This is a genomic window from Chitinophaga sp. CC14 (assembly GCF_048957795.1).
Lineage (GTDB): Bacteria > Bacteroidota > Bacteroidia > Chitinophagales > Chitinophagaceae > Chitinophaga > Chitinophaga ginsengisegetis.
In genome coordinates this window covers 115,344-173,014 of the sequence record NZ_JARBFY010000005.1, presented here as the reverse complement: position 1 = coordinate 173,014, position 57,671 = coordinate 115,344, and the positions used below count along the sequence as shown (strand labels likewise).

General features: G+C 48.2%; 39 protein-coding genes (2 of these 39 cut by a window edge). 32 read left to right on the top strand and 7 right to left on the bottom strand.

The window, feature by feature from the left end:
- The 9 genes from PV783_RS20240 to PV783_RS20200 all read left to right on the top strand — a co-directional run.
- Window positions 1–575, top strand: partial view of a sterol desaturase family protein gene (locus tag PV783_RS20240; protein WP_420989352.1) — the 3' portion only. It extends 31 nt beyond the left edge of the window; only the last 575 of its 606 coding nucleotides appear in the window; its start codon lies beyond the left edge, outside the window; the stop codon is at window positions 573–575.
- Window positions 576–682: 107 nt separating this feature from the next.
- Entirely contained in the window at window positions 683–4,765 is a 4,083-nt protein-coding gene (locus PV783_RS20235; RefSeq protein ID WP_420989351.1) for a hybrid sensor histidine kinase/response regulator transcription factor, read from the top strand.
- Between the two features lie 202 nt (window positions 4,766–4,967).
- Window positions 4,968–8,093, top strand: coding sequence for a SusC/RagA family TonB-linked outer membrane protein (locus PV783_RS20230; protein ID WP_420989350.1), 3,126 nt, complete (start codon window positions 4,968–4,970; stop codon window positions 8,091–8,093).
- A gap of 12 nt (window positions 8,094–8,105) precedes the next feature.
- Complete coding sequence (locus PV783_RS20225) at window positions 8,106–9,833, top strand: RagB/SusD family nutrient uptake outer membrane protein (RefSeq protein WP_420989349.1); 1,728 nt, start codon at window positions 8,106–8,108, stop codon at window positions 9,831–9,833.
- A gap of 28 nt (window positions 9,834–9,861) precedes the next feature.
- Window positions 9,862–12,657 (top strand): SusC/RagA family TonB-linked outer membrane protein, encoded by a 2,796-nt coding sequence (locus tag PV783_RS20220; RefSeq protein WP_420989348.1) that lies wholly within the window; start codon window positions 9,862–9,864, stop codon window positions 12,655–12,657.
- 29 nt (window positions 12,658–12,686) lie between these two features.
- Window positions 12,687–14,357, top strand: coding sequence for a RagB/SusD family nutrient uptake outer membrane protein (locus PV783_RS20215; protein ID WP_420989347.1), 1,671 nt, complete (start codon window positions 12,687–12,689; stop codon window positions 14,355–14,357).
- A gap of 23 nt (window positions 14,358–14,380) precedes the next feature.
- A complete protein-coding gene (locus tag PV783_RS20210) occupies window positions 14,381–15,931 on the top strand; it encodes a right-handed parallel beta-helix repeat-containing protein (RefSeq protein WP_420989346.1) in 1,551 nt (516 codons plus the stop codon).
- A gap of 37 nt (window positions 15,932–15,968) precedes the next feature.
- Entirely contained in the window at window positions 15,969–16,811 is an 843-nt protein-coding gene (locus PV783_RS20205; RefSeq protein ID WP_420989345.1) for a glycoside hydrolase, read from the top strand.
- 260 nt (window positions 16,812–17,071) lie between these two features.
- On the top strand, window positions 17,072–20,302 hold the full coding sequence (locus PV783_RS20200; protein ID WP_420989344.1) for a S41 family peptidase: 3,231 nt from the start codon (window positions 17,072–17,074) through the stop codon (window positions 20,300–20,302).
- Window positions 20,303–20,356: 54 nt separating this feature from the next.
- Here PV783_RS20200 and PV783_RS20195 read toward each other — a convergent pair whose 3' ends face one another.
- On the bottom strand, window positions 20,357–20,641 hold the full coding sequence (locus tag PV783_RS20195; RefSeq protein ID WP_111579792.1) for a hypothetical protein: 285 nt from the start codon (window positions 20,639–20,641) through the stop codon (window positions 20,357–20,359).
- Between the two features lie 617 nt (window positions 20,642–21,258).
- On the opposite strand from PV783_RS20195, the gene PV783_RS20190 reads away from it, so the two are divergent.
- The 18 genes from PV783_RS20190 to PV783_RS20105 all read left to right on the top strand — a co-directional run bounded on the left by PV783_RS20190 (window position 21,259) and on the right by PV783_RS20105 (window position 46,535).
- A complete protein-coding gene (locus PV783_RS20190; protein ID WP_111579794.1) occupies window positions 21,259–21,546 on the top strand; it encodes a hypothetical protein in 288 nt (95 codons plus the stop codon).
- A gap of 54 nt (window positions 21,547–21,600) precedes the next feature.
- Entirely contained in the window at window positions 21,601–22,182 is a 582-nt protein-coding gene (locus PV783_RS20185) for a mobilome CxxCx(11)CxxC protein (RefSeq protein WP_133256257.1), read from the top strand.
- Window positions 22,175–22,375 carry a hypothetical protein gene (locus tag PV783_RS20180; RefSeq protein ID WP_111579796.1) on the top strand — a complete coding sequence of 67 codons (201 nt, stop codon included), beginning with the start codon at window positions 22,175–22,177 and terminating at the stop codon, window positions 22,373–22,375. Before PV783_RS20185 ends, PV783_RS20180 begins: the two co-directional genes overlap by 8 nt.
- Before the next feature lie 98 nt (window positions 22,376–22,473).
- Window positions 22,474–22,893 carry a hypothetical protein gene (locus PV783_RS20175; protein WP_111579797.1) on the top strand — a complete coding sequence of 140 codons (420 nt, stop codon included), beginning with the start codon at window positions 22,474–22,476 and terminating at the stop codon, window positions 22,891–22,893.
- 151 nt (window positions 22,894–23,044) lie between these two features.
- Window positions 23,045–23,596: a sigma-70 family RNA polymerase sigma factor gene (locus PV783_RS20170; RefSeq protein ID WP_168771493.1), complete on the top strand. Its 552-nt coding sequence runs from the start codon at window positions 23,045–23,047 to the stop codon at window positions 23,594–23,596.
- 88 nt (window positions 23,597–23,684) lie between these two features.
- Complete coding sequence (locus PV783_RS20165; protein ID WP_420989343.1) at window positions 23,685–24,830, top strand: FecR family protein; 1,146 nt, start codon at window positions 23,685–23,687, stop codon at window positions 24,828–24,830.
- A 403-nt stretch (window positions 24,831–25,233) separates the two neighbouring features.
- Window positions 25,234–28,653, top strand: a complete 3,420-nt coding sequence (locus PV783_RS20160; RefSeq protein ID WP_420989342.1) for a TonB-dependent receptor — start codon at window positions 25,234–25,236, stop codon at window positions 28,651–28,653.
- Between the two features lie 18 nt (window positions 28,654–28,671).
- Window positions 28,672–30,093: a RagB/SusD family nutrient uptake outer membrane protein gene (locus tag PV783_RS20155; RefSeq protein ID WP_420989341.1), complete on the top strand. Its 1,422-nt coding sequence runs from the start codon at window positions 28,672–28,674 to the stop codon at window positions 30,091–30,093.
- 19 nt (window positions 30,094–30,112) lie between these two features.
- Window positions 30,113–31,198 carry a redoxin domain-containing protein gene (locus PV783_RS20150; protein WP_420989340.1) on the top strand — a complete coding sequence of 362 codons (1,086 nt, stop codon included), beginning with the start codon at window positions 30,113–30,115 and terminating at the stop codon, window positions 31,196–31,198.
- A 14-nt stretch (window positions 31,199–31,212) separates the two neighbouring features.
- Window positions 31,213–32,322, top strand: a complete 1,110-nt coding sequence (locus PV783_RS20145) for a redoxin domain-containing protein (protein ID WP_420989339.1) — start codon at window positions 31,213–31,215, stop codon at window positions 32,320–32,322.
- A 21-nt stretch (window positions 32,323–32,343) separates the two neighbouring features.
- Complete coding sequence (locus tag PV783_RS20140; protein WP_420989338.1) at window positions 32,344–33,552, top strand: redoxin domain-containing protein; 1,209 nt, start codon at window positions 32,344–32,346, stop codon at window positions 33,550–33,552.
- Window positions 33,553–33,995: 443 nt separating this feature from the next.
- Entirely contained in the window at window positions 33,996–34,679 is a 684-nt protein-coding gene (locus PV783_RS20135; protein WP_079473001.1) for a response regulator transcription factor, read from the top strand.
- Window positions 34,676–35,986, top strand: coding sequence for a sensor histidine kinase (locus tag PV783_RS20130; RefSeq protein ID WP_420989337.1), 1,311 nt, complete (start codon window positions 34,676–34,678; stop codon window positions 35,984–35,986). The genes PV783_RS20135 and PV783_RS20130 overlap by 4 nt, the downstream gene beginning before the upstream one ends.
- A gap of 121 nt (window positions 35,987–36,107) precedes the next feature.
- Window positions 36,108–37,490, top strand: coding sequence for a TolC family protein (locus PV783_RS20125; RefSeq protein WP_336389298.1), 1,383 nt, complete (start codon window positions 36,108–36,110; stop codon window positions 37,488–37,490).
- Between the two features lie 53 nt (window positions 37,491–37,543).
- Entirely contained in the window at window positions 37,544–40,816 is a 3,273-nt protein-coding gene (locus tag PV783_RS20120; RefSeq protein WP_111579807.1) for an efflux RND transporter permease subunit, read from the top strand.
- Window positions 40,817–40,846: 30 nt separating this feature from the next.
- Window positions 40,847–41,968, top strand: a complete 1,122-nt coding sequence (locus PV783_RS20115; RefSeq protein ID WP_336389299.1) for an efflux RND transporter periplasmic adaptor subunit — start codon at window positions 40,847–40,849, stop codon at window positions 41,966–41,968.
- A 142-nt stretch (window positions 41,969–42,110) separates the two neighbouring features.
- A complete protein-coding gene (locus tag PV783_RS20110) occupies window positions 42,111–44,000 on the top strand; it encodes a sensor histidine kinase (protein ID WP_420989336.1) in 1,890 nt (629 codons plus the stop codon).
- Between the two features lie 102 nt (window positions 44,001–44,102).
- Window positions 44,103–46,535: a TonB-dependent siderophore receptor gene (locus tag PV783_RS20105; protein ID WP_420989335.1), complete on the top strand. Its 2,433-nt coding sequence runs from the start codon at window positions 44,103–44,105 to the stop codon at window positions 46,533–46,535.
- A gap of 70 nt (window positions 46,536–46,605) precedes the next feature.
- Here the strand turns inward: PV783_RS20105 and PV783_RS20100 are convergent, their stop codons facing one another.
- Window positions 46,606–46,962 (bottom strand): hypothetical protein, encoded by a 357-nt coding sequence (locus PV783_RS20100; RefSeq protein ID WP_111579810.1) that lies wholly within the window; start codon window positions 46,960–46,962, stop codon window positions 46,606–46,608.
- Between the two features lie 122 nt (window positions 46,963–47,084).
- On the opposite strand from PV783_RS20100, the gene PV783_RS20095 reads away from it, so the two are divergent.
- Window positions 47,085–49,427, top strand: coding sequence for a TonB-dependent receptor (locus tag PV783_RS20095; protein ID WP_079473008.1), 2,343 nt, complete (start codon window positions 47,085–47,087; stop codon window positions 49,425–49,427).
- 62 nt (window positions 49,428–49,489) lie between these two features.
- Here the strand turns inward: PV783_RS20095 and PV783_RS20090 are convergent, their stop codons facing one another.
- Window positions 49,490–50,329, bottom strand: a complete 840-nt coding sequence (locus PV783_RS20090; RefSeq protein ID WP_420989334.1) for a sugar phosphate isomerase/epimerase family protein — start codon at window positions 50,327–50,329, stop codon at window positions 49,490–49,492.
- Between the two features lie 176 nt (window positions 50,330–50,505).
- Between PV783_RS20090 and PV783_RS20085 the strand changes: the two genes are divergently transcribed.
- The 3 genes from PV783_RS20085 to PV783_RS20075 all read left to right on the top strand — a co-directional run bounded on the left by PV783_RS20085 (window position 50,506) and on the right by PV783_RS20075 (window position 53,665).
- A complete protein-coding gene (locus PV783_RS20085) occupies window positions 50,506–51,237 on the top strand; it encodes a DUF481 domain-containing protein (RefSeq protein WP_079473010.1) in 732 nt (243 codons plus the stop codon).
- Window positions 51,238–51,295: 58 nt separating this feature from the next.
- Window positions 51,296–52,429 carry a helix-turn-helix domain-containing protein gene (locus PV783_RS20080; protein ID WP_079473011.1) on the top strand — a complete coding sequence of 378 codons (1,134 nt, stop codon included), beginning with the start codon at window positions 51,296–51,298 and terminating at the stop codon, window positions 52,427–52,429.
- A 75-nt stretch (window positions 52,430–52,504) separates the two neighbouring features.
- On the top strand, window positions 52,505–53,665 hold the full coding sequence (locus PV783_RS20075; protein ID WP_420989332.1) for a serine hydrolase domain-containing protein: 1,161 nt from the start codon (window positions 52,505–52,507) through the stop codon (window positions 53,663–53,665).
- A gap of 8 nt (window positions 53,666–53,673) precedes the next feature.
- Here PV783_RS20075 and msrB read toward each other — a convergent pair whose 3' ends face one another.
- A complete protein-coding gene (gene msrB, locus PV783_RS20070; protein ID WP_079473013.1) occupies window positions 53,674–54,192 on the bottom strand; it encodes a peptide-methionine (R)-S-oxide reductase MsrB in 519 nt (172 codons plus the stop codon).
- A 199-nt stretch (window positions 54,193–54,391) separates the two neighbouring features.
- Between msrB and PV783_RS20065 the strand changes: the two genes are divergently transcribed.
- A complete protein-coding gene (locus tag PV783_RS20065) occupies window positions 54,392–55,528 on the top strand; it encodes a lactonase family protein (protein ID WP_420989331.1) in 1,137 nt (378 codons plus the stop codon).
- Here PV783_RS20065 and PV783_RS20060 read toward each other — a convergent pair.
- From PV783_RS20060 to PV783_RS20050, 3 genes are all read right to left on the bottom strand, one after another.
- Entirely contained in the window at window positions 55,509–56,630 is a 1,122-nt protein-coding gene (locus PV783_RS20060; protein ID WP_420989330.1) for a glycosyltransferase family 2 protein, read from the bottom strand. The two genes, PV783_RS20065 and PV783_RS20060, sit on opposite strands and share 20 nt — an antisense overlap.
- A gap of 46 nt (window positions 56,631–56,676) precedes the next feature.
- Window positions 56,677–57,432 carry a glycosyltransferase family 2 protein gene (locus PV783_RS20055; RefSeq protein ID WP_420989329.1) on the bottom strand — a complete coding sequence of 252 codons (756 nt, stop codon included), beginning with the start codon at window positions 57,430–57,432 and terminating at the stop codon, window positions 56,677–56,679.
- A gap of 141 nt (window positions 57,433–57,573) precedes the next feature.
- On the bottom strand, window positions 57,574–57,671 hold the final stretch of the coding sequence (locus PV783_RS20050; RefSeq protein WP_079473017.1) for a lectin. It continues 1,564 nt past the right edge of the window; only the last 98 of its 1,662 coding nucleotides appear in the window; the start codon falls outside the window, past its right edge; its stop codon occupies window positions 57,574–57,576.

Below are 57,671 nucleotides of genomic sequence, written 5' to 3'. Positions count from 1 at the left end.
AGGCGCAGATTTTCAGTAACAGGTACCTGGAGTTTCTCACAAAAACCCATCCCATCATTATCTTCGGGATATATCTGCCAGTGATCAGCTATATGTTATACTACAGCCGCACTTCCTTACATTTCTCCTGGTGGAAGATCGGCTTTATCTACCTGGTAGCCGTGCTCGGCTGGACACTCTTCGAGTACCTCGCTCACCGGTTCATCTTTCACTGGGTCAGCGAGCATCCGCTGGCAAAGAAAGTTACCTATACCATGCATGGCAATCATCACGAATATCCGCGCGACCGCCAACGGCTGTTTATGCCGCCGGTGCCAAGCGTTATCATCTCTTCTTTTCTTTTTGCTGTCTTTTATCTGTTGATGAACAATGCAGCCTGGGTATTTTTCCCGGGCTTCATTTCCGGCTACCTCGCCTACGGAAGTATGCACTACGCCATCCACGCCTGGGCGCCACCCTTCAAATGGCTGAAACCCTTATGGCGTAACCACCACCTGCATCACTATAAAAATGAGGAACTGGGTTTTGGCGTAAGCTCTACTTTGTGGGACCGCGTGTTTGGTACTATGTTTTGATAGGGAATCACCGGAAATAAAAGTAATCTGAATTATTGTCGGGTTTACATTTAATTATTACCTTAGTTAAAGACGCCTGTTAAATAGCATCTTCAAAGAAGGAAGTAGTGATCTATACCAATCCACGCATCAATATCCCGGTTAGTGTAATATACCTGTTCCTGGCAATGCTGCTCACACGGAGTGATGCGCACGCACAGCAACAACCTATCAGTCATCTCGGTATTGAACGGGGACTGTCCAATAACTCCGTTACCTGCATCCATAAAGATCGCTATGGTTTCATGTGGTTTGGCACTTACGACGGATTAAACCGCTACGACGGATACAGCTTCAAAGTAAGCCGGCAACAACTCAAAGCGCCCAACTCCCTCACCAACAACCGCATCGTTACCATCGCAGAAGATTCTTCCGGCTACATGTGGGTAGGTACCAAACACGGTGCAAACCGGTTGAATGGCCCCACAGGCGTGTTTCAACCTGTTTATTACCGCAGCTTAACGAAGGGCGACACCCTGCCTGTTTCTTCAGAAGTATATACCATCGTCACAAACCGGAAAGGACTGGTGCTCATGGGCACTGCCAGTCACGGTCTGCTCGTTTATCCGCCTGCCGGAAGCCTCGCGCGGCAAATTCCGCTGACAGGTGCAAACACTATCATCGCCAACAATGTTCCCGCTATTGTGAATGATCAGCAGGGCCGGTGCTGGCTCATTGTACAAAACGTTGGCCTCTGCCGGTATGATGAAGAAAAACAACAGATCGTACGGGTAAATGAACAACAGAAAAGAGGAAATTGCCTCATCGCAGACGCCTCCGGGCAACTCTGGATGGGTACAGACGAAGGCGTATATTGCTACAATCCCGCCACCAACATGCTCTCCCGGTCGCTCACAGCCACCCGCCAGCAGGATAGTAAAGTGATCAGCTTAACCATCGACGCCACCCGGCAACTATGGGTAGCTACCGATGGCGATGGCATTTTTGTAATGCCGGAACACGGAGATACCGCCTGGCAACTCCAAACCGGTAAAGATAAATCGTCCCTTACCAGCAACGCCGTGTATGCCGTGTATGAAGATCGTGATCAGCGTAAATGGATCGGCACCCTGCGCGGTGGCGTTAATATCATCGATAAACAAAAGTCACGCTTTACCACCATCACCCCTAATCCTTTAACAGGTAACAGCCCGGCAGCCAATTTTGCTTTTTCATTTTGTGAAGACGGGAATAAAGATATCTGGATAGGCACCGACGGCGGCGGCATCTCTATATGGAACCGGAAACAAAACTGCTACACCGCATTCGCCCACAAAGCAAACAGCCCCGGTTCACTCAGTAATAACAATGTTACCAGCATCGTAAAGGACCAGGATAATAATATCTGGGTGGCTACTTTCGGCGGCGGCATCAACCGCTACAACAGGGCAAACCATACTTTTGAAAAATACACGTGCAGCCTGAATGGCTATGAAGATAAGTTTGTGTGGAAGCTATACCTCGATAGCCAGAATACCCTGTGGGCCGGCGCCTGCATGGGAGGTACCATTTACCGCCTGAATAAAGCCACCAACCGTTTCGAATGTTTTGATCCGGGCCTCCGCGATATCATCACCATCTCGGAAGATAAAGCCGGCGACCTTTGGTTCGGCACTTTCAATAGGCTCATAAAAGCAGATACAAAAAACCGCCAGCACCAGTATTATAATATGGACTTCAACGTCCGCGCTATCTATGAAGATAAAGCCCATCATTTCTGGATAGGCACAGAAGGAGGAGGACTCGTACAGTTTGATCGCGCTACCGGTAAAACCACCACCATCGCAGAACAGGAAGGGCTGCCCAATAACGCGGTACTGAATATTGAAGAAGATAATAAAGGAAACCTCTGGATGAGCACCTACAACGGTATCGCCCGTTACAGCCCATCCACCGGGCAATGCAAAAATTTTTATGAGTCGGATGGATTGCAAAGTAACCAGTTCAATTACAACGCGTCATTACGACTCTCATCCGGGGAACTGCTTTTTGGCGGCATCAAAGGATTCAACATTTTTGACCCGGCAGCCATCGCGGAAAAAAACGATTTCCCGCCGCTGCTCATCGCGGGCCTCCGCATTTCCAATACTCCTTATGATCAGGAACACGTCAAAAGCAGCCACCAGCCGCTTTGCTACCTTGAGGAACTGGTACTGCCCTACGACAAGGCCGTATTCTCGCTCGATTATGTAGCGCTGGAATACTCGTCCCCGGATAAAATCGCCTATGCATATTATATGGAGGGGTGGGATAACGACTGGAACTATGTGAACACCCAACGAACCGCCAACTATACCCGCCTGCATGAAGGCAACTACCGCTTCCGTATAAAAAGTACCAATGCAGATGGTATATGGAACCCGCAGGAACGCATCATAAAAATTAAAGTGTTGCCTCCCTGGTACCGTACCTGGCTGGCATATATCGTTTACGCACTGCTCACCGGCGGCCTCTTATACGCCTATCGCTTTTACCAGCGCCGGCAGGCCCGCCTCCGGTATGAAATAGAACTGTCGCATATCCGTTCGGAAAAAGAGAAAGAAGTGCATGAAAAAAGACTCTCCTTCTTTACCAACGTATCCCATGAGTTCCGTACACCACTCACATTGATCATCAACCCGGTAAAAGAACTCCTTTACAGCGATGGCCGCCAGATCGAAAGTAAAGACCTCACCATCGTATACCGCAATGCACGCCGCCTACTGAGCCTGGTAGATCAGCTCCTGTTGTTCAGGAAAGCCGACCAGGAAGAAGATCAGCTGAAAATTGTGCCACTTGATATGGCCGCTATCTGCCGGGAAGTATATCTCTGCTTTACACACCAGGCAGGCATGAAAAAACTGCAGTTCGACTTCAGCTGCAACGCGGAACAGGTGATGGCATACGCCGACCGTGAAAAAATTGAAGTAGCCCTGTTTAACCTGCTGTCCAACGCCTTTAAGTATACGCCCGACGGAGGCAGCATCCATTTCTCCCTGTCAGATCTCCCGGAAGGCATCGTCATCAGTGTTGCCGACAGCGGTTGTGGCATCCCCGGCCAGGTGGGCAACAAGCTCTTTGAGCGCTTTTACCAGGTATCAGAAAAAGATACCACCCTGAAAAATGGCTTTGGTATCGGTTTGTACCTCGTGAAGAAATTTGTACAGGCGCACAAAGGCACCGTGGCATACGAAAGTGAGCCAGGCAATGGTACTACCTTTACGATCACCCTCCAAAAAGGAAAAGATCACCTGCATGGCTACACGGTTTTTGAGGAAACAGCCGGGATGGAGTCCCTGTTGGAGGAACTGGTGGAAGAAGACGACCTGGCACTGATGGAAGCAGAGGAAGCGGCCGCGGAAGATACCCTGGATGTGTTGTTGTCGCCCCGCCCCAGCATGCTCATTGTAGACGATAACGGCCAGATACGCGATTATATCAAAAGCATTTTTAAAGCTACCTTCAATATCTACGAAGCGTCTGAAGGAGGGGAGGGCTACCAGCTGGCCAGCCGCCACCTGCCGGATATCATTATCAGCGATGTATTAATGGAAGGACAAAGCGGTATTGAATTGTGCCGGCAGATAAAGTCAGACCCCGCGCTGGGGCATATCCCCGTAGTATTACTCACCGCCAGTTCTTCTCCGGAAATAAAACTAAAAGGTATCGAAGGCGGAGCCGACGACTACCTTAGTAAACCATTTGATAAAGACCTCTTCGTTGCCCGTATCACCAATATTATCCGCAGCCGCAACACCCTGCAGCAATATTTCTACAAGGAAATTACCCTCAATACCGGTAACCAGAAAATATCGGCGGAGTATAAAGAGTTCCTGCACCGCTGTATTGCGGTTACGGAGAAACATCTCGATAACCCCGACTTTAACATCAAACAGTTCGCCCTCGAAATAGGGATCAGCCACTCCACCCTCTATAAAAAGGTAAAATCCATTTCCGGCCACTCGGTAAATGAATTTATCCGCTTCATCCGGTTGAGGAAAGCCGCAGAACTGCTCATTAATACCGGTTGCAATGTAAGTGAAGCCGCCTTCCAGGTAGGATTTAATGACGTGAAATATTTCCGGGAACAATTTTGTAAGGTGTTTGAGATGAACCCATCTGCCTACATCCGGAAATACCGTAAAAAATTTGATAATCAGAAGCAGGTATAAGTTTTCGGGAGATAGAAATGCACATTCCTGTCTCCCGGAATCAAAATCCCTTGAATATTAGTGCCTTATTCCCAATTCCTCCCCCTAAATAGGCGAATCTCTCCCCCATGATTCAGGATGATTCATCCGAATTTTACCCCTGTCAACCAACGCAATGAGGGGCATACAGCCACCTTCATTTTCAAAAGTAATACCCAACGTTATGAAAAAAAGCTACTGTAGTGTGCGGTCTTTTTTACGGATAACTTATGTTGTCCTCTTGTCCCTGACCTCATTACCTCTGTTTACTTTTGCCGCCGTAAAACCGGCCGGCGTCATCATTACCGGTAAGGTAACGGATGAAAAAGGAAGCGCCCTGATAGGTACCACCATCGTAGTAGAGGGTACCCAGAAGTCCACCTCTGCTGATTCAGATGGCAATTACCGTATAGACGTGCCCGATGGCAAACGGGTACTGGTGTTCTCCTGTATCGGGTATATTACCCGCAAAGTACCGCTGGGCAGCGGGTCGGTTTTGAATGTAAAGATGCAGCCGGACGAAAAAAATCTCGGGGAAGTGGTAGTAGTGGGATACGGCGTCCAGAAAAAGGTAACCGTTACCGGCGCCGTGGCGTCTATCGGCACCAAAGAACTGTTGCAATCCCCAGTGGCCAACGTATCCAATATGCTGGTAGGCCGCCTGCCGGGCCTTATTGCGGTACAACGCAGCGGTGAACCGGGTCAGGATGGCTCCAGCCTGAAAATCCGCGGTATCGGTACACTGGATGCCGGCTCGGGGTCAGACCCGCTTATCATGGTCGATGGCATCGAACGATCCAATATCAACCAGATAGATCCCAACGAAATAGAAACCATCAATATCCTGAAAGACGCCTCCTCTACGGCGGTATATGGGGTGCGGGGCGCCAACGGCGTTATCCTGATCACTACCCGCCGCGGCAAAATGGGACCACCCAAACTGAGCTTAACTTCCAACCTGGGCCGGCAAAGCCCTACACAGCTGCCCAAAATGGTGAGCAGCTATGAGTATGCCACCCTGAAAAATGAAGCGCTCAAAAACGACGGAAAGGAGCCTTATTTCACAGCAGAAGACCTGGAACTGTTTAAATCAGGAAAGGACCCCGTGTTTCATCCCAGCGTTGACTGGTTCGATATGATGCTGAAACCTTACTCCCTTCAATCACAACACAACCTGAATATCAGCGGCGGTACCTCGCTGGCGAGATACTTTATTTCAGGTGGCTACTTTGAACAGAACGGGGCTTACCGTTACGCGGACTATAACCCGGAGTTCAGCGCCAACCCAAAATACAAACGGTACAACTTCCGCTCTAATTTCGATTTTGATGTAACGCCCCTGTTTACCGTAAAAGTAAACCTCGGCGGACAGGTAGAGAACCAGAACTACCCGGCCAAATCCGCCGGTGACATCTTCTTCGATGTACTTTCTGCCAATCCTTTCAGCAGCCCCGGTATTGTAGACGGCAAACTGGTAACGATTTCCGGCGCCGTAAATGGCAGAAACCCGCTGCTCACCATGCTCAACGCAGGCTACCAGCAATTGTTCAAGAGTAACGTGAATTCTTCCGTTATCCTCAACCACAAACTGGATTTCATAACAGCCGGTTTGTCGGCCCGCGGTACCATCGCATACGATAGCTGGTACAGCCACTCTATCAGGCGTTCTAAAAACAACGTCACCTACCTCGCCGTAAAAGACCCGGCCAACGCAGATAATATTCTCTATATACCACAAGGGGAAGAAACCACCCTGGGCTTTAGCGAAAGCTACGACAAGCGCCGCAAAATATATGGTGAACTGGCACTGGATTATAGCCGCACCTTCGGTGCGCACAACGTAACCGGTTTACTGCTGTATAATCAAAGTAAAGCCTATGCACCCTCGCTTACTTATAAAGTACCCAATGCCTACCTCGGAATGGCAGCGCGTGTTGCTTATAACTTCAAAAGCCGCTACCTGGTGGAGTTTAATATGGGCTATAATGGTTCGGAAAACTTCCCCGAAGGCAAAAGATTTGGCTGGTTCCCCGCTTACTCCCTGGGTTGGGTAGCTTCAGATGAACCCTTCTTCCCAAAAAATAAATACCTCACTTTCCTGAAAGTAAGAGGATCTTATGGAGAAGTAGGAAACGATAAACTCTCCGACATCTTCAATGGCGGCTCCCGGTTTCTCTATCTTCCCTCTGCTTTCGCATACGGTGGCGGATATAATTTCGGCGAAGTAGGTTCTTCCTACCAATGGTATGGCGGCTCCTACGAAGGTAAACTCGGTAACCCCGATATCACCTGGGAAAGAGCAAAGAAATCCAACATTGGTCTTGAAATGAAATTGTTTAACAACCGCTTCTCTTTCACCGGCGACTATTTCCAGGAAAAGCGTAATAATATCCTGGCCATGCGCGGCGCTGTACCGGGCATTGTAGGTGTGAACGACCTGCCGGCCTATAACCTGGGAAGGGTTAGCAACAAAGGGTTTGAACTCGATGCCGGTTATAACGACTATGTTGGCAAATTGAACTACTGGGTAAAGGCTAACTATTCCTTTGCCCGTAATAAAATAGAATTTAAAGATGAAGCCCCGCGCTCTTATCCTTATCAAAATGAAACCGGTAACCCGGTAGGTCAGTACTTTGGCCTGGTGGCAGAAGGACTGTTCAATACCTGGGACGAAATCAATGATACAAAAAGACCACAGTCTTCCTACGCGCCCGGCGCCAACGGCAGGGATGCCCTCCAGCCCGGCGATATCCGCTATAAAGATGTAAACGGCGATGGTGTCATCAACAACGACGACCAGATGCCCATCGGCTACTCCCAGTTCCCGCAAATCATTTATGGCTTCTCCTTCGGCGCCGCCTATAAAGGATTCGATTGCTCAGTGCTGTTCCAAGGCGCTGATAAAGCATCTGTATACCTCGAGCAAATGGCAGCATGGCCATTTGATACCGACTGGCGCAATGCTATGTCAGTACATATGGAACGCTGGAATGAAGAACGGTACAAGGCCGGTGAAAAAATCACTTTTCCCCGCTTGTCGCAAAGCCCCGCCGGTAACAACTATCAGCGCTCCAGCTACTGGCTGAAAGATGCCAGCTACCTGCGCCTGAAGAATGTGGAAGTAGGCTACACCTTTACGGATGGTATCCTGAAACGTGCAAAGATCGGCAGCATACGGGTATATGCCAATGGTATGAACCTCATTACCTGGTCGTCCCTGAAAACATACGACCCTGAAGCGCCGGACGGCCGCGGCCAGTTCTATCCGCAACAAAAGGTATATAACGTGGGGTTGAATCTGCAGTTCTAAAAAATACAAACTATGCAACAAGTAAAATACTATATCATATTAAGTCTGCTGCTGGGCGCATTCTTTTCCTGCACAAGGGATTTTCTCGAAAAGCCGCCATCCGTGGATATTACAGAAGATACTATTTTTTCAAAGATCAGGAATGCAGAAACATTTCTGTATGATGTATACGGCAACAGCGTGCCTTCAGGATTACCTACCGGCTGGAGCGTTTCCAGCAGTGGCGGCATTGTAGCCGGCGTATTGGCAGCCGCTTGCGATGAAGGCGATATCGCCGACAGCTGGCCCGGCACCAACCGGTTTAACGAAGGACAGTGGAACGCTAACGATAACCCGGAAGACGATTTTAATACGCATTATAAAGCCATCCGCAAGGCCAATATTTTTATGGAACGCATCGACGGCGTACCAGATGCCACCGCGGAATATAAAACACAGCTGAAAGCGGAAGCCCGCTTCCTGCGCGCCCTTCAGTACTTTGAACTGGTGAAACGTTACGGAGGTGTGCCTATCGTCGACAAGCGTTTGCTTAACAGCGACAACCTCAAACTGCCGCGTAACAAACTGGAAGAATGTATCAACTTTATCATCACTGATTGCGATGCCGCCGTAACCGGGTTGCCGGCTGCACAGGAAGGTTTCCTCCGGGGCCGCATCAGCAAAGGCGCGGTACTTTCACTGAAATCGCGCGTGCTGTTATATGCGGCAAGTCCCTTGTTCAATAGCGCCACCTCTTATGTACCTACTACCGACGCTACCGCTACACTGGTAGGCTATCATAACTATGATGCCACCCGATGGCAGAAAGCAGCGGATGCCGCTAAAGCGGTGCTCGACTGGGCGCCCACCGGCAGCTGCCGTCTCATCACAGAGTTTGGGGCAGATAGAAACTACGAGTATGTATGGTCGCAACCCGATAACGCGGAAATTATCCTCGCCAATAAATCAAACGGCTGGTGGGGTATTTACAGCGACTACTTCAACTTCACCATGCCGGTGAATATGTATGGAGGATGGTATGGTATTTCCGTGCCAATGAACTTCGTAAAACTTTATGAGAAGAAAACCGGCGGTGCCCAAACCTGGCCTGAATCCGGCGACAACGCCAACGCCATGTACGCTTCGCTGGACCCCCGCTTTGCACAATCAATAGGATACAACGGCGCCAACTGGAACAGTGAAATAGGTGCGGTGCAGATGTACATTAAAACAGATGGCAAACCCGCGCTGCATGGTGGCGACCGTGGCGGCGGACAATGGCTGCATAAGTTCCTGCCCCGCAGCGTTACCTGGTCTTCCTACGGCGCTACCATCAACTGGCCGGTATTCCGCCTGGCAGAATTTTATCTCAACTACGCAGAGGCATTGAATGAAGCGCAAGGCCCCGTAACGGAAGTGTATACCGCTATTAATACGGTTCGCGCCCGCTCAGGTATGCCCGCACTTTCGGGTAAAACAAAAGAAGAAATGAGAACGGCTATACGAAATGAACGCGCCGTGGAACTGGCCTTTGAAGAACATCGTTACTGGGATGTGCGCCGCTGGAAAATTGCGGGCGACGAAGGCGTGATGAATGGAAAGATGTATGGGCTGAGATTAAAGCCCATCGCCGGCAGCAGCGAATTTCATTTTGACCAGGTAGTGTTTGAACAACGGGTGTGGAACGATAAAATGTACCTGTATCCTTTCCCCAATGTGGAAATCTACAAACAATACATGATCCAGAACCCAGGCTGGTAACCCGATTGTAAACTTCAATACTGAAACAATGAACCGCATATATAAAATAAGTAAAACAGCTTTGCTAACGGCAACGGGTACACTAATCGCCGTTGCAGCATTGGCACAATCCGCTCCCGACTCGGCCTCGGTAACAGCAGATACCACCCTGCAGGTGCCCATGGCATATGGAGAACAGGCATGGTGGAAAGTAACCGGCGCCTATGGAAGAGTGAACGGTAACGTATTACGGAAATCAGCCGCCGCTACCCTCAGCAATGGCTTGTATGGCCGTATACCAGGGCTCACCGTTATGCAGGGCGGTGGAGAACCGGGCTATGATGCACCGTCCATGACTATACGCGGCGTTAGCTCCTATCGCGGGTCAGGAATCCTTACTTTTGTAGACGGATTTGAAAGCCCTTTTGACCAGCTGGCGGCAGATGAAATTGAAAGCATCACGGTGCTGAAAGACGCTACGGCTACAGCCATGTATGGTATCCGCGGCGCCAACGGCGTATTGCTTGTTACCACTAAAAGAGGATTCAACGGAAAACCTAAAATCTCCTTCCGCGCGCAAACTGGCTTCCAGCGCCCGCAGCGACTACCGGATTTCCTCGGCTCGTACGACTATGCCACGCTCTACAACGAGGCGCTAAGGAATGAAAGTAAAACAGACAGGTATTCACAGGCCGACCTGGATGCGTATAAAAGCGGCAACGACAAATACTTTCATCCTGACGTAAACTGGTATGATGAAGTACTGAAGAAGTCGGCGCCCATGTCGGAATACAACCTGAACCTCACAGGCGGTAACAACAACGCTACCTATTTTGTATCGCTGAACGTACTGAAAAATACAGGACTGTATAAGAACACAGATAAGAAAAGAGAAGAAAGCTCCAACGCCAATTTCCTCCGTTATAACTTCCGCTCCAATGTGGATATTAAAGTAACAAGGCGTTTAAGCACTTCACTGGACCTCGCCGGAAGGGTGGAAGACCGCAGCTATCCCGGCGTTGGCGCCCCGGAGATCTGGAGCAATATGATGCTTATACCACCAAATGCCTTCCCGGTGCGCAACCCCGATAACTCTTACGGAGGCACCTCTGTGTATCGCGGTAACCCCGTAGGACTGGTACTGGGCCGTGGCGTAGCTACCACGCACGCCCGCAGCCTGCAGGCTACCATGCGCCTCAGCTATGCCCTGGATCAGATTACACCGGGATTAAAAGCCGGTGCAGCAGTATCTTTCAATAACTGGTTCCAGGGTAATGATGATAAAACCAAACAGTTTGCGGTATTCCAGTTGCTCAAAAATCCGGCAGGAGATACCATCTACAATAAGTTTGGCGACAACACTACCATAGTAGAAAATGATGGGGTGAACGATCAGTGGAGACGCACCAACACCCAGTTCAATCTTACCTACAACCGTACCTTCGGTGAACATAGCATCGATGCCTTGATGCTGTACCAGCAGGATGTTTATACCATATCAGGTAACAACGTTCCCTATGCGCATCAGGGTACCGCCGGCAGGATAACGTACGCGTATAAACGAAAATACATCGGCGACTTTTCCTTCGGCTACAACGGCTCCGAAAATTTCCCCAAGGGCAAACGCTTTGGCTTTTTCCCCGCCATATCCGCCGGATGGATCCTGTCTGAAGAACACTTCCTGCAAGAGGCGCAGTGGATCAGCTTCCTGAAACTACGGGCCTCCTATGGCCAGGTGGGCAACGACCAGGTAGGTGGCCGCCGCTTCCCTTACAACCAGTACTACAGCAGCGGTGGAGGATATTACTTTGGTAAGGATAACCGCTACGCCGGTGGCATGGATGAAGGCAGCCTCGCTAACCCCGATATCACCTGGGAGAAAAACCGCAGGGCCAATATCGGGATAGACGCTTCCCTGTTGCACAACAGGATCAGCGTTATGCTCGACCTCTTCGACGAAAAAAGAACAGATATCCTGGCGGAAAGATATGGCGCTGTTCCCGGCTATATAGGCGTGGGACTGCCGGCTGAAAACGTAGGCAGCGTAAGGAACAGGGGCTTTGAATTACAACTGGGATACCAGAGCGAAGTAAAACATAGCTTCAGTTATTTTGCCACCGCCTCCGCAGCCTTCGCCCGGAATAAAATATTATACATGGCAGAAGCGCAACAGCCCTATGCCTATCTCAACCGCACCGGTCAAAGCATCGGGCAGCCTTTTGGCTTACAGGCCATCGGGTTTTTCAAAGATGAGGCAGATGTGAGTAACAGCCCGCAACAGATTTTTGCACCCGTGAAACCCGGTGATATCAAATACAAAGACCAGAACGGCGATCACATCATCGATATTTATGATGAAGTAGCCATCGGTAAACCCGTACTACCGGAATGGACCTTTGGTTTGCACCTGGGCGTACAATACAAAGGGTTCGATCTGGATGCATTTTTCCAGGGCGTCACTAACCGCAGCGTTATGTTATCCGGTCCGCTGGTATGGGCGTTTGTAAATGATGCGAAAGCAGCGCCCATCGCTATGGGCAGATGGACGCCGGAAACAGCGGCTACCGCCACTTATCCGCGTCTTACTACTGCGGCGAATGATAATAACTATCGCTCTACCGATTTCTGGCAGCGCAATGGCAGCTTTGTAAAACTGCGCAACATCGAACTGGGATACACCTTCCCGGCCTCGCTGTTGTCGCGTATCAGGATGCAGCAGCTCCGCCTGTATGTGAACGCAACCAACGTGTTTTCACTGGACCACATTCATTTTGCCGATCCTGAAACACTCAGCGGGTATCCCGCTATGCGCTCCATGAACGCAGGTGTACGTGTGCAATTATGATCATCATCTCAACAAAAAATTTCAAGGTTATGAAATATAAGTTTTGGTTATTTTTTACAGGAGCAGTTACACTCATCACAACCTCCTGTAAAAAAGATTTCCTGGACAGACAGATTAGTACAGAACTGACGAAAGACGAAGTATTTACTTCCTACGCCAGAACCCGCGACTTCCTCATAGGTACCTACGGCTTCCTGCCCGATGGCTTTAACCGGCTGGATAATGCCATGCTGGACGCCGCCACAGACGACGCTGAGTTTACCTGGGAAGGCAGCGCCATTCAACGCTACAATAACGGCAGCTGGAACCCCTACATAAACCCGGACGATAACTGGAATACCACTTACACGGCTATACGTCGTACCAATCTTTACCTGGAACAATCCGGTAATGTGGATCTCAACATGTATAAGCTCAACCCCGACGCCACCGCACAGCAAACGTACCGCAACATGACGGCCGACCTGGAGCGCTGGCGCTATGAGAACCGCTTCCTGCGCGCCTACTTTTATTTTGAACTGGTAACACGCTATGGCGGCGTACCGCTCATTACCAAAACACTGGCGTTGTCAGATAGTCTCAACCTGCCACGTAATACCTACGATGAATGCGTACAGTTTATCACCTCGGAATGCGATTCCGCGGCAGCGCATCTGGCGGTAACCGTGTCTGATAACGATCTTGGCAGGGCCACAAAAGGTGCTGCACTGGCGCTGAAAAGTCGTATGCTTCTCTATTATGCAAGTACTCTCAATAATAAAGGACACTTACAGGAGCGCTGGATAGCTGCCGCAAAAGCAGCAAAGGAAGTGATAGACCTGAATGCCTATCAGCTGGAAAATGATTACCGCGCACTGTTCCGCAGCACCACCAGTAAAGAAATCATTTTTGCGCATCGCTATGCTCCCGGCAATGGCTTTGAACGGGCCAACTATCCCATCGGTTATGATGGCGGCGGCAGCGGCACCACACCTACGCAAAACCTGGTGGATGCCTATGAAATGGCTGATGGCAGCACTTTTAACTGGAGTAACCCCGATCAGGCAGCGCATCCATACGATAACCGCGATCCGCGTTTAGTCATGACCGTGATCCTCAATAATTCCCAGTGGAAAGGCCGCGCCGTGGAAGCATATACCGGCGGCCGCGAAGGGAGGGGAGTAGACCGCGCTACTAAAACAGGCTACTACCTGAAAAAGTACGTGGATGAAAACCTCGACCTGGTACAGAATAAAACCAGCGTACACACCTGGATCCTGTTCCGCCTCGGTGAAATTTACCTCAATTACGCGGAAGCCATGAACGAGGCATACGGTCCCGATCAGGACCCGCAGGGCTTTGGCTTAACCGCCATTGAAGCCATTAACAAAGTACGTGACCGCGCATCGGTAAAGATGCCGCTGCTGCTGGCCGGTCAATGGAACACAGCCACTCTCCGCGATAAACTGCGCAATGAAAGAAGAGTGGAACTGGCCTTTGAAGAACACCGCTATTGGGATGTGCGCCGCTGGGAACTGGGTGTGGCATTGTTTAATACACCGGTATATGGCGTAAACATTACCCGCACCAACGCTGCTACATTTACGTATGAAAAAGTAGAGGTGGAAGGAAGGGTGTTTCAGCCCAAAATGTACTGGTATCCGATACCACAGGCGGAGAAAATGAAATCATCTGCCCTTACACAAACACCTGGCTGGTAAATGTATTTTAAAAGATAACTGAAATGAATATCAGAAAGGTTTTTCAGAGCGCGGTGCTATTCGCCATGATAATAAGTTTACCTGCTGTTGCGGCCATACCCCGCACGTATTATATAGATGCGCTGACCGGTAAAGATACGAACAACGGACTGTCGGAACAACAACCCTGGCGCAGTTTACAGCAGGTGAACAGCCACGTTTTTGAACCGGGTGATCAGATCTGCTTCCGCGCAGGCCGCATCTACGAAGGGCAGCTAAAGCCACAGGGAAGCGGCCACGCGCAGCAGCTGATCACCATTGATCAGTATGGCGACGGATACAAACCGCGCATCCAGGGCAATGGTGTAATGCCTGCAACGTTATACCTGCTGAATACAGAAGGCTGGGAGATCCGCAACCTGGATATTTCCAACTATGGCGCAGATATTAAGGCGCACCGCGCGGGAGTACAGGTACAGTTATCTGACTATGGTGTCGCCTCTAATATCTATCTCAAAAATATAGACGTGCATGATGTAAACGGCAGCCTGGTGAAGAATGACGGCGGCGGCGCAGGGATCATTTTCAGTAACGGTGGCCGGCATACCCGCTCAAAATTCGATAGCATCCTGGTGGCAGATTGCACTATCAAACGTTGTCAGCGCAACGGCATCCTTGTTAACGGCAACTGGTCCAGAACAGACTGGTTCCCCAACGAGCATGTAGTGATCCGCGGCAACCTGATAGAGGGCGTACCCGGCGATGGCATTGTGCCCACCGGCTGCGATGGCGTACTGGTGGAGTACAATATCATGCGGGATTGCCCCCGCTTATTACCCGATACGGAATCAGCTGCAGGCATATGGCCCTGGAGCTGCGATAATGCACTGATTCAATACAATGAAGTAAGCGATCACAAAGCGCCGTGGGACGGACAAGGTTTTGACTCCGACTGGAACTGCAATAACACCGTGATACAATATAATTACAGTCATGATAACGATGGCGGCTTTGTACTGGTATGTAACGACGGAAGCGCTGGTGCTTCACAGAGCAGCGGCAATAAAGGAACCATCATCCGTTATAACGTTAGCATGAACGATGGCTTGCGCACTACCGGTAAACATGCCGGCTTCGCGCCGGTTTTTCATATAACCGGCCCCGTAGTAAATACGCGTATATACAACAACATTATCTATCTGCCGGAAAGAGACATTAAAATGGACAGCACCCTGGTGGAAATGGGTAACTGGTTTGGTTATGCCGACAGCACCTGGTTCGCCAACAACATTTTTTATACCCGCAGCACGGCAGATTACATAATGAATAAAAGCAAACGTAATATCTACAGTAACAATCTCTATTTCGGCACACACCTTAACCGGCCGGCCGACAAAACGGCTGTTACGAAAGATCCGCAATTCCAGGCAGCCCCGTTAACCGGCATGCCTGGCATGGAAGCGCTGGAAGTTTTTCGTTTGCAGCCAGGTTCACCCGCTTTGAGAAAAGGCGCTGCACTACCGGATAAAATAGCAACAGACCTGTACGGGACCCCGTTATCGTTACCCCCCAATATAGGCGTAGATGGGAAATAAGGAAGCATTCTATTATTCACCATAAAAACTCCACTTTATGAAACCAAGTATGAAAATCCTATTGGCGCTCACCAGTTCCATGATCCTGTCCTGCGGAAAACAGGCGGCCGACAAACTCCAGCCGGTTGAATCAGCCCGTACAAAAACGGAGGCAGCTGCCGCACTCACCTGGGAAACCGTGCTGGACAACAGTTCATTTGCCAGTTACAGTGCATTTGAAGCAGCCTGGAACTACCTGTATCCCTGGGGTTCGGATCATAACGGTACCGCACGTATGTACGGCAGCACTTCTGATCATAATCACATTTACCTGAACGCAGGAATCCTTACTATTAAGGCCACACGCATCAACTGGAACGAAGGCAACAGTAGCAGCGATCCGTACCTTCCTATTCATTATCACAGCGGTGCTGTACATGCCAAAGCACAGGTACTGATCAACGACCAGTTTCCTGAGTGGGAAGTAAAAGGTGATTTTCAGGCGCCGTCTGTAGCCGGTTCCTGGCCTGCCTTCTGGCTTACCGGCGTTAACAGCTGGCCTCCGGAAAGCGATATCCTGGAGTTCAAAGGAAATGCCACCAACTGGCAGAATACTTTCAGAACCTGGCAGGATGTGTCCAGTATCTTAACAAATGTTTCATCCCCCGGCAACTGGCACAATTACCGCGTTTGGATTACTAAAGTAAGCGCTACTGATGTGAACATTCATTATTACATCGACAACGTATGGAAAGGAATGCATGTGGCCAACTTTGTAGACAAGCCTATGTATATTATCATCAACATGCAGATGGAAGGCTCCAGCGGCAGCAGCGGCCCTGCCGGAGATACTTATTACAATGCTAAAAATATCTACGTTGGCCGCAACCGCGCCTGGTAGCAATAAGTAATATTACTGAAGACCTTGCAGTATCTTATTACTGCAAGGTTTTTTATTAAACTATCTCCCAAAATATATACTAATTTACGGGAGATGATAACGCTGCTGGTATTACAGCCCCATTTGTACTGCCCACGGTTTATCCTCTTTACCTTCAAATAACCACTGGTCACTTTCTCCCTTGATAAAAAGCAGTTATTTTTATACATTGGCGCACCAGCTTCTTTAGTTGGTTAACAACAGATTTCTAATCACCGCTTATGAAGAGATTATTATTCGGATGTGCAGCCATCCTCATGGCCGCTACTGCCTATGCCCAGGAAAATGCCCTATGGCTCAGGAACCCCGCTATCTCTCCCGATGGTAACACCATTGCCTTCGGTTATAAAGGAGATATTTACCGGGTAGATACCAAAGGTGGAGTGGCCGTTCCACTTACCATTCATGAAGCCCACGACATGCTCCCGGTATGGAGTCACGATGGCAAATACATTGCCTTTGCCAGCGATCGTTATGGCAACTTCGATGTATTTGTGATGCCCGCCGCAGGCGGCGCACCGGTACGCCTCACCATCAACAGCGCCGGCGATTTCCCGTACGACTTCACCACCGACAATAAGCAGGTGCTTTTCGGAAGTGCACGAAACGCGCCCGCAGCCAGCGTAAGGTTTCCTTACCGCCTCTTCAGGAACATGTATACCGTTCCGGTAACCGGTGGCCGCGCAACACTGCTTAGCGCCGCAGGAGCCGACGTAGCGCATTACAACAAAGCAGGCAATAAAGTAATTTTCCAGGACCGGAAAGGATATGAAGATCCGATGCGTAAACACCACGTGTCCTCTGTTACCCGTGATATCTGGGTAATGGATCTTGCAAAAGGCAGCTACGAAAAAGTATCAGAATATGTTGGGGAAGACAGGGAACCCGTATTCGGTAATGGCAACGATATTTATTATCTCAGCGAAAAAGGCGGTATCTCACAGAACCTCTTCAAAGGTGCGCTCACAGATAAAGCCAGCATGCAGCAGCTTACCACCTTTACCAAACACCCGGTGCGCAACCTATCCAGGGCAGATAACAACACCCTTTGCTTTACCTATAACGGTGAAATATATACGCTGAAAGAAGGCGAACAACCACGTAAACTGGAAGTAAGCATCTTCAACGACGGCAGGGCCGGTACCGTAAAAAATGTACCAGTGAGTGGCAACACCACCGAATTTGCCATGAGCCCGGACGGGAAGGAAATGGCGTTTGTGGCCAGGGGGGAAGTGTTTGTTACCAGTGTGGAGGGCAATCTTACCAAACGCATCACCAACACTCCTCAACAGGAAAGAATGGTGCAGTGGTCGCCCGATGGTAAACGCCTCATCTATGCAGCAGAGCGCAACGGTAACTGGGACATCTATCAGACTACCAAAGTACGCAAAGAAGAACCCTACTTTTTTGCCGCCACCCTGCTGAAGGAAGAACCGGTGATTGCCACATCAGCAGAAGAATTCCAGCCGCTGTTTTCACCGGATGGAAAAGAAATTGCCTATATCGAGAACCGTAATATCCTCAAAGTATTTAACATCGCCTCCGGTAAAAGTCGCACGTTGTTGCCCGCAGGCCGCAACCATTCCTACTCGGATGGCGACTGGAGCTTTGAATGGAGCCCGGACGGTAAATGGATAGCCGCAGATGACCAGCAGGGTTATTTCATCACAAAGAATGCTTCGCTCATCCCTGCCGATGGTAAAGGAACATCCATTTACCCTGTGAACAGCGGCTTCGGCGAAGGCAACACCAAATGGGCCGTCAACGGAAAAATGCTCACCTGGACCAGCAGCCGCGAAGGGCGTAAATCCCTCGCCCAGCAAGGCAGCCGGGAAGTAGATATCTACGCCATCTTCTTCGACCAGGAAGCATACGACAATTATAAGCTGTCGAAAGATGAATTCAATCTCCTGAAAGAAAAAGAAGCAGCCGGTGGCAAAGCAGCGAAAGACTCTGCGCTGAAAGCCAAAGATTCTGCCGACACAAAAAAAGCATTCCATCCTGATTTCAATAATCTCGAAAACAGGAAAGTAAAACTTACCATCAACAGCGCCTCCATCAGCGACTATGTGCTGAGCAAAGATGCCGGTAAGCTATACTACATGGCTGCTTTCGAAAAAGGATACGACCTCTGGGTAACAGAACCAAGAACCGGCGAAACAAAGATCCTCGCTAAGTTAGGCGGCACACCCGGCGGCATTGAACTAAGCAAAGATGGTAACACCCTCTTCGTCAGCAACCGTGGCAGCGTGGTAAAAGTAGACGCCAACAGTGGCAAAATTACGCCGGTGTCTATCAGCACGGAACTATCACTCAACCAGGACGAAGAACGTAAATATATTTTCTGGCACGCATGGAAACAGGTAAAGGAGAAGTTTTATGATCCAACTATCCGTAACATCGACTGGAAAATGTACGGCGATAACTATGCACGCTTCCTTCCGCACATCAGCAACAACTACGATTTTGAAGAATTGCTGAGCGAACTGCTCGGAGAGCTGAACGGCTCCCATACCGGCGGCCGCTACTCTCCCCAGCTGCTGAATGGCGACGCTACCGCATCCTTAGGTTTACTGTATGATGAAACCTCCACTGCCGATGGCCTCAAAGTAGACGACATCATTGCCGGTGGTCCCTTTGATAAAGCCGCCAGCAAACTGAAGAAAGGTAACATCATCGAAAAAATCGATGGCGAAAGCATCACCGCTGCATCCGACTGGGCATCGTTACTGAACCGCAAAGCAGGAAACAACATCCTGGTAAGCATCTACAACCCGGATACCAAAGCCCGCTGGGAAGAAACCGTGAAACCCATATCCGCCGGCGAAGAAACTACGCTCATGTATAAACGCTGGGTAGAACATACCCGCGAAATGGTAGATAAACTCAGCAACGGTAAAGTAGGCTACGTACATGTACAAGGCATGAACGACGCCAGCTACCGTTCCGTATACGATGAAGTAATGGGCCGCAACCGCGATAAGAAAGCCCTCATCGTAGATACCCGCTTCAACGGCGGCGGATGGCTGCACGACGACCTGTACAACTTCCTCAGTGGTAAAAAGTACCTCGAGTTTGCGCCACAGGGCGAAAAGCTCAAAGGCGGTGAACCCACCGGCCAATGGCAGGCGCCGAGCTGCGTACTCATGAGCGAAGGCAACTACAGCGATGCATTCATCTTCCCATACATTTACAAACAGGGTAACATCGGTAAACTCATCGGTATGCCCGTACCCGGCACCGGTACCGCCGTTTGGTGGGAAACACAGATCGATCCAACAATGGTATTCGGTATTCCAATGGTAGGCACTATCGGTAAAGAAGGCCGCCCCACCGAAAACCTCCAGATAGAACCGGACATCAGGGTGCCGCTTCGTTATGAAGAGTTCCTGGCTGGTAAGGATGCCCAGCTGGAAGCTGCGGTGAAGGAGATGTTGCAGGAAATTAAATAAAATGGGTTAATGATAGGAGAGCCCCTGTAGTGAATGCTGCAGGGGCTTTTTTGTTTATTTAATTTTTCGTAAGCTTAAAAGATTATCCAAAAGTGCAAGCACAATAAAGTTCATACTGATTGTGGAATCGTTTTTAGAAACTAAAGTAATGTTGGTTCCTTTATTAGGATCCTTGAAAGTAACCTGGATATCAAAACTAGTTATCAGTTCTGTAAATGTTTTCGCTTCCGCCGAAATCGCAGGCGTATATATCCCTTCGGAAAAGGACATGTCAGCTCTTAAATCGGATATACTTCCGATTACATTTCCATTCCATATTATTGTATAAGTTTCAGCCATAAATCCAGTTAAAAAGGACAATTAAATAACTATTTATCTATCACGATGTTGTTAAAAGTATTATTATATTAGTTATTAGTTATATGCAATGGCGGCCGTTGATGGTGTACAAAACTCTCAGCACTGCTGAGAGAAATTCATCCTAAACGTTGCCCATTCCTTATTGCGGAATATCAAACTAGGCTTTCCAATAAAAATATTTGATAAAGAAAGCTTCATGAGATTTTCGAAGGCGATGACATGCTTGAAGATGCAGGTACAATATCATAGATCAAAGAAACTATAGGTAGAGGAAAGTTGCAATGGCCAAAATCATTATATGAAAAGCTTCTTATTTGTCATTTTAATAGTTTTTCTGTATTAATTATAGTACTTCTCGTTCCCACGGTGGGTATTACTATGAATTATTATAAACAATCTGTAAATCTATACTTATGAACAATCTCAGCGACCCCATACTTTTCCTTATCATAGGAGTCTTGTTTTTCGCAGTCCAGATAGTGATTATCAGATGGGTATTGAGAATTAATGATATTGTATTCTATTTGGACAAAATAAATGAAAAGCTATACAAGATCACTGAGGAAAAAAAGTTGAATAACAATAATTCCTAAACTATGACACTGAACGCCTTCCTTCTAATTGTCTTTGTAATTGTTATTGTCTACTTGGCCTTTCGACATGATAATATTAAAAAGAAAAAAGAGGACACCAGAAAAGCTGAATACGAAGCTGCATTATCGGCAAAACATGCAGTTTATCAGCAAGCATTGCGTACAGATGATCGGCAGTTAGCTCTTAAGTTGGGCAGGGAGTATTATTCATTTTTAAGAGGAGGGAGCCTGTCGGTTTATGATGAACAAGCATTGACCAATGATTTATCCACCATGAAACAGCAATCGTAATGAAGATGGCATATTTTTTTGCTTCCTTGGCTATTGGAATTAGACAATACCATTATGAACCCTGAAACAATTAAGAACGATTGCAAGGTTAAGGCGGCATATGCCTATGGGACGCATTATGTTTATTCTAAACGTATGCGTAGAATGGAGAAGTGGATTCGATTCAATACGACATTGGGTGTCATGGTGCCAATATTAATAGGATCAATCGTACTTACGTACGGCACTGGGAATTTAACGATAATTGCTATATGGATAGCCGGGCCTCTAGGACTGTTCCAGGTCGTCTTATCCGTTCTATCTCTCACGTACAATTGGGAAGAGCGAAGATCAAGCTATTTGGAAAGTACACTAGGTAATCGGAAGTTATTTGAAGGATATACGTTATTGACAGAAAAAAATGGAGATATAACTGGGGAATATATTGAGCTTCTAAATTTAGACTCCCAGCAGAACAATCAGGATGATAAATACCCATTTGATGATCATGAAACTAGAATTGCTCATCGTGCAGGCCTCCGGCAGGTGAGATTAAAGTGTTTGGAGTGTGATGAAATCCCGGTTTCAATGGAATCAACGCAATGTAATCTATGTGGTAAATATAAATTTAACCTCTTAAAGTTAAAGTATGAGTAAATCAGTTAATGCCGTTTTAGCCGGATTTATGAATCTCTCTCCAAATGAGAAAGAAGAAGTTCGTAAGTTTCTTAAGGAAGAGCAGTCTATGTGGGAAAATGATCGATTTCAGAAACGCGAAAAATTAAACGAGGAAACTAAACGAGTTACAGGTCCTTCAGCCTCTTCAACCTGTCCATGTTGTCAAAGATAAATTTGGAAACCACTTTGCGGTTTATCTTTGTAACAAATACTAAATATATTTTACCAAATATATCTTTTGTATAGTCTTAACTCCAATAAAAAACGTAAATGAGCAATTTAGGCAAAGAAGCATTAAGTATTGCAGGATTGATTAAAACAATAACCGAGGCATATCCGGATACTTTGGGAATGCTACAAACATATGTATTAGTGAATCGCATATCCTTTAGTTTCAAAGATCGGACGCCCAACATTAATGATATACGATATAGTTACGAGAGATATTCAATACTTCCCCCTATCAGTTTGGAGGAAGAACCACGCTATTGGGGTGCCATGTTTGAAGGTCTGATTCCTGAGTTAAATGACATATTTATCCGGGATTTTATTGCGAAACGTTCATCACCTGTGGAGCGGATAGTCTGGACATCTGAGATTATTAAACAACTGGCCTCCTATTTCCATGTAACAGATGAGGAAAGAATCAGTAGGCTGTTATGGGAGGTTATAAAGGCAAATAATCCTTAGTGACCAGCCAGGATGACAAAGACGTCCATCCCATCCCCCAAATCCTCCCATTTCTCCCTACCCCTTGTTTCTCATCCCCTTATACCTTAGCTTTGGGTTCATAACAATCTCCGGAAATATCAACCAATTGCAGGCATTTTTATAAGAGATGATGAGCGATTACTCCTACTATGCTGATGATGAGCTGGTTCAGCTGATGGGTAAAGATGATCACAACGCCTTTACAGAAATTTACAACCGTTACTGGAAACGTTTGTACGTATTGGCCTACGACCGCCTGCGTTCCCGTGAACTGGCGGAAGATGTGGTCCAGGACGTACTTACCGGCCTTTGGCAACGCAGATCGCAAACCATCATCCGGTCGCTGCCGGCCTACCTGGCTACTGCCAACAGGTACGCCGTATTTACACAATTGTCAAAAATGATCCCCGTAGCAGCCGTGGAAACCCTCCCGGAAGCCGTACAGGCTGTTACAGACGACACCGCCCAGCTGCATTTCCTCCAGCAATCCATGCAGGAACAATTAAAGCAACTGCCCGAAAAATGCCGCATCGTATTCGACTATAGCCGCAATATGGGCATGAGCAACCGGGAAATCGCCACCGAGCTGAAGATCTCCGAAAAAGCCGTGGAAAAGCATATCACCAAAGCCCTGCATCGACTCCGGCTCCAGTTCCGGAACTACTTTCACGCCCTTTTTTAAAATACCCATAAATTTTTTTTACCGGAGGTAGGGTAGCACCCTTCTTTCCGGACATTACTATATAGGACCCTGTAAATTATTATCACGGATGGAAATGAATGAACTGGCCATACTATCAAAAAAGTACCTTGCCGGAGCGGCCAGTGACGAGGAGAAGGACCGTTTGCTGCAATGGTACAATGCGTATGATGAGCAAAGCCTGACGGCTCGCTTAACCGTAGCTGAAACAGAAACCGAAGCAGCAATGGAGCAACGGATGCGCCACCGGCTGATAGCGGCTACAGCGCCGGCGTCGCGGGTAGTGCCCATGCAACGCCGCAAGGGATGGAAAGTGGCAGCGGCCGTATTATTGCTGGTAACGGCAGGCGCCAGCTTCTATGTATGGCAGTCAGGTAAAAAACAGGTGCTCGCAGAAAAAGCGGCGACCATCATGCCCGGAAGCGATAAAGCCACGCTCACGCTGGCAGATGGAACGGTGGTAAACCTCGACAGTGCCGGTACGGGAGTACTCACAGTACAGGGGAATAGTAAAGTAGAGAAAACCACGCACGGACAAATCGTATATAAAAACGAGGAGGCAACAGCATCTGCAGTAGCTTATAATGTATTACGCACGCCCCGCGGCGGGCAGTATAAAATCACCCTGCCGGATGGCACAGATGTATGGCTGAATGCCAGCTCATCTATCAGCTATCCCACGGCGTTTACGGGAAAGGAGAGAACGGTGAGTATCACAGGTGAAGCGTATTTTGAAGTGGCCGGCGATGTGGAACGCCCTTTTACGGTAAAGGTAAACAACATGGAAGTATTGGTGCTGGGCACACATTTCAATATCAATGCCTATGCAGATGAAAGCACCATCAATACCACCCTGCTGGAAGGAGCGGTGCTGGTAAAAACAAGCAGTGCGATGCGCCATCTCAACCCTGGTCAGCAGGCAAAGGCTACACCGGCAGGCGACGGGATTATAAAAGTAGGCAGGGTAGATGTAAACGGTGCCATCGCCTGGAAGAACGGGTATTTTTCTTTTGAAGAGGCGGATATCCCTACCGTAATGCGGCAATTATCCAGGTGGTATAATATAGAAGTAAAATACAGCGATAAAATACCCGGAGAAACATTTACCGGGGAAATAGGAAGAAGTCTTACACAGGAACAATTGTTAAAAGTATTGTCACAGGCAAAAATAAACTTTAAAGTAGAGGAGGGGAGACGGATCATTATTTATCCATAAGCTAAATCAATAACCAACCATAGCTGATACCACCAACGTCAGCGAAACAACCAATGTTGCCAGGCTTACCAACGCCTGCACAGATAGCTATCCAGTAATATCATGTTATGAATTGATGAGGTCCACCGGACGCGGAGATCTTATGTTTCATCCATAAAAAAAACCTGGTGTCAAGATTGGCGTCCGCACCAGGTTTTGATCAATGGTTAACCCTGTTCAGGAAAGCTTTTCACTGCCTGCAAAGGCGGATGAGAAACATTTTGTCAACCAAAAACCAATCTAAGGTATGAAAATTAATGTTGTTCGCAACCCGCATGGGTTTTCCATGTCATTGGTTCGTTCACTTGTTATTGGAAGGTACCCACAACCAGGGACCAATTATGTCACCAAAATCTGGCGAGTAATGAGAATGACCGCAGTTTTATTAACGGTACTGGCTTTACACGTTTGTGCCAGTGGAGTTTCACAAACGGTTACAGTGTCCTGCAAGGATATGCCGCTGCAGCAACTGTTCAGTGTAATCAAACAACAAACCGGGTACGTGTTTTTTTACCGGAGTAAAGATCTGTCAGATGTGAGTCCTGTGTCGGCAGAGATCCGGGAAGTTCCGCTAAAAGCTGCACTGGGAAAATTGCTGAAGGATAAACCGCTAACCTTCGACATAGAAGGCAACACCATCGTTATTTCCAGGAAAGCAACCACCCAAAGCAACGAGGAAGCACTCCCCCCGGAAGATGTGCGCGGTAAAATAGTGGACAGTAAAGGTAATCCTGTACCGGGCGTATCGGTCCGTGTAAAAGGCAGTAATACGGCTGCTATCACCGATCAAACAGGGTTCTTTATTCTTCGTAACACCGACGCGCGCGCAGTGCTGCTCATTTCATGCGTAGGCTTTGAGTCCAAAACCGTCAGCATGGGCGGCAAATTCACCATCGAAGTGGAACTGAAAGCTAAAGTAGATGACCTGAACCAATACGTGGTAGTAGGCTACGGCAGCACTAAAAGAAAAGACCTCACCGGCTCGGTGGCCTCGGTAAATGTGGACGAAGTAAAGAACATCTCTTTTGTGAGCATCGACCAGGCGCTCGCCGGTAAAGCTGCAGGCGTACAGGTTACCCAGTCCGACGGCTCCCCCGGCGGCGTGGCAAAAATCCGCATCCGCGGCGGTACCTCCCTGCTCGGCGGCAACGATCCCCTCTACATCATCGATGGCGTACAGGTAACCATTCAAAACAGGTACATCCAGAACCAGGCGGAAGTGGTAAACCCCATCGAAAGAGCCGGCAGCGATGATCCCAATAACACGGTAAGCGGTTCATTCTCCCGCGGCCTCAACAGCCTCGCCGGGTTAAATATCAACGATATCGAAAGCATCGATATCCTGAAAGATGCTTCTGCTACCGCTATCTACGGTTCCAAAGCAGCCAACGGCGTTATTATCATCAACACCAAAAAAGGTAAACTGAACCAGAAACCAGTGCTGGAAGCCAATTACTATGCAGGCGTCAGCACGCCCATCAAAGAAAAACTGCTCAACGCTACGGATTATATCTCGCTGCTTACAGAAGCCGCGGTAAACCTGAATACCGCCCGCGCAGCAGCAGGCGAGGCCTCCAGCACAAAGGCGGATAATATCATTAAGAACCCATCCAGTCTTGGTACAGCTAACACCGACTGGCTCGGCCTCGTACTCCGTAACGCTACCTCGCAGAACGCCGATATCTCCGTGCGTGGCGGTGGCTCCGGCTCCCGGTACTATACTTCGCTGGGATATAACAAGCAGCAGGGCGTAGTGCTCGGAACTGATTTCTCCCGTATCTCCGGTAAAATCAGTCTCGATAATGAAATCACCAGCCGCTTCAGGATCATCACTAATCTCGACTACGGCTTCACGAAAAATAACATCACCAACGGTATTTATCCGGCGGCATTCTTTGCACCGCCTACCTTGCCTGAGCGCAACCCCGACGGCTCTTATTACCGCTTCCTGGGTTCGCAGATAGGTGGGTACGACTACCAGGGCAATCAAAATCCGATGATCCTCCTGGATGGGATCAACGAAGGAAAAACATCTTCCCTCCTGGGATCTCTCTCAGGCGACTACGACGTACTGAAAGACCTGAAATTCAGATCTACGGTATCTGTCAATTATAACAACTACCACCAGCTGAACTATGTACCCAGTTCGGCAGTGATCGCGTCCCCCAGCGGAGTAGACGACTCCAATGGCGGCACCGGCTCACAGTCGCAAACAGAAGATGTAAACCTCTTCTTTGAAAATACCCTTACCTGGGATAAACAGTTCAATAAAAATAACCGGCTAAATCTCCTCGGTGGTACCTCCTGGCAGAAATACCGTTACAACTCCTTTTCCGCCAGCGGACAGGGTTTTCCGGACGATAAATACCTGAACAACCTTTCCTCCGCAGCAGTTACTTTACCCGGAACCGGTATCTCCGGCCAGAACTCCCTGCTGAGTTTCTACATGCGCGCTAACTACGCATTGAAAGAAAAATACCTGTTCACCTTCACCGGCCGTTCAGACGCATCTTCCAAATTCCCGAAAGATAACCGCGTGGGTTACTTCCCCTCCGGCGGTATAGCGTGGCGCATTTCTGAGGAACCCTTCATGAAAAAAGCAACGTGGGTAAATGAACTGAAACTCAGAGCCAGTGGTGGTTATACCGGTACGCAGAATTTTGGCGATAACCTCTACTATACCTTGTATACACCCGGCTCCTACGGCGGCGTGAACGCACTCGTTCCAACACAGCTGGGTAATGAAAAAATTAAATGGGAATCTACCCTGCAGAAAGACCTGGGCCTCGACTTTGAACTGTTTGGCTCCCGCCTGCGCGGTGTGCTCGGCTACTATGAAAAAAATACCACCGGCCTGTTAATGGCTACACAACTGGCGCCCAGCTCATCTTACAGCAGCGTGATCTCCAATTTCGCCACCATCAATAACAAAGGACTGGAACTGGACCTCCGCATGGATTTCATCAAAGGCAAACAATTCCAGTGGGCAGGCGCCATCAATATTTCCAGGAACCGGAGCAAAGTAACCGACATCAACGACGATTTTACCAATGCCGGGGAAATCAGCTCCTACATCCAGGGCAACAGCATCGTAAGAAAAGGGGAACCCCTGGGCCTCTTCTACGGCTATAAAATGAAAGGCATCATACAGGATGCAAAGCAACTGGAAGACTATAAAAAAGAATTCACGCTGGCCCGGTACTTTGCCCCATACCTCGGTATCGGCGATCCGATGTATGAAATCGGCGACAACGGATTCTTTAAAAGCGATGTGATAGGAAAGTCGCAGCCCGACTTCTTCGGCGGCTTTACCAACACTTTTACCTTTAAGAATTTCAGTCTGATCACCTTACTGACCTTCTCCTATGGCGGAGACCTGCTTTATCTCACAGATATCCAGAATAAATATTTCGATAGCTATGCCAACAGAGGGGTGAGCATAAAAGACCGCTGGACACCGGAAAACCACAGTAATACCCGGCCGCGCCTCATGCTAGGTGAAAATGCCACCGGCCCTTCCAGCAACGATATCTACGATGGTTCCTATCTCAAATTAAAATCCATTACGCTTACCTACCAGCTGCCTGCAAGAATAGCCTCCTCAATGCACATCAGGGATGCTTCCATGTACGCATCTGCTACCAACCTGTTTACCATCACAAAGTACCCGGGGCCCGATCCGGAAGTAAGCAACAATCCCTACAGCCTTATCAATGGCAGCACGGATGTAAGCACCTTCCCCACAACAAAGCAGTTTAACATCGGTCTTCGTTTTGGATTTTAAAACAACAAAAAAGATTTTATGAAAAGGATCATATATACCCTGCTCGGCACAATATTAATAGCAGGAACTTCCTGCAAAAAGGAGCTGGGAAAATTACCGGAAAATGCCAAGGTAGATGGTAATACTATCATCGATCAACGGACCTCGGAAATCGCCCTCAATGGCGTTTATTACCGCTTTGCCAATGTGGACGCCGCCAATAACGTAACAGATTGGTTTGAACACGAAGTACCACCTGCCGTATTTGCGGGGTACATGGGATATGGTTACGGGGAAGATGACGCGGAAAACAACAATTATACTAACTCCTTCTTCAGCAGCATTTACTGGACATCCTCCTATCAATTAATAAACGCAGCAAACGGTCTTATAAAAGGCGTTTCCCTGCTGGAAGACAAAGCATTTACCAACAACCGTAAAAAAGAAGTATTGGCAGAAGCCCGGTTCCTGCGCGCTTACGGCCATTTTAAAATACTCAGCTACTTCGGCCAGTGGTTCGATCTGAGCAGCCCGTATGGCGCACTGCTGCGCGATGAATTTGTAACAGTAGGAGCCACCGCAAAAGCACGTAGTTCTGTGAAAGACAGCTACACCGCTATCCTCGCAGACCTCGATGATGCCATCGCCAACGCCCCGGCACAAAACAAAGCATTTTACGCTACCCGCTGGGCAGCAATGGCCCTGAAAATGAAAGTGCTCATGAGCCACGGCCAACCTGCTGATTACCCCGTGATAACCGCGATGGCAGACAGTATCATCCTCAACAGCCCATACACCCTGGAGCCGCAGATGAAAGATATCTTTTACGTAAAAGGACTCACCAGCCCGGAAGTAATACTCGGCATTAAATCACAGCAGAACCAGGAAAGCTACTACTACCTGCTCAGTCGCCAGTACTGGCCAGGCGCATCTTTTCTCTATGTAGCCAAAACAGCGCTGAAAACCCTGCTTGCGAACGATCCCCGCGGCGCCTGGATGATAGGTTCCGCCAACAGGTATGCGGCCGGTACCTTCTACTTCCTGAAATATATCAAGGAAGGATCCACGCCCACACCATTATCAGAAACAGCCTATGCGCTCCGCTTAACAGAAGTATACCTCCTGAAAGCAGAAGCCATTGTGCGTTCCGGCGGCAGCCTCGCCGCCGCCCGCGATATCCTGAAAAATATCATGGGCCATGCCGGCGTAACAGATTTCTCCGCAGCCGATAACGCTACAAGCGTAAATGAAATGCTCAAACAGCTGTACCTCGAAACGGCCCGCAACCTTGTGGGGGAAGACGGCCAGGAGTGGCTGTCGCTGTTGCGCCTCCCTTCTTCACTGATACAGGAACTGAGGCCCACGGCAAACGATAAGGTAAAATATATCATGCCTATCCCGCACACTGAATTTCTTAACAACCCGGCCATCGGTGAGCAAAACCCAGGCTATCAGCAATAATAACCTTTAAATATTCAGTATGAAGATCCACACACCCACCATGTTTACAACGCTGCTGCTGGCCGCCGCCTGCAGTCAGCCCAAAGCCCCGTCTGCCAGTATTACAGCGGAACTGCGCGGATTGAAAGACTCCGTTGTTTTCATCTCCATACCGGTAGCCGATTCGGCTAAAACAGATACGGTGCCGGTAAAAGATGGGCGCTTCACCTGGACCGGTAACATCACGGAGCCACAAAAAATATATATCGGCACCTCCACCCGCTACCTGGAACTGTTCATGGAAAATGCCGCCATACAGGTAAACGGAAATATGGATTCAACAGACCAGATAAAGATCACCGGCTCCGCTACACAGGATGCTTACGAAGCCTTTAAAAAATCGATCACGGATATCACCAGCCAGGAAGATACCCTCTATTCAAAGTATGATGAGGTAAAAGATAATGATACCGCGAAAGCAGCGCTGGAAGCAACGCTCGAATCCCTGCGCAATCAACGCCGTGGCCGTACCAAAGCATATATCAAAGCGCATCCGGAAAGTGCGCTGAGCGTAAGTATGGTGGCCGATATGGCGGTGATGGGAGAATACGCACCGGTAGATAGTATGTTCCGTACACTCACCCCCGCAGCACAACAAACCGCTACCGGCGTACGACTGGCAAAGCGTCTCGCCGTTTTGAAAAAGAGTGCTATCGGTCAGCCGATGATCGATTTTACCCAGGGTGATGTAGATGGTAAACCCATTCACCTGTCCGACTTCAAAGGCAAATACGTACTGCTCGATTTCTGGGCCAGCTGGTGCGGGCCCTGTCGCGCAGAAAACCCCAACGTGCTGAAGGCTTACAACAAATTCAAAGACAAAAACTTCACCGTTCTCGGCGTATCGCTCGATGATAAGGCCGATAAATGGAAAGAAGCTATTAAGCAGGATGGCATGCCCTGGATGCAGGTATCCGACCTGAAAGGCTTCCGCAACGAGGTAGCGCAGGAATACGGTATCCAGGCCATCCCGTCTTCTTTCCTGATAGATCCGCAGGGCATCATCATCGCCAAAGAATTAAGAGGAACTGCACTACATACCAAACTGGCCGAAATATTAAAGTAAAAAACAACGCAGGTATGAAAAAAATAACCACCTTACTGGCAGCTGCATTAATTACCGCAGCGGCCCATGCACAGCAAAACACGACCATCACCGCTACTATCAAAGACCTGCCAGCAGGACAATGGGTGTATTGGCGCTCACAGGGCAACGACGATCGCCGCGATTCGGTACAAACTACCGCCGGCGGATTCACGATCAAAACAAACATCGCCCCCGGCGAAGCCGACTTCTACATAATCCAGATCGGGAAAAAGTATGAACCCAATAGCCTGTTCCTGTATTACCTGGATAAAGGTAACCTCACCATAAAAGGCGATGGGCCTATGTTTAAGGAGGTTACTTTCTCCGGCCCGCAATACGTAAAGGACAACAACGAATACGAGGCCATGCTGAAACAGGCGCCCGGACTAAAAGGCCAGGAAGACCTTTACAAACAGGCTAATAAATTATATGAAGCAAGGGATTCTGCCGGACTGGCTGCCCTGCAACCCGAATTGAAAAGGATGCGGGAAGAGAGCGCAAACCTCACCAAACAATGGATCCTGCAACATCCCAAATCCGGGATCAGTGCATCGTTGCTGTCGCACCTCAACGATGTGCCGCTCGATGAACAAGAAAGTATCTTTAATAAATTGTCTGCCGCCGCAAAGGAAAACGGCCCTGCAAAACGGATTGCCCACAGCATCCGCGTGAATAAACTCACCGGCATTGGCAGCATGGCGCCCGACTTCACCCAAAATGATACATTAGGCAACCCCGTTTCCTTAAAAGATTTCCGCGGTAAATATGTACTCGTGGATTTCTGGGCCAGCTGGTGCCACCCCTGCCGGGAAGAAAATCCAAACGTAGTGGCAGCCTTTAAGAAATACAACAGTAAAAATTTCACCGTACTCGGCATATCGCTGGACCAGCCCAATGGCAAAGAAAAGTGGCTCAACGCCATCCACCAGGATAACCTTACCTGGACACACGTGTCTGATCTGAAATTCTGGAACAACGCCGTAGCCAAACAGTATGATATCCATGGTATTCCGGCTAACTTCCTCGTAGATCCAACCGGTAAAATTATCGCCAAAAATCTGCGCGGTGAGGAACTGGAGAAGAAACTCGCGGAAGTGTTATAATCATCTCAAAAAAACAGCAGCATGAAATATAGTCTCATTGCCCTTCCTTTTATAGCCCTGCAATTCGGGGCACAGGCGCAGGAAAAGTTACCATTTACCCTTACGGGAGATATTAAGGGCCTGCCCAATCGCTACGTGTACCTCAGTTATGCGGAAGGCGACAAGGAATACCGGACCGACAGCGCATTGTCGAAAAACGGGCAGTTCACTTTCAGTGGTAAACTGGTGCAGCCGGTAGAAGGACGTCTTTATTTAGATAAAAACGCCGCCAGGTACGGCGAAGGAGACATGGCCTCCTTCTTCATGGAAGCAGCCTCTATGAAGCTGACATCCGCCACCGGGCGGCTGAAGGAAGCAAAACTCACCGGCTCCAAATCCCAGCTGGACCAGGATCTGCTCACCGCTGCCCGCGCACCTATCCAGAAAAAGCTCCAGCCGTTATCGGACGCTTTTAATAAGCTGAATAAAGAATACATTGCCGCCATCAGAGCAAAGAAGCCGGAGGCAACGCTGGAATCCTATAAAACAAAGCTGGATAAGCTGAAAGACCAGATGGAGCCTTACTATGAGGCCATGGAAAAAACAGATAAAGCCTTTGTCACCCGGCATCCCAACGCCTATGTATCTGCACAGCTGCTTCGCTTCCGCATAAGCAACATGCCTTTGCAGGAAGGCGAAGCCTTTTATGCAAAAATGTCGCCGGCCATGCAGCAAAGCACCGATGGCCTCGAAATCAAAAAGGAACTGGATGGCCTGCGTGCCGGCTCCCCCGGCAGCCCTGCCCACGAGTTCACCAAAACCGATATCAATGGCAAAAGTATCAGCCTGGCGGAGTTCAAAGGCAAATACGTGATGCTCGACTTCTGGGCCAGCTGGTGTGGTCCCTGCCGCAAAGGCAATCCCCACCTGAAGGAGCTATATAGTAAATACAGCGCCAAAGGCTTTGAAATCATCGGCATTTCCGACGACGACTCCAACCATGAAGCCTGGAAGAAAGCCGTTAACCAGGACGGTATCGGCATCTGGCGGCATGTACTCCGCGGGCTCGATTGGAGCAAGCGCGAAAAGAACCTGCCCAACCCTGAAGATGTAAGCGACTACTACGGCATCCATTCTCTCCCCACCAAAATCCTGATCGATCCCAATGGCGTGATCATCGGCCGCTACGGCGGTGGCGGGGAAGACGATGAAGCCATGAATAAGAAACTGAAAGAGATTTTTGGCGCATAAACAAAAAACGTCCCCGCAGCAAAACTGCGGGGATTTTTTTTGGTATTTCCGCCGGTCAGGGTTATCTTTGATGGTATGCGTAAAACATTGATATACAATATCTTTCTCCGCAACATCTTCACAAAGAACGCAAGCGGACTCTATATAGCGCATTGATACCCAATACGTTACCGATCAAGTCCACATCCCCTCCACGTCACCTCCACGTTCTCTCCATGTCAAAGGCATGTTCAATGTATCTCCTAAGCATGTGCAAAGCAACTGCAAAGTATAGCCTATATCATCTCCAGGCGTATCTTTCAACACCCCATCTCCAAAAGAAAAAGTAAAATCAGCAAAATCAGCGTAATCCGGGGAAAGACAAAATCCGCTAAAGACAAAATCCGCAAAAACTTCAAATTTGCTATAAATTTACTCCGCACTTTGCACCCAGGTGTGTTTTTATGAAAGTATTGATTGTAGAAGATAACAAGGAACTGGCCAGCGGTATTTCCGACTACCTCAACGGGGAAAAGTATATCAGCGAACTGGCTTATGATGTGGAAACAGCCCGGGAAAAGCTTTCTCTTTTCACTTACGACTGTATCCTGCTGGATATCATGCTGCCGGATGGCAACGGCATGGAACTCCTCAATTTTATCCGCCAGGAGAATATCAGCAGCGGGGTACTGATCATTTCCGCGAAAGATGCCCTCGACGATAAAGTAAATGGCCTCGAACGCGGCGCAGACGATTATGTTACCAAGCCTTTCCACCTGCCGGAGCTGCATGCCCGCCTGAGGGCTATCTACCGCCGCAAGAAGCTGGACGGCAATAACCTCGTTGTTTTTAACGAAATAGAACTCAATACCGACACAATGGAGGCACTTATTAATAACTCCCTCCTGGATGTAACACGCAAGGAATTCGACCTGTTGTTGTATTTTGTGGTAAATAAGAACCGTGTACTGTCACGACAGGCCATCGCCGCTCACCTCTGGGGAGACTATACCGATAACCTGGCTAACTTCGACTTCGTTTACCAGCACGTAAAAAATCTGAGAAAAAAGATCAGCGCCGCAGAAGGAGTAGACTATATAGAAACGGTTTATGGATTAGGGTACAAATTTAATACCTCCAAAACATGAAGCTGCTTAATAAAATAACACTCTGGTTTATAGGGATCGTATTCCTGATAACACCGGTTACAATGGTGATATCGCGTAATAATATCAAGAAACATCTCGATGAAGCAGAAGTGGCCCGCATGACCGCCGTGAACGACCGCGTGGCACAACAAATGATGGCCGGCGAAAAGCCCGACCGCTACACCCACGGCCGCCCCATTGCTATTACTACTGTAGCAGGCCCGCTGCCGGAAAAGAAAGTGCTTGTAACAAAAGACAATTTTATAGCAGAAGATCTTGGGAAGAAGGAATGCCGCATCACGGTAGACTCCTGGTACAAAATCGGCGACCAGCAATATAAAATTTCCTCCTATAATTATGTGATCAAGTCGGAAGAAATATTCCGTGGTATGCTCAGCACCGTAGTATGGAAAATGCTGCTCATGATCTTCGCAGTATCCGTTACCGCAAGGTTGCTTTCCGGGAAAATCTTTTCCCCGCTGCGCCGCACCATGAAAGCCATTCACAACTTCGACCTGAAACAAAAGAATAAACTGCAGCTGCCGGAAACCAGCACCACCGAATTTAAAGAGCTGAATGTGTTCCTCGGCAAAATGACCGATAAAGCAATGGAAGATTACGCCGCCGTAAAAGAATTCAGCGAAAACGCATCGCACGAATTACAAACACCGCTGGCCGTGATCCGCAGCAAAATAGAACTGTTATCTGAAACCAATATAGATGGCGTGCAGGCCGCGCTGATAGGGGATATGCAGAATGCCATTGAAAAGCTGTCGCATATCAACCGCTCTCTCATTTTGCTCACCAAACTGGAAAACCAGGAGTTTAAAGTAACGGAAAGCCTCAAGTTTTGCCGCGTGGTAAAAGATGTGATTGCCACTTATGATGACTGGATCAGCATGCGCGAAATTGCCCTCACTACTAATCTCGATAAAAATATTCCGCTCAATATCCACCCGGCCCTTGCCGAAATGCTCATCAGCAACTTGTTGAGCAATGCCATCCGGCATAACCGTGACGGCGGACAAATAAAGATGTTGCTCACCCACCGGGAGCTGAGCATCAGCAACACCGGCATACCGCCGCAAATCCCTACGTGTGAACTGTTCCAGCGGTTTAAGAAAAGTAACCAGAGCAACGACAGCATCGGGCTCGGACTGGCCATCGTAAAACAGATCTGCGAGGTGAACGGCTATGATGTGGATTACAACTATGCCGATGGATGGCATAAAATACAGGTGTGTTTTTACAAAAAACAGACAGTAAACAGCGATGCCTTGCCCGCAGCGGCCGCAGTAGCCGTTTAATTGTCCATCTCACAAAAAAAAATCCATATTTCCACTTTCCTTCAAGTTTACTTCAAAATGATACAGAAATTTTGCAGTTGAATATCCTTCAGGACATTTCAACCGTAAAATCTATTTATTCATGTGGAGTAAGAAATATTTGCTGTTGGCGGTTGTATCCCTGTTTTCAGGCTACAATTTATATGCACAACAGGTATTTACCTTAAAGCAGGCTATTGACACGGCCATTGCCAACTATGGAACTATCCGTGCCAAAGCCAGCTACACCGCAGCTTCCAGGGAACAGGTGTCCCAGGCACGCCGCGATTACCTGCCTAATTTCAATGTGGCAGCACAGCAGGACTATGGTACTGTAAACGGCCAGAACGGCCCCCTGTACGGCTTCGGAGGCCTAAGCGTGGCTTCCTCCGGCTTACCACTCGATCATCAGAACTGGAATGCCGCTTTCGGCGCATTATACCTTACTAATATCAACTGGGACTTCTTTGCTTTCGGCAGGGCAAAGGAAAAAGTTAAAACAGCATTAGCGGCCGCCGCTCAGAACGATAAAGACTGGCAACAGGAGATTTTTAAGCACAAAATAAAAGTGGCGGCCACTTATTTAAATCTCGTAGCAGCGCAGCAACTCACGCGCTCCTACCAGGAAAACCTGGAACGTGCAGATACTATCAGAAGGGTAGTGGTAACCCGCGTGAAAAACGGACTGATAGCAGGAGTTGACTCCTCACAGGCCAACGCGGAATACTCCAACGCAAAAATTGCCCTCACCAAAGCAAGGGATTTTGAACAAACACAAAGCAATGAACTGGCACAACTGCTGGGCATCAGCCCCCGGGAATTTACACTGGATACCTCTTATGTAGCCCGCATCCCGGCACTGCCGCAGCAAACATTTTCCCCGGAGAGTCACCCGCTGCTGCAATGGTACAAAAGCAGGATCGCCCTCAGTGATGAACAGGCAAAGTATGCTAAAACCTTTTATTACCCGGCGTTTACGCTGGTCGGCGTATTACAGACAAGAGGCTCCGGGTTTAACAGCGGCTATGCTACCGATCAAACAGACTTTACGCATAACTACTGGGATGGTATAAAACCTACCCGCACCAACTACCTGCTCGGTGTAGGCGTTACCTGGAATATTACACAGCCCTTCCGCATTTCGCGGCAGGTAAGGTCGCAACAGCTCATCAGCCAGGGCTTACAGGACGAATACAACCTGGCAGACCAGCAGATCCGCGCACAGCTGAACCTCTCTGATATAAAAATCAAAAACGCACTGGATAACTACCTGGAATCGCCCGTACAGGTGAAAGCCGCTTCAGACGCCTATCTCCAGAAATCAGTATTGTATAAAAACGGACTGACCAACCTGGTAGATGTAACACAGGCGCTGTACGCATTGATCAGGGCAGAAACAGACAAGGATATTGCATATAGTAATGTATGGCAGGCGCTATTGCTGAAAGCCGCCGCAGTAGGGGACTTCAGCATCTTTGAAAATTAGCTTTTCGTTAAACGGACGCCATTGATGGCTTTATTTATCAACACTTCATTACCATGAACTTAATCAGTTTTGCATTAAAAAAACCTATTACCATCCTGGTACTTGTTGCCGGCCTGTTCTTTTTCGGGATCAAAGCAGTCAATACGATTAAGATTGACATCTTCCCGAAGCTGGACATGCCGGTGATCTATGTGTCGCACCCTTTTGGGGGATATACTCCCAAACAAATGGAATCCTTCTTTGCCAAACAATATATCAACATATTCCTGTTTGTAAACGGTGTTAAAAGTATAGAAACAAAAAATATCCAGGGGCTTACGCTGATGAAGATCAACTTTTACCCTGGTACCAATATGGCGCAGGCAGCCGCTGAAGTGAGCGCCTTTTCCAACAGGATCCAGGCCATTTTTCCGCCTGGTTCCAACCCGCCGTTTATTATCCGCTTTGATGCCTCTACCTTACCGGTAGGCCAACTGGTATTGAGCAGTGATAAACGCTCCAACAACGAATTGCTGGATATGGCGAACGTGTACGTACGTTCTTCCTTTACCTCCATTCCGGGGCTGATAGGCTCTACGCCATTTGGTGGTAACATGCGTACCGTGGTAATCAAAGCCGATCCTGAACTGCTCCGTCAGCATAATATGACACCGGATCAACTGGTGGAAGCTATGCGTCTCAATAACCAAACCGCTCCTTCCGGTAACGTGCGTATCGGGAATAATAACTACATCACACCCGCCAACACGACGATCCGTAACGTAAAAGATTTTGAAAATATTCCCTTGTTTAAGGGAGATGTACAAAATCTTTACCTGAGAGATGTAGCTACTGTAGAAGACGGCGCCGATGTTACGGCTGGTTATGCGCTGGTAAACGGCCGTCGCTCGGTATACCTGAGCATCGCCAAAGGCGCGGATGCCTCTACCTGGGAAGTAGTGCAGAACCTGAAGAAATCATTGCCGAAAATGCAGGCGCAGTTGCCGGAAGATGTGAAACTGAGCTATGAATTTGACCAGTCGACCTACGTAATCAACTCCGTAAAAAGTTTGCTCACAGAAGGTACCATCGGCGCTATCCTCACGGGTTTGATGGTGCTGTTGTTCCTGGGTGATCCGCGCGGCGCAATGATTGTGATCCTCACCATTCCCACCTCCATTATTTCAGCAGTACTTTTCCTGAGCCTGTTCGGGCAAACCATCAATATCATGACGCTGAGCGGATTGGCGCTGGCCATCGGTATCCTGGTTGATGAAAGTACGGTGACCATAGAAAATATACACCAGCACCTGGATATGGGGAAACCCAAAGCGCTGGCTATCTGGGATGCCTGCCAGGAAATTGCATTCCCTAAATTACTGATCCTGTTCTGTATCCTCGCGGTATTTGCGCCGGCCTTTACAATGGGCGGTATCCCCGGCTCCCTGTTCCTGCCGCTGGCTTTGGCTATAGGATTCAGCATGATTATCTCTTACTTCCTGGCACAAACATTTGTACCTATCATGGCCAACTGGGTGATGAAAGTAAAACATCACAAGAAAGCAGATGGAGGGGAGATGACCGACGCGGAGGAATTTGCAGCTGCTGGTCTTTCCGGGGAGAAAGATACCTGGGAACAGAAAAAAGTATTGGTAGAGCGCGGAGACTTTAACGGTAACGGAAAAATCAGCCGCTTCGAACAACTGAGAAACCGCTACCTGCGCTTTATCAAAAGAATGATGCCTTACCGTAAACCTATTGTGATTGGCTACCTGGTGGTGGTTTGCGGGATCGTGGTATTGCTGCTCGCCAACATTGGCCGTGATGTACTGCCAAAAGTGAACGGCAGCCAGTTCCAGGTAAGAATGCGCGTGCCGGATGGTACCCGTATTGAACGTACGGAACAACAAACCATCAAATTACTGGATGGTATTAACCAGATCGTGGGAAAAGAAAATGTATCCATTACTTCGGCCTACATCGGCATGCACCCGCAGCTGTTTTCCACCGCGCCTATCTTCCTCTGGATGGCAGGCCCGCACGAAGCAGTATTACAGGTATCACTCAGCGAACATTATCACACCAACCTGGATGAGTTAAAAGATAAGATCCGGGAGAAGGCAAAGATGATTGATCCAACGATGAAACTTTCTTTTGAACCTATAGAACTAACGGATAAGATCCTTAGCCAGGGTTCACCAACACCCATTGAAGTAAGGTTCGCAGGTCGTGACCGTAAACTGGGTGAGCAATATGCACAGAAACTGATTGCGGAATTAAATAAGCTGCCTTACCTGCGCGACGTACAAATAGGGCAATCTATTAAGTACCCTTCTATCAATGTAAATATAGACCGTATCCGGGCGGCGCAGCTGGGCGTGGATATGAACGATATTTCCCGTTCACTCGTGGCGTCTACTTCTTCTTCCAGGTTAACGGAAAAGAATATATGGGTAGATGAAAAAGCCGGTTTGAGTTATAACGTACAGGTACAGGTACCGGAAAGTAAGATGAACAGCAAAGAACAGATTGGTGAAATTCCGTTGCTGAGAAATAATTCCCGTCCGTTGCTGAGTGATGTGGCTACCATGTCGGTAGATACCACTTATGGCGAGGTTGATAACCTCGGCGCCATGCCCACACTAACGGTAACGGCTAACCTGAATAATACCGATCTTGGTTCGGCGGCAAAGGATGTAAAGAAAGCCATTGCCGGGTTGGGAACGCTGCCGCGTGGCCTGAACGTGGACCTGATCGGGTTAAGCAATACGCTCACCGATACGCTGGATAGTTTGCAGAGTGGCTTGCTGGTAGCTATCGTGGTGATTTTCCTGATGCTGGCCGCCAACTTCCAGTCGTTCAAAGTATCTGCTGTAGTACTGGCCACCGTGCCGGCGGTATTGCTGGGATCACTGGTGTTGCTGATGTTGTGCCGTTCTACCTTGAACCTGCAATCTTACATGGGTATGATCATGTCGGTAGGGGTATCTATTTCCAATGCGGTATTGCTGATCACAAATGCAGAGCAGCTGCGCAAGCATAACGGCGATGCGCTCTTGTCTGCCACAGAAGCGGCGGCATTGCGTTTGCGGCCTATCCTGATGACAGCCCTCGCCATGGTGGTAGGTATGATTCCTATGGCCAGCGGACTGGGTGAGGCCGGTGATCAGTCGTCGCCATTGGGAAGGGCAGTAGTAGGCGGACTGATAGCTTCCACCTTTGCCGCACTGTTTATTTTGCCGCTTGCGTTTGCATGGGGACAAGGTAAAGCAGGCACACAAAGCGTATCACTGCATCCAAGAGACGAAGAAAGTATTCACTATATCCCATCAGACGAAAAAGCCTGACCATTATCTAATTCTATTAAAATATATTTTATGAACAGCGGTTTCCGTATTACATTTCCTTTATTGTCAGCAATGGTGATCATCGCAGGACTGTACAGTTGCAGTACCTCCGGCGCCAAAGAGGGGAAAGAAACATCCGCCATTGCAGCAGCGCCTGCTGTTGAAGTTTTCTCCCTGACCCAGGGTAGCTTGTCTTCCTCTATACAAATCCCCGGGGAGCTGATCGCTTTCCAGCAGGTAGATCTTTATGCCAAAGTGAGCAGTTTTATTAAGAAGATGAGTGTAGACGTGGGCAGTGAAGTATCTGCCGGCCAGCTGCTGGCCACTATGGAAGCGCCTGAAATCAATTCACAGCTCTCCGGTGCAGAGTCCAGGTTAAAGTCGCAGGAGGCCATCTATTTATCGAGCAAGGCTACATACGACCGCCTGCTCGAAACCAGCAAAACCCCCGGTACCGTTTCACAGAATGACCTGGACCTGGCCTTTGCCCGCCAGAAATCCGACCTGGCCCAGCTCGACGCCGCCAAAGCCGCACACCGCGAAGTAGGCGATAACCGCAACTACCTCGAGATCCGCGCGCCTTTCAGCGGGGTGATCACCGCGCGTAATGTAAGCGCCGGCGCTTATGTGGGCCCTTCCGGAAAGGGTTCTGAAATGCCCATCTTCACCTTACAGGAGCAAAAGAAACTCAGGCTGGTGGTAAGCGTACCGGAAGCCTATACCAGCTACCTCACTAACCAGAGTGAAGTGGCTTTTAAAGTAAGATCCCTGAACAACAAAGAGTTTAAAGGAAAGGTGATCCGCCTTGCAGGCGCGCTGGACCGCAAGCTCCGTTCCCAGCATATTGAAATTGATGTAGCCAATAATGATAAATCGTTGTTGCCCGGTATGGTGGCAGAAGTAGCCATTCCGCTCACCGGCAATGCCAGCAACTTCGTGGTACCTTCTTCTGCTGTCCTCAATTCTACCACCGGCGTATTCGTGGTGAAAATACAGGACAAGAAAACAAAATGGGTACCAGTAACTACAGGTCGCAGTGAAAACGGTAAAACCGAAGTGTTTGGGGAACTGAACGTCGGCGATACGTTGGTGGCTACCGCCACTGAAGAAGTACGGAATGATGCACCCGCTCCAAATGTAAAAGTTAAGTAGATAGATAGTGGATGAAGAGAAAAGTCATTCCCGCAAGGGGGTGGCTTTTTTTTATGGCTGTCCGCATATAGGCCGAAAGTCCTTCTCAATAAATTACTTAAAAAAAAGTGTAAATTGTATATATGAATTTTTTCCCCATAACATGAATACACCTGCAAAATTAACCATACTCCTGCTGTTTGTTGCGCTACTTTTCCTCCAATATCCTAAAGCCTGTGGCCAGTCTGCTTTGATATGGGAAGAACAGGCGCGGCTTTCCTCTATCCGTGACAGCATCGAACTGGTGGATGGCATGAATCGCGTTGGGCTGCTTTACCAGGCTAAAAGCATCGACAGTTGTTTTTATTACGGGATGAAAGCAAAGGCGCTCGCCGGCAGGCTGCACTATGCTAAAGGCGAAATAGATGCGGATAACGTTATCGGTACAGCCTTCAGCTGTAGAGGACTATACAGGGAAGCACTGGCAGTGTATAGCGGGGCACTTACCGGTTACCGGCAACTGAACGATACCTCCAATATTGTCCAGGTACTCATGAATATGGCGCTGGTATATGCAGTAATACCTGATAGCATAAAATCTGAATCATTCTTCCGGCAAGCCATGAAGGCGGGTCGGCATCTAAAGCAAGACAGTATCCTGAGTTTACTCTATGTTAATTATTGTATGTTTACCCCGTTGCTCAGCAATGATAGCGCCAGCTATTACCTGGGCAAATCATCAGCAATTGCCCGCCGGTATAAAATGGAATGGATCCCCATTCTTGTTATGCAGATACAGGCAACCCGTCTGCTTCAACAGGGCCACAGGGAGGAGGCACTGCCATTAATTGAGGAAACCCTGCACAGGTCCAGGGCTATAAGTATGGAACTCCTTGAAATGAATAGCCTGGTCTCCCTGGGCGATTACCATAAGAATAATGCAGACAGTGCGCTGAAATACTATCAGCAGGCTTACCAGCTGGTAAAAGAATCGGGCTACATGAATATGATGATACCAGCGTCCCGTGCAATTTTGGAGACTACCCGCTTAACCGGCAATGCCGCAAAGATCGACCAGGCGCATGGGGTACTGGAAGAAGCGCTTACAAAAGAAAACGAAAACCTGAAAAATTTCATCGGCGACTATGTTAAATATAATATGGTAGAGGAGGATAATAAACTACTGGAAATCAGCAACCGTAACAAGCAAGCGAAAATCTGGCTGTTAATCGCCTTATGTGGTGTCAGCGCATTGCTGGTAGCTTTTATTTACCGGCAATACCGTGTATTACACCGTTTGAATCAGAAAATATCCGAGCAGAATAACAACCTGCAAACAACGCTCTCCGTGCTGGAGCAAAGCCAGGAGGAAAACACAAGGATAATGAGAATAGTAGCCCACGATCTCCGCAGCCCCATTGGCGCTATGACCTCCATCGCTACACTGCTGCTGCAGGAAGCGCCACGCTCTGAGGATGACGAGATGATGCTGAACCTTATCAAAACTGCGGGAGAGAACTCGCTGGAGCTGACCTCAGATCTTTTATTGATAAACAGCCGCGCAGAAGAATTAAAAAAAGAAGCAGTAGATATGTATCAGTTGATTCATTATTGTGTGGACCTGCTGCAGTTCAAAGCAGGAATAAAAAATCAAAAAATTAATTTGCATGCGTCCCATACAACCTCGTATGTGAACAGGGAAAAGATATGGCGGGTAATAAGCAACCTGATTACCAATGCCATTAAATTCAGCCCCGATGGAGCTAATATTGGCGTACAGCTGGAGGAAAAACAGGACGAAGTGGAGATTGTTGTAAAAGACAATGGGATTGGTATTCCTGCTGAAATGCAAGGTAAAATATTTCAAATGTTTACAGAAACGAAGAGGAGAGGCACTGCCGGCGAAGAATCTTTCGGCCTGGGACTGGCCATATCCAGGCAAATTGTAGAAGCACATAAAGGCCGCATCTGGTTTGAAAGCGTGCCTGGCAGCGGCACAACGTTTTTTGTTACTTTGCCTAAACGTAATCCTGCGTTAGAAAAAGCCAGTTAGTGATAATTTTTTCCCGATTGCGTAAATCAAATTCCGTATCCGTCTGTCTCCGCATACCTCCCTCCCCGAACTTTGCGCCAGCAAATTTTAAGGAACCAGACAATGGAGAAAGCTATGATAAGGGAATTTTTAAAAAGAACAGCATGGTGTTTACTGTTCCTGTCAACAATCGTATCCGGCACATCATTCGCCGAAGAAATAGACAACGGCGGCAGTATCAAAGGACTCATCACCACATCGGACAATAAACCGGCGCCAGGCGTGGTAGTAGTGTTAAAAGGCACTAAAAAAACAACCCTCACAGACGATAACGGTACTTATTTACTCCGCAACATCACACCGGGAAATTATACCATCCAGGTATCTCTCACAGGATATGAAACTACCAGTCAGCAGGTAACGGTGGAAAAAGATAAAACCGTTACCATCAATCTTCAGCTGAATATCTCAGAAAAGAACCTGAATGAAGTGGAGGTAACCGCCTCCCGGAACAAGTATACCAAAAGAAGCAGTGAATACGTGGCAAAACTGCCATTAAAGAATATTGAGAATCCGCAGGTATACAGCGTTATCTCCAGCGAACTGATAAAAGACCAGGTGGTAACCCGCTATGAAGATGCGCTTAACAATGCGCCTGGTATCAGCAAATTATGGTCATCTACCGGTCGTGCCGGTGATGGCGCAGGTTACTTCTCGCTCCGTGGCTTCGCAGTACAACCTACGCTGGTAAACGGCTTGCCCGGCTTAACCAATGGCGGCCTGGATGTAGCCAACGTGGAAAGGATTGAAGTAGTGAAAGGCCCGTCCGGTACACTGTACGGCAGCTCCGTAATTTCCTACGGCGGTTTGATCAACACGGTTACCAAAAAGCCATACGACCACTTCGGCGGCGAAATCAGCTACACCGGCGGCGGCTATGGCCTCAACCGTATTACCGCTGATATCAATACCCCGCTGGATAAAGATAACAAAGTGCTGCTGCGCGTAACCGGCGCTTATCATGATGAAAACAGCTTCCAGGATGCCGGCTTCGTGAAGAAACGCTACATCGCACCATCGCTTACTTACCATGCAAGCGACCGCCTCACGCTGATGCTGAACACCGAATTCCTTTCTACAGAAAGTACTAACCCTACCATGCTGTTCCTCGACCGCGGCACCGCGCTGTTTGCAAAGAACCTGCAGGAGCTGGGATACGACAACAAACGCTCTTATACCAGCAATAACCTCAGCATCAAAACGCCTACCAGTAGCATCCAGGCGCAGGCTATCTATAAATTGTCCGATACCTGGACCTCACAAACCATCGTATCAAGAGGAACCGCCAAATCAGAGGGATATTATTCTTACCTGTATGAGGCTTCTTCAGCCATACCAGGTTTCCCTAACATTTCGCCGACCTTTGCCCGGTATATCAGCTACCAGAACGGTAGTACCAATACCACCGATATCCAGCAGAACTTTATGGGCGACTTTAAGATAGGCCAGTTCCGTAACAGGGTAGTAGCCGGACTGGATTATTTCAGCCGTCAGACACAAGGCAACAGCACCGGGTATGTAATGAACGGCCTGGTAGATATGGCTGGTAACGACAACGGCATTCTTTCCAGGCAACATACCGATTCATTGCTGAACGCTTCCTCAATAGATAACTCCAACCTCAAACAGGAAACATACAGTGCTTACGTGTCAGATGTATTTAACATCCTGCCCAGCTTATCTGTAATGGCCAGTTTGCGTGTAGATCATTTCAAGAATGGTGGTCTTACTGCCGGTACCAACGAGAAATACGAACAAACCGCCCTGTCGCCTAAATTCGGTATCGTGTACCAGCCCATCCTGAATACGCTGTCTGTTTTTGCGAACTATATGAACGGTTTCACCAACAGCGCACCAAGACAACGCGCCAGCGATAATGTTTGGCAAACTTTCCGTCCTGAACAGGCCAATCAAATGGAAGGCGGTGTGAAAGTAAACCTGTTAGGTGGTATGATCACGGGGTCTGTAAGCTACTACGATATTAAAGTGAAAGATATCATCATGCAGGTAGGCGGCGGCCCTACAGCCGGCTATACACAAGGCGGCGAAAGAACCAGCCGCGGCGTGGAAGCGGAAATCGTGGCTAACCCGGTAGCCGGTTTGAACATCACCGGAGGCTATAGCTACAACGACAGCAAATTCGTGAAAACAGATGATAAAGATTATGAAGGCAGACGCCCCGAAGAAGCCGGCCCTAAAAACCTGGCGAACCTTTGGGTAACCTACAAATTCCAGAACGGCCCTGTGAAAGGCTTTGGTATCGGCTTCGGTGGCAACTATGCCAGCGAAAACATGATCCTGAACAGGCTCACCACCGGCGTATTCACTTTACCGTCCTACACCGTGTTAAATGGTTCCCTGTTTTATAACACCAACAAATTCAATGTAGCCTTCAAACTGGATAACATTGGTAATAAAGAATACTACAAAGGCTGGAGCACCATTGAGCCACAGATGCCCAGACGTTTTTCCGGAAACGTAACCTATAAGTTCTAAATACAATACTACATAAGAAAAAAGAGGATGTTCATTTTTGAACATCCTCTTTTTTGTGCCGGCTTCTTTGTTACGCAGCAGTAGTAGTATTATTGGCCGGTGGCGCTTTCTCCTCAGCATCCACCATCCATTGCGTGAATTTATATTTCGGCAATATTTCATTCAGCTTTTTCTTCAGCCACTTGGAAACAATTTCAAACACAATAAAACCGATCACGATAGAGATGGTCCATTCCATTGTATTGTAGGTGTGTTTGTCTACCACGGTTTTATGGGCGGTAAGTCCCCATAAATTCCGGATGCTGCGGGTGGTAAAGTAATGGGATACCAGGCGAGTAGACGCCATGCCGATAACGAATCCTAAAAAATTGCCCACATAATTATTGTAAACGTATTCCAGGAATTTTCTGATAAGCTTAATTTTCATGTAAGGGATCTTTGCCCGCTAAGCTAATATCAAAATTTTCTTTTCCAGCAGATTTTTTTCCGGAATGTTAAAACGATGCAGTTTCCCTTGTTCTATTTTTGCAAAAATTTTCGCATCCAACCATGAAGAAATTGCTGTACTGCCTGATCTTATTACTGCCGCTGTATGCTTTATCCAATACAGAAACTGATTTCGGTACCATTAAAGGAAAAATAACCACCAGCGATAATCAAACCGCCGCCTCGGTAACCGTGGTGATAAAAGGAACTTCGAGAAATGCCATCACCGGGAATGATGGTACATTCATCATTCACCGGGTACCTGCCGGCGACTGGCAACTGGAAATTTCACTGATCGGTTACCAGACGCTTACCCAAAACGTAACCGTGGAAAAGGGGCAAACCACAAATGTATCCCTCCGGCTGGAACTGTCTGATACACAGCTGCGGGAAATTGTAGTTAATACTAACCGTAACAAATTTGTTGATAAGAATACGGACCAGGTAGCACGGCTTCCGCTGAAAAACCTGGAGAACCCACAGGTATACCAAACAGTAGGCAAGGCGCTGATGCAGGAACAACTGATCACCGAGCGTACGGATATTTACAGGAATATTCCCGGTGCAGTGCCCAACTTCGCCGTAGGCGGCTCCCAGGGTATGACCATCCGCGGTTTTTCCAATGCCACAGGTATGCGGAACGGCATGGTTACAAGCGCCATCGTGCCTTTGAACCCGGTTATCCTGGAACGTGTTGAAGTAATAAAAGGCCCTTCCGGTACTTTGTTTGGCAGCAACCGTAACATCACTTTCGGTGGCCTCTATAACTATGTAACCAAAAAACCGTACGAACAGTTTGGCGGAAACGTAAGCTTCACAGGCGGCAGCTTCGAGTTTGCACGCTTTACTGCAGATATCAATACCCCGCTGAATGAAGACCACTCCATGCTGTTCAGGCTCAATGCCGGCGCGCAAACGGAAGGCTCTTTCCAGGATCAGGGATATGCAAAAAATTATACCATTGCTCCCAGTTTCTCCTACCAGGTGAACGACCGGTTGAAATTCCTGGTAGATGTGGAAATTACCCGGGGCAACTTCGCCACCGGCACCTACGCCGTAAATGATTTTAAAAACGTGACCGCCAGAAGCTTTAAAGATCTTAAGATCGGGTATAAGCGTTCATACATCAATAATGGAGCGGATATCAGCAATGGCATCAACAACATCCAGGGCCAGATCGAATACAAAATATCGGACAGTTGGACTTCCCAAACCAACTACCTGTTTTCTGAAGGCTTCTATAAACATTTCTACTGGACCAACATGACCCTGCTCACCGATTCTACGATGGCGCGCAGCGTGAGGAACCAGAAACCCGAAACGTTTGGTAATATCCAGCTGCAACAGAATTTCATCGGCGATTTCAGGATTGCTTCATTGAGAAACCGCCTGGTGATTGGCATCGACTACAACTATAATTATAATAGCCTGAACCGGGTTACGGTGAATTATGATGTGGTGAATATAAATCAGCCGGTAAAAGAACTGAATCCTGATTTGATTGATGACCTGTCTTATCAGAAAGGATTTTCTGCTACCCGTACAAAGTCCAACAGCTACAGCGTTTACGCTTCTGATGTACTGAACATCACCCCGGCGTTGATGACCATGCTGAGCCTGCGTGTGGATCGCTTCACTACCGGCGGAACTTACACGGTGGCTACCGGTAAATATGCCGGTGATTATAATCAGACCTCTTTGTCGCCCAAGCTGGGGATAGTATACCAGGTGTGGAAAGACAAGGTATCTTTATTTGCCAACTATATGAATGGGTTTGTAAACCTGGCGCCGCTTGTACAACCGGATAATACCATCCTGAACCTGAAGCCGCAAAAGGGCAACCAGTGGGAAGGTGGTGTAAAAGTGGAACTGCTCGACAATAAATTAAGCGGTTCCGCCAGTTATTATAACATTGATGTTACCAATGTAACCCGCACGGAGATTGTTGATGGAAAAACATTTATGTTCCAGGATGGTACACAACGCAGCAAGGGTTACGAGGTGGAATTGGCGGCTAACCCGGTAGCAGGGCTGAATATCGTTGCTGGTTATGCTCATAACGAGAACAGGTATACGAAAGCGTCTGCTGCTATACAGGGAAAGCTGATTGTGGGCAGTCCTAAAGATGTAGCTAATATCTGGGTAAGCTATCATATGCCTTACGGAAAGATGAAGGGACTGGGCTTTGGCGCCGGCGGAAACTATGTAAGCGACTCCTGGTTTGAATCCAGCAATACTTTTCTGTTGCCGGGATATACCTTGCTGAGTGCTTCCGTATTTTATGATCAACCGAAATACCGGCTGGCATTGAAAGGCAATAACCTCCTGGATGAAAAATACTGGGATACCAATGGTATCGCGCAAAAGCCGGTGAACTTCCTGGCAAGCGTCACTTTAAAATTCTAAAAAAAAAGCAGGTTGCCGGATGTATATCTTCCGGCAACCTGCGTTTGTTGCAGTGATCATGATCAGCTGTTGACCGTACTGATCACACCCCTGAAAAAGCCGGCGGATTCGGCAATGCCCGGCAGCGGATCACTCATATCTTTTTCAAACTCCAGGCTGCATACGCCTGCATAGTTGATTTTCTCCAGCGCTGTAACCAGCTTTTTGAAATTAATGGCGCCGCGGCCCAGTTCAATGGCTTTGCCATCTTTTACTGCTGCTGAAATATCTTTGATATGCAGATCGAAGATCCGGTTTTTATAAGCCAGGATGGCTTTGGAAGGCTCTTCCCCGGCGCGCGCGGCATGACCAATATCCAGGCAGAGGCCCAGGCGTTCGTCCCTGTTTTTAATAAGATCGTATGCGTTTTTGGGACCGGGATACAGCTTGTCTTCCGGACCGTGGTTATGCACCGCCAGGCGGATATTATACTCCTTTATCTTTTTCTCGGTATAGTCCAGCAGCTCCGGATTAGGCACGCCTACAATCAACGGAACGCCTACACGTTTGGCGTAATCGAAAGCTTCGTCTACTGCTTTTTCTGTTTTCATGTAAATAACGCCTACGGCATACACGTTAATACCCGCTGCGGAAAATTTACCCAGCACTTCCTTTATTTTTTCCGGAGAACTGTTTAAGGGGAGATGGATATCTTTTACAGAGATGTTTTTGATATTCACCCGGTTCATCATGGCGATGGCCTGGTCGAGATCAAATTTGGCAAAGGTATAGCCCGCCATCCCGATGGGCAGCAGCGCTTTTTTTGCCGGAACAGCGGCAGCTGCGGCAACGGTGAAAGGCGCCATAGTAGTAGCTGCCATGCCCAATGCCGTGTGAAGCAGGAAATTTCTTCTTGATGACATATTGTAAACTGTTTACGTGGTTTTAGCAAAATACACTGCCCGGAAAATATGCGCCGGCAGTACAATAGGCTAAGATCTCTAAAAAATGTTGTTTTTTATAATAATAGCCGTTGAATGTTCAGGCACGTTAATTGCGGCGCCCGGAACGCATTATTATAACACCTAAGCAAGTGATCATGAAGAGATTAGTTTTACTATGGATGGTATTATTTTACGGCTTAAGTTCCAGCGCCCAGTTCAGCGACTCGGTGCATTACTACATTAAATACGCTTCTACTGGTTCGGTGAACAGGACAAACGACGGCAACTCTTTCCTGCTCAATAATAACATGGGCTTTAAAATCAGTAAAAAGAAGATGACCCTGAACATGGGCGCCAGTTATGTATATGGAAAGCAGGACCACAGCGTTACCAATAACGATGTGTCTACCGCAATGGATTTTAATATTTACCGGGGAGAAAAGAAAGTGTATTTCTGGGGATTGGCCAACTATGATAAAAGTTATTCCTTAAAGATCAATGATCGCTTCCAGGGCGGTGGCGGCGCGGCATATGACGTCATTAAACGGAAGAACGCTACCCTCAACCTGAGCGATGGACTCCTGTTTGAAAACAGCGATCTTTTCCTGCACGACACCATCCCCGACGTGTATCATACTTTCCGGAATTCCTTCCGGGTATATTATAAATGGGTGATCAAAGACATCATTGTGCTGGAAGGCTCCAATTACCTGCAAAACTCGCTGTCTCACGGAAACGACTATATCATTAAATGCAATAATGCCCTTTCCGTGAAACTCCGTTCCTGGCTGGCTATCACCGCTGCCATGACCTACAATAAATTAAACCGTACTGAGCGCGAAAACCTGCTGATGAATTACGGCCTCACCATAGAGAAATTTTTCTAGCGGGGCCACTGCTCCAAAGGGAAAATATTTTGTCTTATTTTGCCGGGGAATTGATACTATGGGGCGTTTATTCCAAACGATTATTTTACTGGGCGTAATCCAGGGTTTCATTGTAAGCGGACTGCTGTTTTTCTCCACCAGGAAACGGGCGGTAAACCGTTTTTTAGCGGCGCTGATTTTCCTGCTCAGCATGGCCGGTTTTTGTTTGTGTGGTTCCTATTATCATTGGTTTAACTCGCCATTGCTCAATTTGCTGTCGCAGTTATTGCCGCTCATTGTGGTAATGCCGGTGGGGCCGCTGATGTATTTCTACATACAGTCTTTTTGCGATCCGGAATTTAAACTCACCCCGCAACGGCGAAGGCACTTCTGGCCGGTGGTCATCGACCTGGGAGCACCGGTTGCAGCCGATGTGTTTGTGGTGGGCGTGCTGACGGGCGTATTGAAGAATAATCCGCAGCCGTGGATCATCTTTATAGATACCTATAATGTATATTCAGACATTCCACGATGGGTGTCACTGGCCATTTATACGTGGTTGTCTTTTAAATTCCTGGCGGCATATAAACGTAGTCACCCACCTGGCGCCGGATTGCGCTGGCTGCAACAGCTCACCTGGATGTTTGCGGGCTTTCTTGCTATCTGGCTGGTATACCTGGTGCCGTATATTATTCCCCGTTATACCGATGTGATACTCGATAAATTCGACTGGTATCCTATTTATGTACCCATGACTTTCCTGATCTACTGGCTGGGGATTAAAGGGTATATTATTTCCTACCAGGAACTGGTTACGGCTAAAAAGGCCGAAACTATATTGCCGGAATCTACTACAACACCGGCTGTAACGTTGCTGAAAAAAGCAATGGAAGAAGACCAGCTGTTTCTGAATGCGGCGCTTACCCTGCAAATGGTGGCGCAGCATACCGGTTTACCGCCCAAAACTATTTCTGCGGTGTTGAACCAGCATCTGCATAAAAATTTTAATGAGTATGTAAACGGCTACCGTGTTAACCTGTTCAAGGAAAAATTGTTACAGGAGGATGCTGATCAGCTTACCTTCACGGGCATTGCATATGATTGCGGCTTTTCTTCACCGGCTACTTTCCAGCGGGTGTTTAAACAACTCACCGGTATGTCGCCCTCCGAATTCCGGAAAAGCGCCCCGGACGCGCAGAAATCAGCGCTTTAATATGTCTCAAATCCGGATATGAGTAGGTGACAACATGGTAAACAGGGAGCTTTGCCATCAAAATAAATGACCCGGATGGTACATCGCGCTAACTTCTCCTTTTTGATCATCGCCTTATTTTTATTTGCCTGCCGCGCCAGCCGGCCGGTCCAAAACAATGCACCGGTCACCTCCCGCGATGCAGTTTGGAATGCTGCAGCAATGACCCGTCTTGAAAAGAAACTGGAATATCTCCGGGAAAAATATCACATCCCCGGTATTTCTGTGGGCGTGGTAAATGAACAAAAACTGGTATGGAAAAAAGGCTTCGGCTATGCCGACCTGGAAAAACAAACAGCGCCCGATGAAAACACGGTTTACCAGGTGGCTTCGGTTACCAAAACGTTTGGCTCCATAATTCTCATGCAGCAGGTACAGGCCGGGAAGGTAAGCCTGGATGATCCTATCGGTAAATACGGCATCAACCTGGGCGCGCGCTGGGGCAGCGATCCACGGATCAAAGTAAAGCATCTGCTTACACATACCGCCATGGGCAGCATGTTTAACAGCTATAAACCCGGCTACGTATTCCGCTACAATGGCAGCTGGTATAATGAACTGGGGAAGGTAATTGCGCAGTCGTCCGGGCATACCTTCGGGGAATTGCTGATGGAACAGATCATTAGGCCGCTGTCGCTGAAAAGTACGGCGCCCAGTACCGATGATAGTGTCAGCTTTGCATTAACCGGTTATGACAAAGGAACGTTTATGCAGCGGGTAGCCAAACCGTACGACTGGAAAAACAAGCAGTTGCAGCCCATTACCTTTTCATACGGTTTTGGCCCGGCGGCGGGCATCATGAGCAATGTGGCCGATCTGGCGGTTTACTCCACCGCCATTGATCAGAAAATGTTCCTGGCAGATAGTACCTGGGAGAAAGTGTTTACGCCTTATGTTACCCCCAAAGGCAAAACCATCCAGTACGCGCTGGGATGGTATGTGAAGTACTACAAAGGCGTAAAGGTAATGTGGCATACCGGCTGGTGGACCGGCTATTCTGCCCTGTTTGTAAAGATCCCGGAACGGGACCTGACATTTATTATCCTGGCTAACTCACAGGATCTGAGCCGGCCTTTTTATCACCTGGTGAAACCCTTGCCGGGCATTGGGATGTTTAATCCTTTCCGGCGTAATTTAAACAAAACGCTGAGGGCTTCCGCGTTTGGCGAAGCCTTCCTGGATCATTTCCTGGAGTGAATCCCGGTTTAATGCGCGCCGGGATCCGGTTCAAAGTCCAGCGACACGGAGTTCATGCAAAACCGCTTGTGCGTAGGAGGGGGGCCATCATCAAAGATATGACCGAGGTGCGAACCGCAACGTTCGCAGATCACTTCCGTCCTTTGCATACCGAAGGAATTATCTTCCTTGTAGATCACGCTGTTGGCTTTGAGTGGTTCAAAAAAGCTGGGCCACCCGCAGCTGCTGGCAAATTTAGCGTCTGATCTGAACAGGGGATTGCCACAAACCGCGCAATAGTAACTGCCTTTTACCTCGGAATCCCAGTATTTGCCTGTAAATGCCCGTTCGGTGGCATTTTCGCGGGCTACGGCATAGAGGTCGGGCGGCAGTATTCTTTTCCATTCGGCGTTGGTAATATGCAGTTTCCGTGTATCCGTTCTGGAATAGTAAGGATTTTTCACTGGCGCTTGTTTATTGTTGCTATTCTGGCTATGGCAGGCAATCTGTGTGGCCAGGATCAGTGTTAAAAGAAATATTATTCTCATCTCGCAAAAAAAATACTGGTGAATAATACAATAACCCAAAATTACCGCTTTAAATCCGTAATAAGGACGGCTATCCTGCCAGGTGGATGAACCGTCCTTTTTTTACAAAATCTTTAAAATAACCCCGTGATCATTTTCCCGTTTTTTTTCGGGAGATAATTATCTTAGCCGATATCTTCATGCTTAAATCATCATCACATTGTTACGTAAATTATTCTTTGCCTTCGTTATTACGCTTTTCAGCGGTTTCATTACACATGCACAGCAATACTATCTCTTCGTGGGAAGTTATAACCGCGATAAAGACAAAGATGGCGTATACCTGTTCCGGTTCAACTACCAGACCGGTGCGTTGCAGCAGGTGTCTGCCACCAAAGGCATTCTCAATCCCTCTTTTCTTACGTTATCGCCCGATGGAAAATATATTTACGCCTGCTCCGAAGCCCAAACGCCTAATGTGGGCGGTGTCAGCAGCTTTGCTTTCGACAGTGTGAAAGAAACGGTAACGCTGCTCGACCGGCAGGACAGCGGTGGCGATAACCCCGCATATGTAGGCGTAGACCCAACCGGCAAATGGCTCATCTGCGCCAATTACAGCGGCGGCAGCCTGTCCATTTTCCCGCTCACCGGCGGTGGACATATAGCTCCCGCCAAACAAACCATTGCTTTTAAAGACAGCAGTATTGTACGAAGCCGGCAACTCAGCTCACACATTCACGCGGCGGTTTTTTCCCCGGATGGCCAGTATGCTTTTTTCCCGGATCTCGGTGCTGATAAAATCCATGCCTACCAACTGGCGCCGGATGCTGCAGCACCTTTACAGCCGGCCAATCCGCCGTTCACACGTACCACTCCAGGCAGCGGTCCCCGGCATATCACGTTTCATCCCAGGCTGCCAATGGCTTACTGCATTGAAGAAATCAGCGGCACCGTTACGGCGTACCAGTATCATGCCGGTAAACTGGATAGCCTCCAGCGGGTAGATGCCCGCCTGGCCACCTCCCAGGCCGATTATGGCAGCGCCGATATCCATATCTCACCCGATGGCCGCTTCCTGTATGCCTCCACCAGGGAAAACGCCAACAGTATATTTATCTATTCCATTAACCAACAAAACGGACGATTGAAACAAATAGGCGTTGAATCCACACAGGGTAAACATCCGCGGAATTTTGTGATTGATCCTACAGGTAAGTTTCTATTGGTGGCCAATCAGAAAACAGGGAATATTGTTGTTTTTAAAAGAGATCAGAAAAGCGGACTGCTGAAGAAAACAGGCGTGGAGGTAACCCTGCCAAATCCTTCGTCCCTGCAGATCAGGGCTTACGCCAGATAATAATGAGCAGTGTGAGCAACAGCAGATATAACACCCACTTTACTATTTTGTAGGTATTGGTTTTGAAGAAGGTGTTCTTTTTAATGGTGCCGGTATCATCAAAACGTTCGGTGATCCTGGAGAACTCTCCGTGGGTGAGCTTTCCCCACAGCTCCCCGGCATCGTTTACCAGCTTCAGGATGGTAACATGAAACATCACTCCAAAGGAGCTGCCGGGAAAACGTTTTTTGATCATTACCGCCGTTGCCGCCAGTTCTACAGGTAAGCTACCTGCAGCAAATAACAACACGGGGATAACCCAACCAGGAGCCGTAAACAACAGCACGAGTGCTGTGATGCCACAAAACAATACAGTTTCGGGCGTATTGGGCAAATTGCGGTAGGTATAGTTTGGATTGTACTTTCCCAAACGGCTGTTGCCAATTCCATACCGGTAAGGCCGTTTGTAGTTAGCACGGCCATCATCCCACCACGGATGGGTTACAGCCGCTTCCGGCAACGATCTGAAATTTTGTTCGTTATTCCTGTCGCGCACATGCAGGAAGAAATCAACATCTTCACCACCACCGGCTTTCGGGTAATCGGTAGAGAAGCGCACATCGCCCACCGCACTTCTTTTTACCATGATATTCGCGGTGGCGCCCCAGGTAAACGAAGGCTTATTCGCCGCCACAGAAAAGATATTTACATTGCCGTTGACCATCAACGCCCTGGCAAAATCACTGGGTGGCGGTGGAAAATGAATAAGACCAATGAATCCAATTTCATCGGGATGTTCTGCCGCAGCTGCTGCATACCTGAACAACAAATCATCTGTTACCGTAACATCATCATCCAGGAACAGGATCCAGTCGCCTTTTGAAACAGATATGCCCCGGTTCCGGGTGCCGGAAGCACCGAGGTTTTTTTCATTGATATAAAGAAATACATCGTTGTTATCCGCCAGCGCCCGGATGCTTTCAGCAGGCACTATATCCGGATTATCTGCCATCAGGTAAAACTTAATGACAGCATTATCCGGCCTCGGCAGGCGAAGCACAGGAAGTACATATTTTTCCTCCAGCCGGAAGGACGGCATTACAACATCTATAGTGAGTTTCATACTTAGCAGATAACGGTAGATAAATCAGGTAGCACTACATCAACGCTTACGGCGCCCAGAGGTCTTCTTCGCGCAGCAGTTTTTTCTTGTAACGTTTCATCAACATCCGCACATACATCCACCAGCCCATTCCCCTGCGGATCAGCTGTAATTTATCTTTCAAAAATTGCCGGTCTTTATTATCCGAGGAAAACCCGCTCATGTTATACAATACAATGGTAATGGGATAATGCTGCTTCTTAAAATTGCGGTCGCCCCAAACGAGGAGGTTAAGCGCGTAATCAGCCAGCACTTTATATTGCAGATCATAGGAATATTTCCGGAAAACGCTTTTCGGGTAAATAATGGATTGATGGTTCATACAATATTTGGCGAGCCGGTATTCGCTGAAACTGCCTTGTAAAAGCGGATATTCAACGGGGCCGTTTGTATTGAACCCGGTGCTGTTGCCATAATAAATAGTGTGGTCATCGCGGAGATATGAGGAGAGTTCACTGAAGCCCGGCAGGAGGCGATCGTCGCTGCCCAGGAAATATAACCAGTTTCCGCTTGCCATCCCGATGCCTTTATTGAGTGCGTCATAGATGCCCTTATCCGGTTCACTCACCCATTTCACCAGTTCCAGGCCGGATTCCTGCACAATGCTCAGGGTGTTGTCGGTACTGCCTCCATCTACAATCACCACCTCCATTCCTTTCACAGTCTGTTCCTTAACAGATTGCAGGCATTCTCTGAGGTGCTGACCGGCATTATACGTTGCGATAATTATGCTGATCAATACATCACCGGGTCGTTCATTCATTCGATATACTAGTTGATTACCGGGGCTAAAATTAGGGCTATTTGTTTGTTTTTTTATTTGGTTATTTGGATATTTTGTTGCGATAGCCCGGCATGATGTAACGCCATATCCAAATAACCAAATACTAAAACAGGGGAATCATTACTGGTTTACCCTGAACTTTTCAGTAGCCCCGATAGTAGTATGATTGCAGGTCATAGGCTGTGTACCGCCTTCGCTGGAAACATAGCTGCCATTGC

Bases quoted from the DNA above. Each gene is read 5' to 3' on its own strand.
- PV783_RS20230 (WP_420989350.1), top strand. From the start codon at position 4,968: ATGAAAAAAAGCTACTGTAGTGTGCGGTCTTTTTTACGGATAACTTAT.
- PV783_RS20225 (WP_420989349.1), top strand. From the start codon at position 8,106: ATGCAACAAGTAAAATACTATATCATATTAAGTCTGCTGCTGGGCGCA.
- PV783_RS20220 (WP_420989348.1), top strand. From the start codon at position 9,862: ATGAACCGCATATATAAAATAAGTAAAACAGCTTTGCTAACGGCAACG.
- PV783_RS20215 (WP_420989347.1), top strand. From the start codon at position 12,687: ATGAAATATAAGTTTTGGTTATTTTTTACAGGAGCAGTTACACTCATC.
- PV783_RS20210 (WP_420989346.1), top strand. From the start codon at position 14,381: ATGAATATCAGAAAGGTTTTTCAGAGCGCGGTGCTATTCGCCATGATA.
- PV783_RS20205 (WP_420989345.1), top strand. From the start codon at position 15,969: ATGAAACCAAGTATGAAAATCCTATTGGCGCTCACCAGTTCCATGATC.
- PV783_RS20200 (WP_420989344.1), top strand. From the start codon at position 17,072: ATGAAGAGATTATTATTCGGATGTGCAGCCATCCTCATGGCCGCTACT.
- PV783_RS20195 (WP_111579792.1), bottom strand. From the start codon at position 20,641: ATGGCTGAAACTTATACAATAATATGGAATGGAAATGTAATCGGAAGT.
- PV783_RS20190 (WP_111579794.1), top strand. From the start codon at position 21,259: ATGACACTGAACGCCTTCCTTCTAATTGTCTTTGTAATTGTTATTGTC.
- PV783_RS20185 (WP_133256257.1), top strand. From the start codon at position 21,601: ATGAACCCTGAAACAATTAAGAACGATTGCAAGGTTAAGGCGGCATAT.
- PV783_RS20180 (WP_111579796.1), top strand. From the start codon at position 22,175: ATGAGTAAATCAGTTAATGCCGTTTTAGCCGGATTTATGAATCTCTCT.
- PV783_RS20175 (WP_111579797.1), top strand. From the start codon at position 22,474: ATGAGCAATTTAGGCAAAGAAGCATTAAGTATTGCAGGATTGATTAAA.
- PV783_RS20170 (WP_168771493.1), top strand. From the start codon at position 23,045: ATGAGCGATTACTCCTACTATGCTGATGATGAGCTGGTTCAGCTGATG.
- PV783_RS20165 (WP_420989343.1), top strand. From the start codon at position 23,685: ATGGAAATGAATGAACTGGCCATACTATCAAAAAAGTACCTTGCCGGA.
- PV783_RS20160 (WP_420989342.1), top strand. From the start codon at position 25,234: ATGAGAATGACCGCAGTTTTATTAACGGTACTGGCTTTACACGTTTGT.
- PV783_RS20155 (WP_420989341.1), top strand. From the start codon at position 28,672: ATGAAAAGGATCATATATACCCTGCTCGGCACAATATTAATAGCAGGA.
- PV783_RS20150 (WP_420989340.1), top strand. From the start codon at position 30,113: ATGAAGATCCACACACCCACCATGTTTACAACGCTGCTGCTGGCCGCC.
- PV783_RS20145 (WP_420989339.1), top strand. From the start codon at position 31,213: ATGAAAAAAATAACCACCTTACTGGCAGCTGCATTAATTACCGCAGCG.
- PV783_RS20140 (WP_420989338.1), top strand. From the start codon at position 32,344: ATGAAATATAGTCTCATTGCCCTTCCTTTTATAGCCCTGCAATTCGGG.
- PV783_RS20135 (WP_079473001.1), top strand. From the start codon at position 33,996: ATGAAAGTATTGATTGTAGAAGATAACAAGGAACTGGCCAGCGGTATT.
- PV783_RS20130 (WP_420989337.1), top strand. From the start codon at position 34,676: ATGAAGCTGCTTAATAAAATAACACTCTGGTTTATAGGGATCGTATTC.
- PV783_RS20125 (WP_336389298.1), top strand. From the start codon at position 36,108: ATGTGGAGTAAGAAATATTTGCTGTTGGCGGTTGTATCCCTGTTTTCA.
- PV783_RS20120 (WP_111579807.1), top strand. From the start codon at position 37,544: ATGAACTTAATCAGTTTTGCATTAAAAAAACCTATTACCATCCTGGTA.
- PV783_RS20115 (WP_336389299.1), top strand. From the start codon at position 40,847: ATGAACAGCGGTTTCCGTATTACATTTCCTTTATTGTCAGCAATGGTG.
- PV783_RS20110 (WP_420989336.1), top strand. From the start codon at position 42,111: ATGAATACACCTGCAAAATTAACCATACTCCTGCTGTTTGTTGCGCTA.
- PV783_RS20105 (WP_420989335.1), top strand. From the start codon at position 44,103: ATGGAGAAAGCTATGATAAGGGAATTTTTAAAAAGAACAGCATGGTGT.
- PV783_RS20100 (WP_111579810.1), bottom strand. From the start codon at position 46,962: ATGAAAATTAAGCTTATCAGAAAATTCCTGGAATACGTTTACAATAAT.
- PV783_RS20095 (WP_079473008.1), top strand. From the start codon at position 47,085: ATGAAGAAATTGCTGTACTGCCTGATCTTATTACTGCCGCTGTATGCT.
- PV783_RS20090 (WP_420989334.1), bottom strand. From the start codon at position 50,329: ATGTCATCAAGAAGAAATTTCCTGCTTCACACGGCATTGGGCATGGCA.
- PV783_RS20085 (WP_079473010.1), top strand. From the start codon at position 50,506: ATGAAGAGATTAGTTTTACTATGGATGGTATTATTTTACGGCTTAAGT.
- PV783_RS20080 (WP_079473011.1), top strand. From the start codon at position 51,296: ATGGGGCGTTTATTCCAAACGATTATTTTACTGGGCGTAATCCAGGGT.
- PV783_RS20075 (WP_420989332.1), top strand. From the start codon at position 52,505: ATGGTACATCGCGCTAACTTCTCCTTTTTGATCATCGCCTTATTTTTA.
- msrB (WP_079473013.1), bottom strand. From the start codon at position 54,192: ATGAGAATAATATTTCTTTTAACACTGATCCTGGCCACACAGATTGCC.
- PV783_RS20060 (WP_420989330.1), bottom strand. From the start codon at position 56,630: ATGAAACTCACTATAGATGTTGTAATGCCGTCCTTCCGGCTGGAGGAA.
- PV783_RS20055 (WP_420989329.1), bottom strand. From the start codon at position 57,432: ATGAATGAACGACCCGGTGATGTATTGATCAGCATAATTATCGCAACG.